Here is a 57327-nt window from a genome sequence, read left to right as displayed (position 1 = left end):
ATCGCGGCAGCCTCTCGTCGCTGGCCAGGGATTTCGGCGAGATGGCGGAAATTCGCGGCGAGATCGTCGTCTGCGTCGCCCCACCGGAAGCGGACGCGGTGCCGGACGAGGCCGATGCCGATCGCATTCTCACGGGGCTGCTCGCGGAGATGAAACCGGCCAAGGCCGCACAGGAAGCTGCGCGTCTCACCGGCCTGCCCCGCCGCGAGCTCTATCAACGGGCGCTCGACATGAAGGGGGATCGGTGAGCCGATGGCGAAAGGCGCAAAGCGGCCAGAGCGCGAGCGCATCCGCCGCTGGCGCCTCGGGCGGCGGGCCGAATGGATGGCCGCCCTTGCCCTCATGGTCAAAGGCTACCGGATCCTCTCCTGGCGCTACAAGGTGAAGGCCGGCGAGATCGATCTCATTGCGCGGCGCGGCGACGTGGTGGCGATCGTCGAGGTGAAGGCGAGAACCAGCATTGAAGCGGCGATGGACGCCGTCGGCCCGTTCGCCCAAAGGCGGATAGAGGCCGCGGCCGATCACTGGCTGCGCCAGAGACCAGACTATGACCGGCTGTCCTTGCGCTTCGACATCATCGCCGTGACGCCGCGACGCTGGCCTGTCCATATCCCAAATGCATGGCAGGCGCGCCCCTGAAGGGAACGCGCCTGCGCGAAGTCATCTATTGTTTTGGATACTGCTGCCGCGCCGGCTTGGGCCGACGGGCCTCATTCCGAGCGATCAGTGAATGCTGACCGTCTGCAGGCTGTTCTGCGAGGCGCTTTCGATGATCGATCCACGATCGTCGGACACGGCGAGCGGCGTGCCATCGGCGCCGAAGAGGGCCCATAGGTCGAGACCGGGCTGGATCTGCTTGGCGGCCGGGAAACGCTGGCGCATCTCGTCGGAACTCATGCGCCGAAGATAGGCGATGTGCCCCTCGCCGATCGAAGCGAGCTGGTTCTGGGTGATGGTGGTCGTGGTCATCTCAGTCATTTTTGTCGTCTCCTCGGAAGGCAAACGCGAAACCCGGTCATTCGTCGACCGCGATTTCGATTTTTCTGACGATCCGCTCCGGCTCGGGCTTGGCGAGATCGATGGACAAAAGGCCGTTCTTCAACTGGGCTCCGATGATCTGCATTCCGTCGGCCAGAAGAAAACCCTTCTGAAACTGGCGGGCCGCAATTCCGCGGTGCAGGAAATCCCGCTCGCCCTCCTCGGCCTGTCGGCCTCGGATCATCAACTGGTTCTCTTCCGTCGTCACTTCCAGGTCATCCGGCTTGAAACCCGCAACCGCGAGCGTAATCCGGATGATATGGCCCGATCGGTCCGCGTCGGATCGTGCCGCGCGAACGCGCTCGATGTTATAGGGCGGATAACCGTCGCCGCCCTTGGCGATGCGTTCGAGTGTCTTTTCCACGCTGTCAAAACCGAGAAGCAGCGGGCTGGAGAAGGGTGTCATCCTGCTCATGGCGGGCGGCGAAGTCCTCGTTCAAGCGACCTTGCGACACCCGGCCCAAAGGCACCGGGCGCTCACACACCGAATATGGCGACGCAATCCTTTCGGTTCAATGTACGATCCTCGCCGACCGCCAAAGCCGGACAGAATGCCTCCGGTCCATGGCAGCCAAAGAAGATGTGATCGGTCAGCCGACGCTCGTCGGGCCGGGCACGAAGTTGAGAGCGACACCGTTGAGGCAGTGGCGCTTGCCGGTCGGCTGCGGACCATCGTCGAAGATATGGCCGAAATGGCCGCCGCATGTCGCGCAATGAACCTCGGTGCGCGGATAGATCAGCGCGTAATCGGTCTTCGTCCCGATGACCTCTTCGTTCAACGGCGCCCAGAAGCTCGGCCAACCGGTACCGGATTCGAATTTCGTCTCCGAGGAATAGACCGGCGTGTCGCAACCGGCGCAGGCATAAAGGCCCGCCTTCTTGTTCTCGTTGAGCGGGCTCGAAAAGGGGCGTTCCGTCGATTCTTGGCGCAGAACCGCGAATTGCTGGGGCGTCAGGCGCTTACGCCATTCATCCTCGGTATAGGACACCGGAAAGTCTTCCTCAGCCGCTCCTGCGTCGCGCCGGAAAGCGATCGCCGCAGCGGCCGAACCGACAAGCGCTGTGAGAGCGGCTAGAAAGGATCGTCTCGGCATGGGCATAAGCTGTCTCCGTTCGCTCGTTTCGATGAAAAGGTAATGGCCGAGCCCCATCCGCGCCAGCGGCGAAACCGCGCGGATGGGGCCACATTCCCGTGAGAGATTTCGTCTCGATCGCCCGCGAAGTTACTCGCCCGGCATGAGCACCGTGTCGATGACATGAACGACGCCGTTCGATTGCTTGACGTCGGCCTGGGTGACCGATGCCCTGTCGCCCTTGGCATCCGTGATGATCAGCGTATCGCCATCCATGGACAGGGTGATCGTCTCGCCTTCGAGCGTCTTGGCCGGATGCTCGCCGCCATCCTCCTCGATCATCGTCATCGCGTCCTTGGACATAACGCTCGCCGGGACCACGTGATAGGTCAGGATCTCGGTCAGCTTTTCCTTGTTTTCAGGCTTCAAGAGCTCGTCGACCGTGCCGGCCGGGAGCTTCTCGAAGGCTTCGTTGGTCGGCGCGAAGACCGTGAAAGGCCCCGTCCCCGACAGCGCCTCCACGAGACCGGCGGCCTTTACGGCGGCGACGAGCGTCGTGAGATTGGACGCGGTCGACGCATTTTCGACGATGGTCTTCTGCGGATCCATCGGCGCACCGCCGACCATCGGCATCTCGCTCTCACCAGCGGCCATCGAGCCGGAGGACGCATCCTGGGCGCTGGCCGCCGGAAGAAACGCGAAGGCCGCGCCTGCCAGACAGGTTGCCAAGGCGAGGCGGCGGAACAAAGTCGTCTGCATGATCGGATTCCCTTGTCGGTTCGGCCTCGCCATCGAGCGGCAAGGCGCGCATCGGACCGGTCGCACCGGACCTATCCAAAGCTACGGACGACAAGGCAACGGGTTTCGCTCAAGGCGATGACAATGCGGCCGACCGGCTTCACGACTTCGCGACCGCCTAGCATGGTGGTCAGGTCCGCACTCGACTGACTGGCTCATGGAGATGCCGGAATGGGAGAGCAGGCTTGCAGAGCGAACGAACCTCCTCTAAGGCTCCCGACGTCGAACCGTACGGTACGGTTCGCATCAGGGCGAGAGCAGCGAAGCGGGACGGATGGGCGCTCCAATCCATCAAATCGGCACAGGCGACGAGGCATCCCTTGATGCCCTGACCGACCGTCAGCGCGCCGTGCTCGACGCCGTCCTCGATCTCATCGTCGAAGGACGCCGGCCGCTCTCGATGATCGCCGTCGCGAAAGCTGCAAGCTGCTCCAAGGAGACGCTCTATCGCTGGTTCGGCGACCGCGCCGGGCTTTTGACCGCGACGGTGCGCTGGCAGGCGGCCAAGGTGCGCGGCGTCAAGCTGCCCGACGGCCCGATCGACGAAGCCTTTCTTCTGGCCGAGCTCAAACGCTTTGCCGTCGACTGGCTGAGCGTGATCGGCGGCCAGACCTCGGTCGCCCTCAACCGCCTGGCGATTGCGGAAGCGGGATCGGACGCGCTCAATCTCGGTGAGATCGTCCTGCGAAACGGACCGACGGCTATGGCGAGGCGCCTTGCGCCGCTTTTGGCGACCGCCCGCGCCGACGGTCTCGTGACCTATGAGAGCGAAGGCGAAGCCTTCACCACCTTTTTCGGCCTTGTCGTCGGAGACGTCCAGATCCGTCTCCTTCTCGGTGAGGCGATCGGCCTCGACGATCCGGCGATCGACCGGGCCGCCGCGAATGCCGCCACCCGTTTCCTCGCGCTTTATGGCTGCAAGCCGAGCGTGAGCGAGCCCATCCCGCCCCAGACGGGCGGTTCGTCAACCTGAACCACAAGACGGAGGATAGCCCATGCGCGTCTATTACGATCGCGATGCCGATCTCAATCTCATCAAGGGCAAGAAGGTGGTCATCGTCGGCTACGGCTCTCAGGGCCGCGCCCATGCGCTGAATCTCAAGGATTCCGGCGTGTCCGAGCTGAAGGTGGCTCTGCGCCCCGGTTCGGCGACGGCCAAGAAGGTCGAGGCCGACGGTCTCGAGGTTCTCTCGGTGGCCGATGCCGCCAAGTGGGGCGATCTTCTGATGATGGCGACGCCGGACGAGCTTCAGGCCGGCATCTACAACAGCGAGATCGCGCCCCATATCCGCGACGGCGCAGCAATCGCCTTCGCCCACGGCCTCAATGTCCATTTCGGCCTGATCGAGCCGAAGTCGACCATCGACGTCCTCATGGTCGCGCCGAAGGGCCCGGGCCATACGGTGCGCTCGGAATATCAGCGCGGCGGCGGCGTTCCCTGCCTGGTGGCCGTTCACCAGAACCCGTCGGGCAATGCCCTCGATCTCGGCCTCTCCTATGCCTGCGGCGTCGGCGGCGGCCGCTCGGGTATCATCGAGACCACCTTCCAGGAAGAGTGCGAGACCGATCTCTTTGGCGAGCAGGTCGTCCTCTGCGGCGGTCTGGTCGAGCTCATCCGCGCCGGTTTCGAGACCCTGACGGAAGCCGGCTATGCTCCGGAAATGGCCTATTTCGAGTGCCTTCACGAGGTGAAGCTCATCGTCGACCTCATTTATGAGGGCGGCATCGCCAACATGAACTACTCGATCTCGAACACGGCCGAATGGGGCGAGTACGTCACCGGCCCGCGCATCATCACCGCCGAGACCAAGGCCGAGATGAAGCGGGTCCTCAAGGACATCCAAACCGGCAAGTTCACCTCGGAATGGATGCAGGAGTGGCATTCCGGCGCCGCCCGCTTCAAGGGCATCCGCCGCGTCAACGATCGCCATCAGATCGAAGAAGTCGGCGAGAAGCTGCGCGGCATGATGCCGTGGATCAAGTCCAATGCCCTCGTCGACAAGGCCCGCAACTAAGCGCGTCAGCCGAGACTGCGGCCTGATCCACGGCTGTCTTGCCTCTGCCCGTCCTCGCGGCCAAAGCCGCTGCGGGCGGGCGGGGGGATCAAGTCCAATGCCCTCGTCGACAAGGCCCGCAACTAAGAGCTCAAGCCGAGACCGCGGCCTGATCCACGGCTGTCTTACCTCTGCCCGTCCTCGCGGCCAAAGCCGCTGTGGGCGGGCGGGGGATCAAGTCCAATGCCCTCGTCGACAAGGCCCGCAATTAAGAGCTTAAGCCGGGACTGCGGCCTAATCCACGGCCGTCTTGCCTTTGCCCGTCCTCGCGCTTGCAGAGCGCGGGGGCTGATTCCGTCGCGTCTCGCGCCACGAGGCTTGAACACGCACGTGGCGCAAATCCGTAAAATTTTAAGAAATAACGATTATGCCTCCTCAGCTCTGTGTCGGGCAGATGCGAACGCAGGCCAGAACATCATAAATATCAGCTTCTTAGCGCCAATACCGCCGGACTTCCAGTCAGCGACAAGAATCGTGACATGTTTTGTGGTCTTCTTCGCAAGGGCCGGCAGCGGCGGGTTTCGAACTCCAATCGAGCCCCGATTCATGATTTTTTCACCGCTCCAAGCGATGGTCAGACTTCCTTGTTTTCGACCGCAAAGGCTGGAGCGATGACAGCGCTGCCCGAACAGGATCTGGAAGAAGCCGAACGTCGCGTCGCCCCACGCCAGCGCGTCCTCAAGCGCGCGAAGATCATCTTCAATCAAGGCTTCTCCATCTTCGATTGCGTGGTTCGAAACATTTCGGCGACGGGCGCACTGCTCACGCTCGCCGAATCCGTTCACATGCCGAAGGAGTTCCAGATCAAGATCGGCGAGGAGCCCCCGCGTCCGGCCAAGCTCGTCTATCGGCGGACCATGTTCGCGGGCATCCGCTTCCTCGATATGGCCGACGCCGCTGGCGAGCTGGAACCGCGCCCAATCATGCCGGCGGAACCCGCCTCCAGCGCCGCAGCCGACGAGATCATCGCCAAGATCAGACCGAACCCACTGCCCCGATCCGTCGCAAAGCTGCTGCCCTGGGCCTGATATCCAATCCGTGCAATCGTTGCGCGACCCCGACGATCGAAAAGCGCTTATCCTCCACCCTACGGGTGCTCGCCCGGAAGCGGCCGATTGACGGGGTGCCTGAGCGCGTCCCTCCCCCCGCCCCGGTAGACGTCCCCGGCCTTCCGGCCACAGCGCTCGCGTGCGTCAGCCTAAAACGATCGACGCAAGACCATCCGACGGGTGAGAAAAACTCTTTCATCATCCTGTCGAAAACGGGTTTACAGGCGCGAATTCGCTGGCTATATCCCCGTGGCGTCCGGCGGGAACCGCCGCCTAGACGCCGATGGGTGATTAGCTCAGTTGGTAGAGCAGCTGACTCTTAATCAGCGGGTCGTAGGTTCGAACCCTACATCACCCACCAAACCTTACCAATAATTTCATACCCGGCATCGTCTCGCTAGGGACAAGTCATGGCAGCCTGCCCGCCGGGCGCCGAGACAGATCGCGAAAGCTTTTGGAGAGGCCACAGCTGGTCGCAAATCGGGTTTCCTGTCTCGACGCGCGGCGCTCCTGCCCGCGCCGCGATCGATCCGTCTCCTTCTTTCGTTCGCATTTCGGCTTATTGCAGCTCACATCCGGCCGTATAGGTCAGCACAGGCCAGCGGTCGCGGCGCATGGCGCGTTGGCGAATCCAGCCGGTCGTGTCGGCAATTGTCGCCCGGCACCAATCGCCATCGGAGGCAGTGGTGCATTCCGAAACGCGCACGCAGGTTCCGGCCGGGATTGATGCTAAAATCTCGGCGTCGGGGCGCGCCTCGGCACGGGCATTGAGCTTGACGAGGACGCGGGCCGTCATCTCGCGATCCGGCTCGGCGCTGGGGCGGGCGAAATCGGCCTCTTTCGCGCAGCTCGACGTATAGCCGAAATAGGTGCAGTCGCTCTCCACCACGTCGCTTGCCGGCGCGTCGGACCCTTCGGGAACGCGCTCGAAGATGACGGTCTCGCCATTCGATGTCTGACCGCTCACCCGGTTCTGATTGCCGCCGAGCCGGGCCACCACCGCGCCTTGATCATCCACCAGGGCAAGCTGGTTGTCGTCGATGCCCCAAACCCGCAAGCCCGCCATGAGCCCCCCGCAATTCTGCGTCGTGAGGCCAAAGCGGTTACCGACCGGCACGTCGTTCAAACCGACGCGGCAGGCGCCGCCGTCAGTATAGGCCGGGTCGAGGGTCTGCCATGTGCCGGAAAAGGCCCGGACGAAATCGGCCGTCGTCTGCGCGCCGGCAGGCGCGGCCATGGCAAAAATGAGCCCAGCCAAGGCAGCCGAGAGCTTGACGATATATGCGATCATGGCGGCGACGATCCCCCGAAAGCGTTTAAAACTCGAGCCGAACCTTAGGGAAGAATGGTTTCCGGCTTCTTGAGGCGTGGATCGGTTCGTCATCGCCGCGATGGAGAGCGGCGGCCGGCACGAAGGCTTGCCGGTTCGGTTCGGGGCCCGCGGTCCGTCCCTTTGCGCGTAAAGCCTCACAAGCTTGGCAGCCAACCTGCAATAGGGCGATTGGTGGAATAAGTCCGGAGGCCTGTGACGCTACTCGTCGATGGTGAGCCGGCTTGTGGACAGAACGCGCTCGCCCGATGTCAAAGTCAGATCGACCGTCAGCCGGTCTCCGGGGGAAGTGGAAAGACCGACCGTCGCGACGTCGGCGCTTTCGCCGGCGGCAAGCGCGAATTCGCCGCCTTGCGTCGTCGAGACACGGCCCGATAGGCCGGTCTTCGTCACGATCATTCGAGCCTGACCCTCTGCATTGGTCAAGGCGTGAGCCTTGCCGATCAGGGTCAAGCCGTCGTCGCGCGGCGAAACGGCAATGGATGCAGCAGCGCTCGCATCGCGGGTTTGAGCCGAGCTCGATCCCGCGCCCCCTACAAGAAGAGCCAGGGCCAAGAGGACCGCCCTTCGTCCCGTGAACCGACGGGTCATTGCCCCGACTGCGTGACCGTCACGCCGGACGGGAGCGTGGTGACCGCTCCGAGCGGCGAGACTCCAATGGCTGTCTGTCGTATGGTGATCGGGCCTGATACGCTCGTCGAGACCTCCGCCGGAACGAGACCCGACAGGCCATAGCCATCGACGAAATAGGACACGTCGGCGTTGGGCGCGGTGACATCGAGCTGGTTGTTATTGCCGTCGCCGATCTGGCTGAGCACGGCCCGCGCGCCTTGCCCCAGGACATTCACCGTGCCGATGTTGTCATGGCCGCTCTGGAGGATTGTCCCGCTGGCTTTGTCGGAGGCCGTCAGCGTCGCGGTGTTGTTCGAGCCGATCTGGCCGACATAGGCGCTGGAGCCGCCCAGGGCCTCAATCGTGGCGGAATTGCCGTCAACAGAGCCGCTGGGTGTCTCTTGCAATAGTCCGACCCAGCCATCGATCCCGGTGATCGTCATCGTGGCCGAATTTCCGATGCCCGCCTGTGAAGCGATGTCAGCCTGCGAGGCATACAGATTCCCGACAGGCCTCCCTGTGTAGACCGGCTCGAAGATCGGCTTGCCCTGTTCGTCGACCTGATCGGTCTCCCGCATGCCAGTCTGAAAATAGACGGTTTCGGACGTCTGGTCGATGACAAGCCCCCCGACGGTGCTGCGGGTGGCCGCACTCTGATCGACGGTGAGTTCGTTGTCGACGCCCTCCTGGGTAATCTGCAACCTGTTTTCGCCCGCGCTGGCGGGGAGTGACAGAGCCAAAAGCGATACGGCGGTGAGGATGAGCGACTTCATCTTCGATCAGTCTCCAATCATCTCAAAATCCCCGCGCGATCGGGCTCGGATGCTCTGTTTACGGACGCGTCATGCGAAATATGCAGCCGAGAATGGGGCAAGTCAAAGAGCGTGGCGCGGTTCTAGACCGGCATAAAAGCTGCGCACACTCTCCCCTGCCGGTCCATTCTCTATGAGCTTTTACGCCATGAGCTTAAAATAAACGATCTGGTGCCTGCAGAACTTCGCCCGCCGAAACCAAAAACGCCAGATTGGCGGTCAACCAATTCTCTGGCGGTCTCATCGAGACAGTCGCTCCCTGCATATGTCAGTCACAGAGCCAATTTTCGCGCTTCAAGCTCCACGGAGTATATTACTGTCCCCGATGCATTTTGAATTTGACATCGAAAGCTGAGGCACTCGGCCGGTCGGATATCGACCGACAAATTCAGTCCGCAGGCCAGGGAAAACGGGGGCATCGGTGACACGGGAGACCCACGACCCAAGCGGGAGCCGGCTGCTCCGCATGTCTTCAGAAACCGCTCGTCCGCGCGATCGCTATACAGGTGACAGCCATTCGCCATTGACCAGAAGACAGCGGGTGAGCGTCAATTGCCGCCCGGCCTCTAACGCGGATAAGGCACAACGTTTCCAAAGAAAAAAGATCGCGACAACGGCGCGGATGGCGCCTCGCCGCGATCAAAGGATGACGCCCCACAAGCATTGCTCGATAAGGGCCGCGTAAGACGCATGGGCGAAACATCTCGCCCATGCTAAACAACTCACTTACTGAACAACATTCGCATAGTTGTGATAGCCGTTCTGGTAGATGACACCGATATTACCGCCCTGACCGCCAATAGTGTCGACAAAGGCCGCATTATAGTCATGCAACTGATCGATATCGACGGAATTCCCATTCGTCACCGACGAGGACTGGGCATAGTTGTCGAGGCCGCTCTGGTAAATATTGATGTCGTTGCCATTGGCGCCGTTGTAAACCTCAACGAGAAGCTCATTGCTTGTGCCAAACTGCGTTGTATAAATATTGTTATTGAAGGCGTTTGGGGTTTCGTAATAATCTTTATTCCAATCATTGGACTCAGATTTGAAATAAGCTTTATTGTCGTGGCCAGCCTGATAGGCGTCCACCGTATTCCCATCTCCAACAACCTTCGCTTCGATCAGGTTGCTGGTTTCGTATTGCTGGAAGTTGAAATTGTTATAGTTTCCGTTGAACGACGCCGTGACGACGTTCCCCGATCCGCGCTGATCCAGGCTAGAGAGGCTGGCGCCATTGCCGATACCGTCGAACGTCAGCGTGGCGACATTACCCGTCCCGTCGCCATCATGATACTGATAAACGTTACTTACCGTATTGTTTTGGCCCGCTTGGGTGATGGTGAGTTCGTTGCCGGTTCCGGCCTGCAAGATAGGGCCCTGGGAGACGATGGACCGATCGCCGACCGTCTGCCCCGATCCGGTCTGCGTTATCGTCAGCTTATTCTCGCTACCTGTTTGTGTGGTCGCGACGTAAGACGTAGTGCTGCCATACTGATAGACGTCTGCCTCATGTTTGCTGCCATCCTGCTCGACATACGATTTGTTTTCCGATTTGTTTTCGCTGTCAGTCGCCAGGGCCGCTCCGCTCATGAGCGTCAGTGCGGTCGCGGCTATTAGGATCGTCTTAACGTTTTGCATGATAGGGACTCCCTGTCCGTAGGAAACGCACCCTGGCCGGTGCGCGATACTCGATAAAATGCGCCGCGAGCAGCGCGGGGACTGTTTTGCCGCTCCGCCTTTTACGACGTGATGCGGGCTTGGTTGTTTCGGTGCGCCCTGGGCGTGGGCGCCGATGCAGGCTTGCGAGAAGCCTTTTTCGAGGCCGGTTCGACGGCTGAACGACCGCCGTCACGAACCCGCCCCGATCGCCGACCCTTCCAGCAAGATCGGCTCTGCCATTGGCTGGACGCCGGGCGCCCCCGATAATCCCTGTTCTGCTGTTCGCCGATCCGAAAACCGCCGCCTCGACGAGCGGCGATACGAAACCAGCTCTGCCGATCAGGACTTGGGAGCGGGTTATCCCTGCCCAATCTCGCCTGCTCGATGCCCAAGTGATAAACGAAGCCTTAACGTTTGGTCAACAAGCAAAGGGGCTGCAGATTCCTGAAAAGAAAATGATGTTTAAAGCGAGGATTTGTCTCAAACTGGTTTTTCATCACCAAAATGAGGTATAGTTCACCGCTTGGTCATGCCGTTTTGCCAGAAAATGGGCCATTTCGCGATGCTGGCATCTCAAACTGAGAATTTCTTCTTATTATTTTTGTAATCCTGTCTTATATTCCGAAGAGTAATGGCGCTTGAGCTTTGTCGATCGCCCTTTGCGTTTTGAGCCGTCAAGGCCATTCCCGCGCTCACGATTCGCGCCTCGTCCACATTCGACGAGCCCGTTTCCCGCGAACCGCAACGCGAAAGCCAGCATTGTCACGAATGACGATGCTGGCCGATTTGCTTTTCGAAAATCGCTCAAAGGGGCAACGCGCCTGCCGAGCGAACCGATGCCTCACGGGGTCTGAAGCGCGGCGACCTCTTCCGGCGCATCGCGCAGACCGGTCCAGCCGGTCCCGCCCTGCATAGGCGCCTCGGTTTCGGCCTCCGCCTCCGGTGCGGGCTGCTCGTCGTCGCTGCCAAACAGCATGGAGAACAAGGTCCTGCGCTTGGGCGTCTCTTCGATGTGCTGGCCGACCGCGGGTTCATCCGGGGTGGGTGCCGGCGGCAAGCTGCGCGGTTCGGCTTGACCCTCCTCGCGCGGCGAGGCCGGCGTGTATTGTCCCGGCTGCGCCGGGGGCACGGCGCCGCCAGCACCTGTCTGCGGCGCCTGGCCGGATGGTCCTTGGATGACACGCTGCATCACGGGCGGCATCGGCCGCATGATCGTGCGCTGGGGCTCGGCCCGCGCCGCGACCCTCACGGGCCCGGGCGCCCTCGCTTCCGTATCCGGCAGGTCGTGGGGCGGCTTGCTGGCTGGGGCCGGCGGGTAAAGAGCCTCGGCGGTCAAATGGTTTTCATATTTCGCGCCGCGATAGGCCGCGATCAGGTCGGCTCCGGCCTCTCGGTCGGCGAAATTCCAGATGCCGAGCTCGGCGCCTTCGATGACGAGGGAATAGACCGCCTTCTCGACCGCCGCCTCGACGGCGAGTTGCTTGGGCTCATTATAGGTGACGCCGGTTTCGGCCTCGAGCAGCTCGTCGAGTTTCAAATAGCGGAACGCACCACCCTGAAGCGCATAGGACGAAACCATCTTGCGGGAGGTCACGCTCGTCAGAACCTCGCCGGTCTTGGTGGAGACGACGCGCAGTGTAACGGTCACCACGTCCTGGAGATATTTGGTGTCACCGCCGATCGCCAGGAACCGCGCGCCGACCCCGCCGGTGACGACATTCGTGTCATAGCCGATGATCGCGCCTTCGATGATGAAGCCGGCATGTTTCAACGGCGGGAGTACATTGGCATCAAGCCTGTCTTCTCCACGATAGAGCCGGCGCATTTCGGTGAGGATCTGCCGTTCCTTCAGAAGATTGTCGAGATCCTTGCGCTCCAGCACGGTGAACCAGCGGCGCTCGCCGGTGTCCTGCAAGGACTTGATCAAAATAGCCGCGCCGCCCTGGGTCACGGCCTTGGACAGGGTCTGCACCCGGTCGCTCTCCTTGAACTGACCGGTGAGGTCTTCGAGATCATAGACCGAAACCGTGACCTTCTCGCTCGGAGCGGGAAGGTTGCGCAATTCGGCGCTCGTCGATGTCACGGGCGCCACGACCGGGGGCGTGTCGATCGCCGAGTTCTTCGTGATGCATCCGGCCAATGGCACGAGGACGCTCAATGTGCCGATGCGCAGGATCGCGCCGGCAGTCTTCTTCGATACCATTGGAAGCTCTCCCGGCGATCAGTTGGCGACGAGTTGCGGAACGACGATCTCGGTGACCGAGCCGTCGAGAGAGTCGACGATGGTCAGCCGGATCGAATCGAGGGTTCGGTCGAAGGTGACCGACGTATCGCCGAAGGTGACGGTGCCGTTGTTCTGGGGGTTTTCGCCGAAGATCGCCTCGGTCACCTGTCCGGCAAGGGCGGAGAAGAGGCGGCCCTGGAGCTGGCGGACAAAGAGGTCTGCCGCGTCACTTCCCGCCCTGTTATTGAGGCCCGGGGCGAGCCGATCATCGTCCTCGTCGCTCGCCACGTCGCTCGCGGTCGCCTCGCGCTGAGCACTGGCAATTCCAAGAAGATGGCCGGAGTTGAGAGGACTGCCGCCGAATGAGGGGTTGATCGGCGTATAAACGAGGTTGCCGGCCCATACAGGCGTGGCAATCGACAAGGGGCAGGCGAATGCGAGGGCCAGTCGGAATTGCTTCGAAATCATCTGTCTCACCATGGGCAGCGCGTTACCCAAGGAAAACAGCATTTATGGTTAATGCCGCGTAAAGGTGGGATCTAAAATTCAACGGTCAGGTCAGATTGAATGGGAAAAGCGGGAGATCGACCTGCGGGACTGCAGACGGGAAAAGCGCCTCGAAACCGCAAATCGAGGCGGGACGAAATCAAGGCGACGTGAGACGAGCGCGATCAGTCAAGCATCGAGCGCTCGATGTCTCCCGCCGGACCGATCAGCGGCACTCCTGCAAAGGTCAGGAGTGCCGAACGGGATTGGTCCAGGCGCGCCGGCCGGCCCGGTCGATCACGGTGACGCGGAGCCAAGGTGAGGCGGCGAAGCGGTCGAGCTTCATGCGGGCCGTTGTCATAGACTCCCCGTGCAGCGCCAGCGCCGCGCAGCCATGGCCTTGCACGATGAGCGTGACGACGGCGCTGGAGCGCACGACCACCTCGCCCTCCTCGATCGCCACATGATGGATCTCGGGGCCTTGGCTCGAATAGAAATGGCCGGCCTTCAGGCTTTTCAGAAGGGCGTCCGGCTCGTTCGCCTCGGCCTTGACCATCACCCAGCCGCCGAAGAAATCCGGCTCGGTGAAATGGGCGTCGTCCGTCGCGATCAGCGTCGGGGAGCGGCCTTCCGACCAGAGGAGGTCTGACGTCTGGAAACCGTCGGCCCGGTCGCATCCGATGGCGCAGCCGTGATTGTAGATCTCGACGGCATCGGCTGCCTCGATCGACCGGGCGTCGTCGAGCGTCATGCCGGACCATTGGGGATGGGCGACCGCGACGAAGGCGCCGGCGGCGGACGCGCGCGCCGCAAGCGCCGGGCCGGTCTCCTGATCGCTCCGCGCGACGAAATCGGGCGCGTTCGCGGGTTTGAAATCGGCCGGCAGACCGACGGCGAGAATATGCCAGAGTTCACCGTTCCGCATCGCGCCGGAATGGAGCTCGGCGCCCAGAAGCGTCGTGAAGCCGTCCCCGCGAAAACCCGTCGTGTCGGTGATCGGATAGCCGTAAAGGCCGATCATGTGATCGGTCAAAGCGATGAAATCATAGCCTTCCGCACGGTACCGGCGACACACCTCGGCCGGCTCCAGAATGCCGTCGGAGCGGTTCGAATGGGTGTGGAGATTGCCGCGGAAGAAGCGTCCGGGGGCAACGAAAGCATCGAGGATCATCGCTGAGGCAAGGCCTTATTCGGGAAGGACGAGAAGATCGTCTTCTGAGAACCAGAGCTCGGCGGTCTCGCCGATCGCGGGAATGCGCGCACCGCTCTGATTGAACATGTCGACACAGACCACGCGGCCGTCGATATCGATCTGGGCGCGGATGACCGAGCCGAGGAAACTCGTCATCATGACGGTGCCGGCGATCGAGAGCGCGTCACCCTCGCGGCGGCGGAGTGCAAGCGATTCCGGGCGCAGCGCCGCGACGATCTTATCGCCTGCCTCATAGCGCCCGGCGGCCGGGATCTCGAAGGTCTTGGCCGCAAAGCGCAGTTGGCCGGGGGCCACGACTTCGGCGTCGAAGACATTCAGCGTGCCGACGAAATCGGCGACGAAGCGTGTCGCAGGCCGATTGTAGATCTCGGCGGGAGCCGCGATCTGGTCGGCCCGGCCGCGATGCATGACGACGACCCGGTCGGAGATCGAAAGCGCTTCCTCCTGATCGTGGGTGACGAAGATCGTGGTGATGCCGAGTTCGCGCTGGATGCGGCGGATATCGTCGCGCAGCGAGACGCGGATCTTGGCATCGAGGGCCGAGAGCGGCTCGTCGAGAAGGAGGAGTTTCGGGCTCGGGGCGAGGGCCCGGGCAAGGCTCACGCGCTGCTGCTGGCCGCCCGAGAGCTGATAGGGATAGCGATCGGCCAGATGATCGAGCGAGATGAGCGAAAGCATCTCCTTCACACGCGCATCGATCGTCTGCCGGTCCATGCCGGCGACCTTCAGCCCGAAGGCGACGTTTTCAGAGGCCGTCATGTTGGGAAAGAGCGCATAGGACTGAAAGACCATGCCGATGCGCCGCCGGCTCGCCGACAAAGCCGTTACATCCTCGCCGCTGACGGTGATCGTCCCGGAACTCGGCTTCTCGAAACCGGCGATCATTCGAAGAACCGTCGTCTTGCCGCAGCCCGATGGCCCGAGAAAGGAGACGAATTCCCCCCGATCGATCGAGAGATCGAATTCGCTGACCACATTGGAGGCGCCGAAATTCTTGGCGATCCGATCGAGGGTGAGAAAGCTCATCGTGTGGCTGCCTTCAGAAGGTTCCGCTTGCGCAAGGGCGCGAAGATCTGGCCCGGCTTGCGGGTCGCGAAATACTCCATCAGCCACATGCAGACCCAGGTGAACGCAAAGGCCATGATGGCGAGAGCGGCCGGCTGATAGGCCTGATCCTCGCCGACCTGCACCATGTAGGGGCCAAAGCCGGGGCGGTTCAAAAGCGAGGTGATCACGAACTCGCTGAGCGAGATGGAGAAGGTGAGGAACGCGCCCGCGACGAGCGACGAGCGCACATTGGGAAAAATGACGCTGACGATCGTGCGAAAGCGTGACGCGCCGAGCGATTCCGCCGCCTCGCTCAAGGTGACGATGTCGATGGCGCTCAGCCCGTTGTCCACGGCCCGGAACATATAGGGGAGCGACAGTGTCACATAGCCGATCACGAGCAGAAGGTTGATGCCGAATTCGGTCGTCGTCATCGGCAGAAAGGACGAGGATCCATACATGCGGACATAGCCGAAGACGAGGACGACTGGTGGAATGATCAGCGGCATCAGGCTTAAGAATTCGACCACGGGGCGAAGCCGCGGCAGCTTGAGGCGCACCCAATAGGCCGTCGGCACGACCAGCAACGCGCCGAGGACGATCGCGGTCAGTGAGGCGACGGTCGAAAAGGCGAGCGCGCTGAGGAAGACGTCGCTGGACAGGACCGAACGATAGGCTTCGAAGGTCAATTCGCCGCGAACCATGCGCAGCGAGAAATCGAAGGTCGCATAGAGCGGGACGAGAAAATAGGCGGCGGCCAGAAAGGCGATCAGCCAGGAGAGGATCGGAGGGCGGTTCACTTTTGCCACCTTTCCGCCCGACGGCGAAGCAGGAAGTAGAGAGAGTTCGTCACGATCATGATCAGGATCATTCCAAACGCGAGCGCATAGCCGAGATTGGGGTTGTAGAGAACGTTGCCACGGATCTGCTGGAAGAGGACGATCGGAACGACCTCGTAATTACCGCCGGTCAGCGCGTAGATCGTGGCGAGAGTCCCGAAGGCGTTGGCGAAGAGAAGCAGAAAACAGCCGAGGACTGAGGGCGCCAAAATCGGCAGCCCAATATGGCGCCAATATTGCCATGTGCTGGCGCCAAGACTTTCCGCCGCCTCTTTCCATTGGGGTCGCAGCCCTTCCAGCGCCGGGGTGATCATCAGCACCATCAGCGGCATCTGAAAGTAAAGATAGACGATCGCGAGACCCCAGAACGAGAAGAGCGAAAAGCCCGCAGCATAGATATTGAGACCAAAGACATCCCGCAGGATCAGGGTCGCAAGTCCAAGCCGGCCAAGCGTTGCAATGAAGGCGAAGGCAAGAGGCACGCCGGCAAAGTTCGAGGCGACACCGGAATAGGTCATGAAGGCGCGCCGCATCCACGACGGCAGACCGCCCAAAATGAGAGCGCAAGCCAGAAACAGGCCGAAAACGGCTCCCAGAGAGGCGGAGACGAAACTCAATCGGATCGACAGCCAGTAAGAACCCGCGAGTTGCGGCTGCGACAAAGATATCAGCGTCGTCAGCGAATAGCTGCCATCCGGTGTCTGAAACGCTCCCTGGATGAGATAAAGAATGGGCAGAATCAGGAAGAGAAAGGCGAATGTCAGATAGGGGGCGACACCCAGCCAGTTCCAGTCTAGGCGGAGCGACATCGGGAATCCGGAGCCGAAGCGCCTGCCTTCCTTGGCAAGACCATGCCCGTCGCTGATGTCGACCACCGTCAGTCCCTCTCATTGTCATGTCGTTCCGCATCGGCCGGATCGTGATCCGACCGATGCGTCATCACTTGTCGCCCGCATTCTGCCGCAGGGCTAACCGAGCCCGGGCACTCGGCAAACGGAACGCTCAACCGCCGTAAGACACAGATTGTGAAAGACAGTGGTCGATGAGCTGTCTGGGCTTATTGGAGGCCCATTTCCTTGCCCCAGTTTTCGGCGACCGCCGCCTTGGCGGCTTCCTGCTGCTCAAGCGTCGGGAAGATGGCCTTGGCATAGTTTTCGGCCGGCGGCAGCTTGTCGAGCATTTCCTGCGGAATGACGCCGCGCTCTGTCATGTCGTTAAAGCGGATAGGATGGCAGTAGCCATCGAGCCATTTCAACTGACCCTCGTCGGAATACAGATATTCCATCCAGAGCTTGGCGGCGTTCGGATGCGGCGCATAGGCCGAGATCGCCTGGACATAAACGCCGGCAACGACGGCATCGGAAGGCACCACGACCTCGATCGGCGGATTGCCGTTAAGTTCGTCGCGAACGGCGAGGAGATTGTAGTCCCAATCGAAATAGATCGGCGTCGTGCCCTGGGCGAGGTTCTGGGCCGTACCATTCACTGGAACGAGATTGCCGCTATCCTTCAGCTCCTTGAAGAAGCCGATGCCCTTGTTCAACGCGTCCGCGCCAGGCTCGCCACCTTCGGCGACGCCGGCGGCATAGACCGCCATCATCACGGAATTGCCGGTGCGCGGATCGCCTTGAAGTGCGACAGAATTGGTATAGGCGCTGGCCTTCAAATCCGCAAAGCTGGTCGGGACTTCCGGAAAGACGTCCTTGTTCACAGCAAAGGCGAGCACGCCGTAATAGTCGCCATACCAATAGCCTTCCGGATCCTTGGCATCGTCCGGAATGCTGTCCCAGGTCGAGACCTTGTAGGGCTGGATGAGGCCCTGCTCCTTGGCGGCCGGGCCGAAGGAGAGACCGACATCGAGCACATCGGGCGCCTGAGTGCCCGTATTGCCCTTATTGGCCTTGACCGCCTCGAGTTCATCGGCCGATCCGGCATTGGGGTTCAGCTCGTTGACCTGAAGACCATACTTATCCTTGAAGCCCTGGATCACGCCGCCATAATTGCACCAGTTATGAGGAAGCGCGATCGTTGTGAGCATGCCTTCCTTCTTTGCCGCGTCGATCAGTTCCTGAGACGGCTCGGCAAAAGCCGAAGAGGTAAACATGGTCGAAGCCGCGAGGGCGAGCGCGATCGGGGTTCGCATGCGCAGGGTCATCAAATCTCTCCGCAAAAGGGGCTCGGGATCCACTGGCTTTGTCGCCTGAAGCGATCGCCGAATGGCGCCTCCGTAGCGAGCTTTGTTGACGTTTGTGTGAACTGGTAAACAGCACGCAAGAGTGACGACTTGCAAAGTCGGCTTGAATGATGAAGCGGTTCCTTCCTAAGGCCGTTTGGAAGGGATCGCGACCAATGGACGAAGCTGTCGAAGGCATCCTGTTCGACAAGGATGGAACGCTGATCGACTATGCGGCGAGTTGGCTTCCGATCAATCGGGAAGCGGCGCATTGTGCGGCCGGCGGCGATCCCGAACGGGCCGCGCATCTTCTGACAATCGGCGGTCATGACAGCGAGACGAACAGGGTCGCGGCGGACAGCCTTCTTGCCGCCTCGAACACGGCGGAAATCGCGGCCGCCTGGGTCGAGGCCGGCTCGCCTTTCGACGTCGAGGCGTTGACGCGCGAACTCGATCGTATCTTCACCGCCGGATCGAGCGCCGCCGTCCCTGTGCCGGGGATCGCCGATCTCTTCGACCGGTTGCGTCGCACCGGGCTCCGCCTTGGCGTCGCCACGAGCGACAGCGTCGCCAGCGCGCAAAAGACGCTGGAGACGATCGGCCTCACCGCCGATTTCGTCGCGGGATATGATAGCGGCTATGGCGCAAAGCCTGGCACCGGAATGGCGCTCGCTTTCGCCGAGACCTTCGCCCTCTCCCCAAGCAATTGCATCATGGTCGGCGACAATCTGCACGATATCCGCATGGGGCGCGCCGCCGGCTTCGGCCTTTGCGTCGGCGTCATGACCGGAACGGGAAACCGGGCCGATCTCACCCGAGAGGCCGACCATGTGCTTGAGGCCGCGACCGCGCTGCCTGACCTTCTGGCGTTTGCGACGCAGGACGCCGCGACAAGCTGATCAAGACGGATCGAGCGGCACCGGGGCCGTGTCGCCAGCCCCATGCCGGTCGAGAATGACGGAGGACATCAGATAAAGCTCGGAGGGCGACATGCGCACCATGCCGAAGCCCGAGAACTGGCTTTGGGCAATATCGGTGCGCGCCGTCAAGACGACACCGGAATGGCGCCTGTCGCGGCGGATGTGACGATAGAGTTCGTCCACGGCCTCGTCCGGCCCTTCGAGGATCTGCGTGATCATATTGCCGTCGAAGGCAATGGCCCCGCGCACGTCGAAGGCCTCGTTCTTTGCGCGCCAGGCATCGACGAGAGCGGCAAAGTCGGTCTGCGCAAGGTCTTCCGCAATACTGCTATAGGCAATGTGCCGCATCGAGCGTTTCGATCTCCAAAAAAGCTGTCTTAAATCCCCTATCCCTGGCCGATTCACTGACAGGTTCGAGCCACGTCGTCAAAACGCAGGCGCCATCGAGCCCGCTTATCCCGATCACTTTGCTGCAACCGCCTTCGCACCCCCGGTCTTTGCCGTCTTCGACGAGGGTCCGAATTGACAGAGAGCCGTCGCTGTCCGATCTCCTGGCCTCGAGAGAACACGTCTTGGAAGGACAGCCCGTATGGCAGACATGATCGCCGTGAACGACCTGACGGTCGCAACCCAGCTAAAACGCTTCATCGACGAGGAGGCCCTGCCCGGCACAGGTATTGCCCCCGACACCTTCTGGAGCGGGCTGTCGGCGGTCCTCAACGATCTCGCGCCGAAGAACCGGGCGCTGATCGCCAAGCGCGAGGATCTTCAGCAGAAGATCGACGCCTTTCATGTGGAGCGTCGCGGCAAGCCGATCGATCCGGCCGAGTATCGCGCCTTCTTGGAAGAGATCGGCTATATCGTCCCGGAAGGCGAGGCTTTCTCGGTCGAGACCGCCAATGTCGATCCGGAGATCGCGTCGGTGCCGGGGCCCCAGCTCGTCGTTCCCCTGATGAATGCGCGCTATACGCTCAACGCCGCCAATGCCCGCTGGGGCTCTCTCTACGACGCGCTCTACGGAACGGATGCGATCGGCGATGCGCCGACTGGCAAAGGCTATGACGAAGCGCGCGGCGCCCGTGTCATCGAATGGGCGAAGGCCTTTCTCGACGAGGTCGCGCCCCTCGCCGACGCCTCCCATGCCGATGTCACCGCCTATACGGTGGAAGGCGGCGAACTCGTCGCCTTGGTCGCCGGCGTCAAGACGGGGCTGAAGGAGAGCGGCCAGTTCGCCGGTTTCTCCGGCTCGGCCGACAAGCCGAACGCGGTTCTCCTGAAGAATAACGGCCTGCATATCGAGATCGTCGTCGATCCGTCGAACCCGATCGGCAAGAGCGACAAGGCAGGCGTCGCCGACCTTTTGATGGAATCGGCCGTTTCCGCGATCTGCGACTGCGAGGATTCGATCGCGGCGGTCGACGCCGAGGACAAGACCGCCGTCTATCGCAACTGGCTCGGCTTGATGAAGGGCGACCTTTCAGAGACCTTCACCAAGGGCGGCGAGAGCGTGACACGTCGGCTCAATCCCGACCGCCGCTACACGGCCCCGGACGGCGGCGAATTGACGGTCCCCGGCCGCTCGCTCCTCCTCATCCGCAATGTCGGTCATCTGATGACCAATCCGGCGATCCTGTTGAAGGACGGGTCGCAGGCGCCCGAGGGCATCATGGACGCCATGGTGACCGCGATGATCGCGATCCACGATCTGAAGGGCAATGGCGCCTTCCACAATTCGCGTGCCGGTTCGATCTACATCGTCAAGCCGAAGATGCATGGGCCGGAGGAGGTCGCCTTCTCCTCGGAAATCTTCTCACGCGTCGAGGACGCGCTGGGTCTGGCCCGCGACACGATGAAGATGGGCATCATGGACGAGGAGCGCCGCACGACGGTCAACCTCATGGAAGCGATCCGTGCGGCGAAATCCCGCGTCTTCTTCATCAATACCGGCTTCCTCGACCGCACCGGTGACGATATCCACACGTCGATCGAAGCCGGGCCGATGGTTCGCAAGACGGCGATGAAGAACGAGACGTGGATCAAGGCCTATGAGAACTGGAACGTCGATGTGGGTCTGGCCTGCGGCCTGAAAGGCAAGGCGCAGATCGGCAAGGGCATGTGGGCGGCCCCGGCCAAAATGGCGGATATGCTGGAGCAGAAGATCGGCCATCCCAAGGCCGGCGCCAATTGCGCCTGGGTCCCCTCCCCGACCGCCGCGACTCTGCACGCGACCCATTATCATAAGGTCGACGTGTTGCAGCGCCAGGTCGAGATCGCCGATGAGGGCCGGCGCGCCACGCTCCCTGAACTTCTGACGATCCCGATCGCGGATCGCCAGAACTGGTCGGCGGAGGAGATCCGCTCCGAGATCGAGAACAACGCCCAGGGCATTCTCGGCTATGTGGTGCGCTGGATCGACCAGGGTGTCGGCTGCTCGACGGTGCCGGACATCAACGATGTGGGCCTCATGGAGGACCGGGCGACCTGCCGCATCTCATCCCAGCATCTCGCCAATTGGCTGCTCCATGGCGTCGTCTCGCAAGACGAGGTGATGGACGCCATGAAGCGCATGGCCGAGAAGGTCGATGCCCAGAATGCCGGCGATCCGGCCTATGAAAAGATGGCCGGGCGCTTCGAGGATTCGATCGCCTTCAAGGCCGCATGCGATCTCGTCTTCGAAGGCCGCGTTCAGCCCTCCGGCTATACCGAGCCGGTCCTCCATCGCCGCCGTCTTGAGAAGAAGGCACAGCAGGCGGCTTGATCCAGAGATTGGCATAAAGAACACGGGCTCGACCGAAAGGCCGGGCCCGCTTTCATTGAGGCAATCCTCGCCGCTCGACCCGTGTTTGGCGCGTGTCTTTGATATACATTCGGGCAAAGCGCCGGCTTCACATGGGCTTCGCCCTCTGTTCAGAGGCATTCATCAGCCAGCGAATTGAACAGTCAGGCTCGACTCGTCGTCCATGACGAAGCGATTGCGACCCCGCCGCTTGGCGGCATAGAGAGCGCGATCGGCGGCGGCCACGAGGTCGTCCAGCGCAGCCAATGTGCCGCCAGGGCATCGCGCCACGCCGATGCTGATCGTGACGATGCCGATCCCGTCGGTGCGAGCCGGATGGGCGATTTCGAGCGCGGTGATCGCCTGACTAAGAATACGGGCCCAACGCGCGGCCTCGAATTCGCTTCTACAGCTGATGGCGAAGGTGAATTCCTCGCCGCCGAAGCGGGCACAGATCGCGTCCTCGGCCTGATCTGCGACGGAAGCGAGGGCAGCTGCGATCCGGCGAAGGCATTCATCGCCGGCGGGATGGCCCAGCATATCGTTATAGAGCTTGAAGTGATCGACATCGATCATCATCAGCGCCATCGCACGCCTCTCCGACAGCCACAGCTTCATGCGTTCGTCGAGATGGCGCCGGTTGGGAAGCTGGGTCAAGGCGTCGGTGCGAGACGCGTCCTCGTAGACCTTTCGATCGGCTATCGCGCTATGGGCCTGCAGACGCGCATCAAAGGTCGCCAGATAGTCTCGGCACCGCCGTCGCTCCAGGCGATAGTTCGCATAAAGCGTGAAGATGGAGATGGCCGAGAGCTGCACCATCAAGACAAAGAAATGCGGCGGAGAGAGCCCCGGTTTCGTTGCAAGGACCAGAACCGTGACGAGAAAGATAACCGAAGTCAAAATGACAGCATGATAGAAGCGCAACGCGATCAACATATTGCTGAAGACGATGATGGTCAGCAATTCCATGAAGGTGAAGAGACCGTCGGGATCCGTCGTCCAGTAGAAGAGAAAGGCCGTGAAGAGGTAGGCGTTGAACAATCCGACGGCGACGATGCGCTCGGTCCATGACGGGCTCGTTCTGCGGATGGCCCAAAAAATGCCCAGAGAAACGGGCGTGACGAGCGCAAGGCGGATGAAAACCGACAAGACCAATATGTCCGGCAGGGTGACGATGCTCGTAATGTTGAAGACGTCATAAAGGATCAGTCCAACCAAGATGGCGGATCTCAAATCCTCCACCCGCTCGGCCGCGTGCTCGCAATCGTACTGCGCTTGAATCGGCGCGGCAAAGCGCAGCCAGCGATCCAAAGGCGGGCGTCTGTCGAGCTCCGGAAAGGATTTAAGTCTAGGTAGCGTCATTCGCGTCATCCATCCGTGACCGCGATCTTAAACGCCAATAGTGAACCGACACTGAGCATACCGGGGTGCATTCGAATGGCTCGCGAACGGGCAGCTACGGACTTTTCGCTCCTGGCCTTCCGGCTTCGTGCACAGACCACTCTCCGCCGATCCCTTTTCATTCGAGAAACGCAAGACCGTTTCGCGAAAGCGGATCTTCGACCAGCTCATACAGTATCCGACTGATTTAAGTCGGGCACCGGATCAAAACCCTCGCGGCGCTTGAACGGCTTTAGAAGTCTGTATTGCGACGCGATCAAATGGATGTCGCATCGCAGGTCGCGGGGCTGTTCGGTCGTCGCCGGTTGAGCCAGTCGGACGGCGGAACATCGCCCAGTTCTAGATGCGCTTACCCATGCGACAGCCCGAAATACGGCAGAGTTCACCCTTCGTTAGCCATAAGCTTGTTAGGTCTTTCCCCGAGCGCACCGCCAGGGAGCGCGACCGATATGAGCTAAAGGCCGAAGGGGGACAAGCGCGCGATGGCATGGGATAGGCCAGTTTCGGGCGGGCGGCATGAAATGGCAATGGCGAAAGCCGTTTCGCCGTTCGCCAGGCACGCGACGCGGCCGGCGCCTTCCCGCTTCGCACATGTGGACGAAGCTCTCCCGGCTGGCCTTCAGGCCTTGCATACATTGCCTTTCTGTCGTGGACCTGCCTCCCAACGAGCAGATCAGCGAACCCTTCGTGACCGGTGACGCTTATGCGATGGTTTCTCTCCGTCTCCGTAATCGCACTTGCGACCGTGACCTATGCGCCGCAAGCGTCCCATGCCGAAGGCGACGATTTGGCCGAGAGCCTCCGCGGCCGACCTGCCGAACTGACCGTCGGCTCGATCACCAGCCGCAACCATGTGAAGCCGACCGCTCAGGCCTTTCCGGGCTTCGTCCTGCGCGGCACCGTTTCCGAAATCACCGCCCGCGATCCGCGCCTGCTCGAAGCCTCTGCCAATGTTCGCGTGATGGAGGCCGGGGTGGTCGAACAGCTCATGCGGTTCACCCCGGTCGTGACCGCCAGCCTCGATACGCAACTCGACATCGCCACCGGCCCCGATTCTCTCTTCCGGCACGAATCGATCAACGACACGATCGGCAAGGTGGCCGTGAGCCTGCCGCTCTATACGGGCGGTCAGCGAACCTATTCGCTTAAACGGGCCGAGGAACTGGCGCTTGCCGAGCGCTATCGGTTCCAAGCCGCGCGCGACGACGTCGCGATTGAGGCCGTCGGCCTTTGGGTCGAGGCGTGGCTCTCCAAGCGCGAGGCCGTGATCGTCGACGATCGCCTGGGGCGGCTCAAACGCCTGCGCACCTCGCTCGCCAGCCGCCAAACGCAGGGCTTCGCCAGCGCCTCGGACGTGGCCCGTCTCGATGCCGAGATCGCAGGCGCGCGCCGCTCCTATAACGACGTCGTCGCAAAGGGCGCGAAGGCGACGGCCCGGCTCGGCACCCTCTCCGGGCTGCCAACCCGCGTCTCGGGCGAATTGCCCCGGCTCAGCCGCCATCTGCCGGCGGACAAAGGCCAGCTCGTCGCCATGGCCCGGCGTACCAATCCCAATCTCCAGGCCGCCGCCGCCGATTACCGCGCCTCGATCCATCAGCAGCGCGCCTCCTATGGCCGGCTTCTGCCGCGTGTCGATGCGACGGCCGAATATCGCTACGACATGGAACGCGCGCCGCAGACGCGCCACCGCGACGGCTTCACCTTCGGCCTGTCGCTCAAGGTTCCGCTGGTCGATCTGGCGACAGGCGCCGCCAACGAGGCCGATCGCGCCCGCAGCGACGCCGCGCTCGCCCGCGAGGCCCAAAGCCTCAATTCCATGGAGATCGAGATTGATTCCCTCTGGCTCGACCGTCAGTCGCTGAGGGCTAACAAGCAGGCATTGGACGACGAGGTCGCCGCAAGAAAGCGCAGTGCGGACGCCGCCCGCGACCGCTTCTCCAAGGGTTTCGGTGATCTGGAAGAGGTGATCGACGCGGAAAACGCCCTCGACGATTCGCGCCGCGCGGCCGTCCTCTCCAAAGGCCAGGCCGTCATGGTGGAAGCACGGCTCCTGGCCGCAGCCGGCACCTTCAAGGTCGCCATGCTCGGGCAGTAGAGAAGCAGTTAAATCAAATCAGGCGCTGTAGCGGCGAATGCCGTTGTCTTCGAGAAAAGCGAGGATACGCTCGGCCGCTTCCTCCGGCGTCGGGCCGACAAGCACCGCCTTTTCCCCCGCTTGGCCCGCACCAGCCTGGCGCATCATCTTCGGCCGGGCGCGATAGGGCCGCTCGACGAAGGGCGATGGTTTGGCAGTGGGCAGTCCGGTCGCCTCGATCCTCTCATGCCGGATCGTCCCCCGTCTTGCCGCCGCGAAGGCGAAGGGGCTGGGCGGCGGCGCAAGCGGGTGAATGGTGACGAGGACCGGCAATTGAACGACGAGCCGGCGCCGTGCCCCCTTCTTCAAGGCCTGCTCGATGGAGACCGTGCCGGACCCGGCACCGGGCGACACGCCAACCACATCGGCGATGATCGGCATATCGAGCGCCTCGGCCAGCGCATAGGGGACAAGCCCGGTGTCGCCCGTTCCCTCGCCGCGCCGCCCGGCGATGACGATGTCCGGCGCCGCAGCCTTGAGATGATCGATCAGCGCCGGGACGGGATCGACGCGGTCCTCGATCTCCAGCCAATCGGCCTCGCCGAGCCCGTGGCCCAAGGCCTCCCGCAATTGATCGTCGGACGGCCCCGCGTGAAGACCGCGAACCGTGCCACCAAGCTTTGCCGCGAGGCTTGCGGCCTGGGCCTCGAGCCGTGTCAGCGCTGGACGACGTGAGACGGGATGGCGGGCGCCTGAGACGAGGACGACGGTTTTCATGATCCCCTCTCCTCCAGAAGCTTCAGGAGCGCCGGCATGACGAGTTGGGCGTCCTGAATAATCGACAATCCCGCCCGCTCGATCATCGCGGCATGAAGATCGGTGTTGACGGCGATCACATGCTCACAGGCCGCGATGCCCTGAAGATGTTGGGGTGCGCCGGCAATGCCGAGAGCGAGATAGCAATCGCCGGCAAGCACCGTTCCCGAGGCACCCACCTGGGCCTCCCGTGGCATCAAACCGGCGTCGCAGACGACGCGGCTTGCGCCGGGCGTGCCCTTGAGAGCAGCCGCCAGCTTGCGGAAATGGTCGAAGTCGGTGACGCCGTTGCCTGCCGAGACGACGAAATCCGTCTCCGACAAAGTCAGCCGAGCCGGATCGCCGGGAATGAATTCATCGGACAGGATCGCGTCGTCACTCTCGATCGGCGCTGCCTCTTCGGAAAACGCCAAGGTCCGCGCCCCGCAGGTCTCGCCACCATAAGGAGCCGCGCGATCTTCGCCGAGCGTCATCAGACGCGGCGGTTCGCCGACCTCTTCGGCCATGCGGCCCTTGGTGGCGCGGATCGCCTGCCGGGGACCCAGATGCTCGACATCGGTGAGGATCGGCTCGCCCATCGACACGCTCAGGCGACGCGCAAGATCGGCGCTTTCGCCCTCTTCGGCAAACAGCACATGGCGCGGCGCGAAACTCTCGACGAGGCCCCGCAGGAGCCGCGCGCGCCCCGAGGCCGAGGCACCGTCGGCCTCCACGATCAGGCTGCGATCGGCGCCCGCCGTGCCGAGATCGGCGATCGGCGAGAAGGCGATGGCGGCGACGGCGCCCTCCCCGGACGAGCCGACGAGCCGATGGGCCGCGCCGAGGAGCTGGCGGTCGAAGCGGGTCAGTCGCCCGCCCGGCGCCTCCATGATGGCGAAGACGAGAAAGGCCGGCTCCGCGACGATGCGCAGCTTCGGGGCGGCTGGTGCGGGAGAAACGACCGTCTTGTTACTGGGCGCGAGACCTTCGAAGCTGCCCTGATGAGACCGGTCGAAGCGGGGCCGCCCGTCGCTCGAAACCCGGCTTACCGCCATTTCCCGGCGCGGATCGCGCCGGGGCCGACCGGTCGGGGAGACCGGGCCGGTCCGACCAAGATCGAGCCTCGGGCGCAATGCGCCGGCTGTGGAGACGAGATGGCTGGCCCGCGCGGCGCGCGGGTCGATGCGCGGGCGGCTCATGCGGGCTCCAGCTCCTTTGCCTTTCGGCTGTCGCGCGGCGCGGCCGTGGCGCTCGCCTGAACCGCTTCCCAGAGAAGTTCGGCAACGTCCTTCACCTCCGGCCGCTCGCCGGTCACACCTTCGAGCATGGCCGTGCATTGGGGGCATGCGACCGCGACGGTCGTCGCGCCAGTCTCCTTCGCCTGACCCATGCGGATGTCGGGAATGCGCGTATCGCCCGGAATGTCGGCCGAAGGGGCGCCGCCCCCACCGCCGCAGCACATGGAGCGCTTGCCCGAGCGCGCCATTTCGCGGCGCTCGAGGCCCAGCGCGTCGAGAAGCGCGCGAGGGGCTTCCGTCTCGCCATTGTAGCGGCCGAGATAGCAAGGGTCGTGATAGGTGATGGCACGGCCGGACAGGGCTTGGGGCGTCAGCTGCCCGGCCGCGACCATCTCGGCCAGAAAGGCCGTGTGGTGGACGACGTCATAGGTGCCGCCGAAGGCCGGATATTCGTTGCGCAAGACATGGAGCGCATGCGGATCGGCGGTGAGAATTCGGTTGAAAGTGACGCTGCCGAGGGCGGCGATATTCTCCCGCGCGAGCCGCTGGAACGTCGCCTCGTCGCCGAGCCGGCGCGCCAGATCGCCGCAATCGCGCTCGTCCTCGCCGAGAACCGCATAATCGACGCCCGCCGCTTGGAGGCACTGGATCAAGGCGCGCAGCGTGCGCTGACCACGTAGGTCATAGGCCGCCTGGCCGAGCCAGAGAAGAACATCCGCCCGCTCGCCCGGCTTCAGAACCGGCAGGCGAAGACCGGCGGCGAAATCGGTGCGCTCGGCGAGCGCTCTGCCATTCGGCTCGTCGCAGCCGCGATAGTGAGACAGGGGCTCCTCGGCTTTCAGCGGAACGGCGCCGAGTTCGAGCGTCTGGAAGCGCCGCAGCTCGACGATCGCATCCACATGCTCGATCATCATCGGGCATTCCTCAACGCAGGCCCGGCAGGTGGTGCAGGACCAGATCGTGTCGGGGTGGATCATGCCGTCAGGCGAAATCACCTTGGCATGAAGCCCGCCTTCGCCCGCCACCGGGCGCTCGTTCGGATAGGCATGGCCGCCATAGGGGCGGTGGTGCCCCCCGCTGCTCGCCGCCGCGAGATCGGCGATGAGATGTTTCGGGCTCAAGGGCTGACCGGCGGCAAAGGCGGGACAGGCCGCCTCGCAGCGCCCGCATTGGACGCAGGCATCGAAGGCCAGAAGCCGGTTCCAGGCAAAGTCGGACGGGGTCTTCGCCCCAAGCGTCTCAGCGTTGAGATCGATGGATTGAAGGCCAGTGCTCCGGCCCTTCGCCTCGTCATGATCGAAGCGGTTCGGGCGCGGATGGGCGACGAGATGGGTCGCGCCGGCCAGCGCATGGCGGATCGGGCCGCTGGCGGCATCGAAGGCGAGTTTGAGCCCGCCCCCGGCTGCAATGACGAGGGTGACGAAGCTGAGAGCCGGCAGGGGATTGCCGATCGCGGCAAGACCGGCCGTCACCAGGCCGCCGAGGCCGAAAGCGGCGAGATAGATGGGAAAACGCTGCCACCGGCCCACGGAAAGCCGCGCCATCGGCTGGGGATAGCGCCGCCGCGCCACAAGAACGACGCCCGCGACCATCACCAGGAAGGCCAGCGTGACGAGGGTCCAATAGAGACGGGAGGCGGCGAGAGCTGGGACGAGGCCGAGAACCAGGAGCCCGGAGGCTAGAACGAGACCACCGGCGACCGGCACATGCATGCGCGAGGCCGACTTGTCGCGATCGACCACTTGGTGAACATCGACGAGATAGCGCTTCGGCAGGGCCTTCAGCCCCGCCATCCAATCGACATGAGCCGCTCGGCCGCCGCGCCACAGCATGACGCGCTGGCCGAGGCGAAGGCCGGCGAGCACCACCATGGCGAGGATCAGATAGGGAAGGAAGGCTGCGGGCGTCATGGGCGGCTTCCAGTCCAGGCGATGGCGTGGGGGTTAGCTGCGCCGCCCATGCCTCACAGATCCTTGCAGAGCCGGAGCGCGTCGTAGATCGCCGCATGGATGTTGCGGCCGGCGAGCGCGTCGCCCACCCGGTAGAGCGTATAGCCCGGCGCTTCGCCCGCGCCGTTGATCTCGGCCGGCTGGGGACGCCCGGCGACCAGCGCCGCGTCGTCGATCAGGCCCTTATTCTTGGCCCTGTCCTTCAGCGAGAAATGCAGGTGATCGACCGGCAGCGTGCCGTAATCGACGACGACATGATCGACGACGCGCTCTTCCTCGGCATCGGTCATCGTGTTGCGCAGGGCCGCGATCATGCGGTTGCCCTCCGGATAGATCTCGATGAGCTCCAGATTGGGCGACATCATCACGCCGAGCTTGTAGAGCTCGCGATAATGGACCGGCTGGTTCGTCGAGCCGAGATCCTCGCCCACAAGGCGGTCATGGGTCACGATCTCCACGAGACAGCCCTGTTTAGCGAGATGTTCGGCCGTCGAGGTGGCGTTGTGATCGCCGATCTCGTCATAGACAAGGACGGTGCCGGCCGGCTCGACCCGCCCTTCCAGAACGTCCCAGGTGGTGACGGCATGTTCGGCGCCCTTGGCATGGCCCTTATGGGGCAGGCCGCCGGTCGCCATGATGACGATGTCCGGCGAGAGGGCGGCGATCGCCGCATCGTCGGCCTCGGTGTTGAGGCGAATGTCGACCCCGAGCTTCTGCACCTGGGAAACAAGCCAGCGCGGAATGCCGGTCAGCGCCTCGCGCCAGGTGGCTTTGGCCGCCGTCAGAACCTGGCCGCCGAGCTTGTCGGTCTTTTCGAACAAGGTCACCTGATGACCGCGTTCGGCAAGGACGCGCGCGGCCTCCAACCCGCCGACGCCGCCACCGACGACGACCGCAGTCTTCTTCGTCGCGGCCTTCTCGATGACGTGAGGCATGGTCGCCTCGCGCCCCGTTGCCGCGTTCTGAATGCAGAGCGCGTCCTTGCCGATATAGATGCGGTCGATGCAATAGCCGTAGCCGACACATTGGCGAATATCGTCGGCCCGCCCTTCCGTGAGCTTCTTGATGAGATGGGGATCGGCGATGTGAGCGCGGGTCATGGCGATCATGTCCACATGACCCTCGGCGACGGCTCTGGCGCCGGTCGCGAGATCCGTGACGCGCTGGGCGTGGAAGATCGGAATATCCACCTCGCGCTTCACCGCCGAAGCCACCGGCAGATAGGGAGCCACGGGGAACGCCATGTTGGGGAGCGAGACGGCATGGGCGATATGATCGCGCGCCTGTCCTCCAATGATATTGAGAAAGTCCACCAGTCCACGACCGGCATACTCCGTCGCGATCGCGATCAGGTCCTCGGCCGTCAATCCGCCCTTCAGCATCTCGTCGCCCGACATGCGCATGCCGATGACGTAATCGTCGCCGACCGCTTCGCGCATGGCGGTGAGAACCTCGATGCCGAAGCGCATGCGGTTTTCGAGGCTGCCGCCATATTTGTCGCTGCGCTGGTTGGAGAGGGAGGACCAGAACTGGTCGACCAGATGGCCGTGAGCGGCCGAAATCTCACAACCGTCGAGACCGCCCTCCTTGCAGCGCCGGGCGGCTGCCGCGAAGTCGGCGACGATCCGGTCGATCTCTTCCTGTTCGAGCTCCTTGGCGACCGAGCGCGAGGCCGGCTCGCGGGTGGCGGAGGCCGACTTCACCGGCAGCCAATGCTCGGCATCCCATTTGGTGCGCCGGCCCATATGGGTCAGCTGGATCATCAGCTTGGCGCCGTGGCGATGAACGCGCTCCGAGAACTCCTGGAAGAAGGGGAGGACGGAATCGTCGGCGACCGAAATCTGGTTCCAGGGCGAGGCCGGGCTGTCGAGCGCGACCGAGGAGGAGCCGCCGAACATGGTGAGGCCAATGCCCCCCTTGGCCTTTTCCTCGTGATACAGCTGATAGCGCTGTTGCGGCTTGCCGTCCTTGCCATAGGAGGGCGCGTGGGAGGTCGACATCACGCGGTTGCGGATGGTCAGCCCCTTGATGGTCAGCGGCTTCAGGAGAGCTTCGGCATTGGCGATCATGATGGAGTGCCCTCCTTATGTGCTTCGTTATTCAGTCCCCTTCGGCGTCTCCGCAAGCATCATCCATTCGGCAAGAGTGGAGAACGCCCGCTGTCAGCCAAAGCGGCCCGTCTTCCCCTCATGCGGGGAAGTCGCCGGCGCGGCAGAAGGGGTATGCCCGCCTATATCGCTCTATCGATCGCCGAGAGCGTCTCAGCGATCGATCACCAGATCCGTCAGCGGCTTGGAGCAGCAGAGCAGCGCCATGCCGTTGTCGACCTCGCGCTGGCGAATACCGCCGCCGTGTTTCATGTCGACCTTGCCGCTCGTCACCTTCGACTTGCACGTGCCGCACAGGCCCTTGGAGCAGGAGGACGGCACGCGGATGCCGGCGCGGCGCGCCGCTTCCATGACTGTGATGCCCTCGGGACATTCCACCGTGCGGCCGGTCTTGGTGAATTCCAGCTGGAACACCTTGACGTCGGTGGTGATCGCTTCCGTCGCCTCGGCGATCTGCTCCTGCGCCTCCTCGGTGAAGCTGTCGAAGTTGAAGCTCTCCTGATGATAACGGCTCATATCGTAGCCGGCATCCCGGAAGAGGTCCTTCGCCGCCTTCATGAAAGGCGCGGGCCCACAAACGAAGACCAAACGCTCCAGATAATCCGGGCAAATCACTTCGAGTTTGGCCCGGTCCAGCCGGCCACGAATGCCCGACCAGCGCTCGAAGGGGGAATCCTTCTCGCAGATGAAGGTCGGCTTGATCCAGTGATTGCGCCGGCCCATGAAATTGAGCTCGTCGCGGAAGATGATGTCGTCGGGCGATCGGGCGCAATGGACGAATTCGATGTCCGAGATCAGCGCCAGATCGTAGGCCGCGCGGGTCATCGCCATCATCGGCGTGATGCCCGACCCGCCTGACAGGAACAGATATTTCGTATCCTGCATCCCCGACCAGGTGAACTCGCCCATGGGGACGGTCGCCTTCAGCATCATGCCCGGCTTGAACTCGTCATGGAGCCAGTTGGAGACCGGACCGCCCGGCACGCGCTTGACGGTGATGGACACCGTGTCGCGGCGCGAGGGCGGCGAGGAGATCGTGTAGCAGCGCTGGATCGTCTCGCCGTCGATCTCGAATTCGAAGGTCATGAACTGACCGGAGACGAATTCGAACTGGCGAGCGTGGCGCGGCGCCATGACGAAGGTCTTCACGTCATGGGTCTCGTCGCGCACGGCGCGACAGATCAGGAACTCGTCCTCTTCCGGCTCCCAGCGGAAATAGCCGGTCGGGACGGGGCTGATGGTGGCGGTGGTCACGGGAGCATTCATCGCTCTTCAGCCCTTCCAGAGATCAGGCGACCGCGCGGGTCTCGGCGAGATGGGCGAGCATCCGGCCGACATACCAGTTCGTGAACTTCTCGACGAGCATTTCGGTATGCGGCGAATAGGGTCCGGGCACGTAGCCGACCGAGCGCACGCCGTCCTGGCAATAGCCGACGAGATCCGAATCCTGCTGGTTCGTGGCCATCCAGACGCCGATCAGATTCTGCAGGTCGTAGTCGATACCTTCGCGCGCGTCCTTATGGACCAGCCATTTGGTGCGCAGGAGCGAGTGCTCGGCGTCGATCGGCAGAACCGAGAAGACCACTGCATGGTCGCCCATGAAGTGATGCCAGGAATTGGGCTGCGTCCAGAAATGCAGCGCGCCCGCCTTGGCATTGGTCATGTCGCCCATCAGCTTCTTGCAGGCGCGCTTGGTGTCCATCGTATGGCTCTCGCCGTCGCCGGCGAGCGGCAGGCGCTCGGTGCGGAAGCCCGTCACCATGTCGTCGAGCCGGTCGACCTCGCGCGAGGGCAGGCCCATCGCCTCCCAGCCCTCGTGATTGTCGTTCAGCATACAGGCATAGTTTTCCGCATGCACGCGCTCCTCGTCGCTCAGCTCCTCCGGCGAGAAGCCGAAGCCGTAGGCAAAGAGCGGCACGGTCAGCTCGGGATGGTTCGCCCCGCAGTGATAGCACTCGCGGTTGTTCTCCATCGTCAGCTTCCAATTGCCCGGCTCGATCAGGTCGTGCTGATAGGCGACCTTGGTCTCGCGCAGATTGTGCGGCTTCAGATAGGGGCTCATCACCCGGCTGAGTTCTTCGAAGTCCTGGGGCGGATTTTCGGCGAGGCAGATGAAGAGAAGACCTTCGAGCGAGCGGATATGGACCGGCTTCAGCCCGTGGCAGGACTTGTCGAAGCCCTCGCCCATATGTTCGGCATGGATCAGCTGGCCGGTCGTGTCATAGACCCAGGAATGATAGCGGCAGACCAGATTGCCGACCGTCGACTTTTCCTCATGGACGAGGCGCGCGCCCCGATGGCGGCAGACATTGTGAAAGGCGCGGATCTCGCCGTCGTCGTCGCGCAGAATGGCGATCGAATTGGTCCCGACATCGACGACCATCACGTCGCCCGGCTCCGGCACGTCCGGCTCGACGCCGACGAACAGCCAATGGCGGCCAAAAATGACCTCCATATCGGCCTTGAAGATCGCCGGATCCGTGTAGAACGGCGCCTCGAGCGTATGGCCCTTGCGGCGGTGTGTGAGCTGAGCGACGAGATCGACCATGATAGGGCCCTCATATGGCCGGTTGGAAAAGCGCCGGCCGCGCCGTTTGCCTTTTCGCTGAAGTCCGCGGCAACGCCATGCCGCGGCATTGGCCGTCTAATGCGCCGGTTCTAGCCAGCGTAATCCTTCGCCGCGTCCAGGAGAAGGCCGTGGACGTAAGGCGCGAAGGAGCGCCAAGTGGTCACCCGGAAGTCGTGATGGCCGACACGCGCCAGCACGATATCCGACTTGCCGAAGACCGTCCGGCTCGCCGTGCCGACCGGGAAGCGGTCGAGCGAGAGATCGAGCGGGCAGCCGGCATTGATCACCGCATCGGCGTTCTGGCCGGAGACCGTGAAGGTGACGTCGCGATGGGAGACGTCGACCAGCGAATGGGCAGCCCCATCCATGGCCCGCTCGATCGCCGACATGGCGTCATCGATATCGCCTTCGGGGCAGATGAAGAGCCATTCGTCCGGCCCGAGCCGGAGCGAAGCGGTGTCGCCGTCGCTCTTGCGGCTGTTGATGGCGCCGTCGACAGCAAAGCCCGCGACGTCTTCACGCCCACCGAGCGCCTTGGCCTTCGCGCGGAAGGACAAGCGCCCCTCGCCCGTCTCCGGCGCGATGCGGATCGGACCGGCGGACGCGACCGCTGCGGGACGGATCGCCGGCGTGCGGCGTGCGAGATTGACCTCAAGCATCGGCCTTGGCTCCCTGAACCTGATGGAAGACGGCGGGGGCGACGACGGCTTCGGTGAAGCCACTCGGCGTCGTGACCCAAAGGGTCTCGCCCATCCGGGCCCGGCCATTCTTGACCATGGCCATGGCGATGGAACGGCCGCAATTGGACGAAAAATAGCTCGACGTGACATGGCCGAGCATCGGCATCGGAACTTGAGCGCTCGGATCGGCGACGATCTGCGCGCCCTCGTCCAGAACCTCCTGGCCATTCTTGGTCAAGAGCCCGACGAGCTGCTTGCGTCCCTCGGCCGTGATGTCCGGCCGGGTCAGGGAGCGCTTGCCGACGAAGTCCGTCTTGACCTTGGAGACCAAGCCCGACAGGCCGAGATCGTCCGGGGTCGCCGTACCGTCGGTCTCCTGACCGACGATGATGAAACCCATTTCGCAGCGCAGGACATGCATGGTCTCGGTGCCGTAAGGCGTAATGCCAAACTGCTTGCCATGCTCGTAGAGCGCCTTCCAAACGGATTCGGCATAGTCGGCCGGCACATTGACCTCGAAGCCCGCCTCGCCGGTGAAGGAGACGCGGAAGAGCCGGGTCGGCACGCCGCAGATATAGCCTTCGCGGACCGCCATATGCGGGAAAGCCTCTTCCGACAGGTCGATGTCGGTGACGAAGGGCTCCAAGACCTTGCGGGCATTCGGTCCCTGAAGCGCGATCACCGCATATTGCTCGGTGATCGAGGTCAGGAAGACGTCGAGATCGGGCCATTCGGTCTGGAGATAGTCCTCCATATGGGCCATGACGCGCGGCGCACCGCCCGTCGTCGTGGTCACATGGAAGCGATCCTCGGCGAGACGCGCCACGACGCCGTCGTCATAGACGAAACCGTCCTCGCGCAGCATCAGACCGTAGCGGCAGCCGCCCACCTTCAGCTTCGACCAGGCATTGGTGTAGATGCGGTTCATGAACTCGGCCGCGTCCGGACCCACGACCTCGATCTTGCCGAGGGTGGAAGCGTCGAAGATGCCGACCGATGTGCGCACCGCCTTGCATTCGCGCTGAACGGCGGCGTGCATATCCTCGCCGGCCTTCGGGAAATACCAGGCGCGGCGCCACAGGCTGACTGGCTCGAAAGCCGCGCCATTGGCCTCGGCCCAGGCGTCGATCGGGGTCTTGCGCACCGGATCGAAGAGCTCGTCCCGGGCCGGTCCCACCAGCGCGCCGAAGCTGACCGGCGTATAGGGCGGCCGGAAGGTCGTTGTGCCGACGGAGGGCAGCGGGCGGTCGAGAACGCCGGCGACGAGGCCGAGCGCGTTCATGTTCGACGTCTTGCCCTGGTCCGTCGCCATGCCCGTCGTCGTGTAGCGCTTCACATGCTCGATCGAGGTGAAGCCCTCGCGCACAGCGAGCTTGATGTCCTTGGCGGTGACGTCGTTCTGGAAATCGATGAAGGCGCGTACCTTCCCCGGATCGACATCGGTCGGCAGGACGCGCACCGGCTGGAAGCCGGTGAAGCTTGCCGTCGCCTCGACCGTAATGTTTCCGCCGCCGGCTTTCGCGCCATCCTCGATGACGGCCTTCAGATCGTAGACGCCATGGCAGGCGCCAGCGGAAATTTCGGCCTGCGCCGACTGACCCGGCAGGAAGGCGTCGAGCTCGGCGTCGAAGGCGAGCTTGCCGCGCGACTGGGAGAAGAGGTGGACGGAGGGCGTCCAGCCGCCCGACATGCCGACGCAGTCGCAATCGAGGGTGCGGCGGGTGCCGATGGCGCCGCCATTGCCGAGCGGCGCGACGACGAGCCCCTTCACGCGCTTGCCGCCGAGCGCCTTGATGACCGTATGACCGGTCAGGACCTCGATGCCGGCGCTGCGCGCTTGCGCGAGTTCCGGGCCGCAATCCTGTTCGAGGCGGATATCGACGATCCGCGTCGCGATACCGGCGGCCTTGGCGTCGAGCGCGGCGCGATAGGCTGATGCGCTCGAGGTCGCCACGACTAGGCTCCTGCCCGGCGCAACGGCATAGCGATTGACGAAGGCGCGCATGCTCTCGGCCAGCATGATGCCCGGCCGGTCGTTGTTTTCGAAGACGAGCGGGCGCTCATGAGAGCCTGTCGCCAGCACCACCTGGCCGGCGCGAACCTGCCAGAGACGCTCGCGGGCCAGCCCGTCCCGCGCCTCGTCCAGATGGTCGGAGACCCGCTCCACCATGGCGACGTGATTGTGGTTGTAATAGCCGAAGACCGTCGTGCGCGGCAGGATGACGACGTTTTCGCGCGCATCGAGCTTGGCGACAGCCGCCTCGACCCATTCGGCGGCACTCTGCCCGTCGATCTTCGACGTTACGTCCTGAAGCAGCGAGCCGCCCAGCGCGAACCCTTCGTCGGCCAGCATGACACGCTTGGAGCCGTCCTCGGAGGCCGCGAGCGCCGCCGACAGGCCGGCCGGCCCCGCGCCGACGACGAGGACGTCGCAATGGGCATGGCGATTGGCGTAGCGATCGGCATCCGGCACCTCGGGCGCTTCGCCGAGACCGGCGGCGCGACGGATGACCGGCTCATAGACCTTGTCCCAGAAGGAGCGCGGCCACATGAAGGTCTTGTAGTAGAAGCCTGCGACGAAGACCGGGGCCAGAAGATCGTTGACGACGCCGATATCGGTTTCGAGCGAGGGCCAATGGTTCTGGGTCGAAACGGAAAGACCATCACGGGCCTCGACCACCGAAGCGCGATTGTTCGGGTCGCGGCGCCCGGCGCCCTTTTCAGGCCGCCAGTCGACGGAGAGAAGCGCGTTCGGCTCGTCCGAGCCGTGGGTGAGGATGCCCCGCGGCCGGTGATACTTGAACGACCGGCCGGCCAAATGCGAACCGGAGGCCAGCAGCATCGAGGCGATCGTATCGCCGCGATAGCCTTCGAGGCGCTTGCCGTTGAAGGTGACTGAGAGCGGCTTCGACCGGTCGATACGGCCGCCGCCGGGAAGACGGAAAGGCTGGCTCATGGCGTCGATCCTTCAGGCGGCCTTGGTTGCGGTCGAGGAGGCGTTGCCGGCATCGGGCCGCGGCGCTCCCATTTCATAGGTCTGGACGAAGGCGTCCGTGACCGTGTCGCGCAGCGCGTTGAACCAGCGGCCGCAGCCGTGATTGTGAACCCAGCGCTCGGCATGGAGCCCCTTGGGATTGGTGCGGTAGTAGAGGAAGCTCGCCCAGTCTGCGTCGGTCATCTCGGCCGGCGTATCAGGCCGCGCGATGTGGGCCTCGCCGCCGCAATGGAACTCCACCTCGGGGCGCTCGCCGCAATAGGGGCAACGGATCAGAAGCATGGCAATCGGTCCCTTGTCTCGGGCGACGGGTCAGTGGGCGACGGCGGCAGCCGCCGCTTCGTCGATCAGATAACCGGTGCGGAACCGGTCCAGACTGAAGGGCTCGTTGATCTTGTGCGGCTCGCCGGTGGCGAGGGTGTGGGCGAAGACGTGACCCGAGCCGGGCGTCGCCTTGAAGCCGCCGGTGCCCCAGCCGCAATTGACGAAGAGGCCGGGGATCGGCGTCTTGCCGAGGATCGGCGAGCGATCCGGCGTCACGTCGACGATACCACCCCAGGAGCGCAGCATGCGCATGCGGGTGAATTGCGGGAACAGCTCGCAGATCGCATCCAGCGTGTGATTGATGATCTGGATGCCGCCCTGTTGGGAGTAGGAGACATATTGATCCGTGCCGGCGCCGATGACCAGCTCGCCCTTGTCCGACTGCGAGATATAGGCATGGACCGCGTTCGACATGACGACGCAGGGGAAGACCGGCTTCACCGGCTCGGAGACAAGCGCCTGCAGCGGCACGCTCTCGACCGGCATGCGCAGGCCGAAGCGGCTCATCACGACGCCGGTGTGACCGGCCGCGACGACGCCGACGCGCTTGGTGCCGATGACGCCCTTGGTCGTCTCGACCGCCTTGACCGAGCCGTCATGATGGCGCTGAAGGCCGGTGACCTCGCAATTCTGGATGATGTCGACGCCCCGGGCGTCGGCGCCGCGGGCATAGCCCCAGGCGACCGCATCGTGGCGGGCTGTGCCGCCGCGCCGCTGGAGCGCGCCACCGAGAACCGGATAGCGGATATCCTTCGAGATCGACAGCGGCGGGCAATATTCCTTGCACTCTTCCGGCGTCAGCCACTCATTGTCGACGCCGTTCAGGCGGTTCGCATAGACGTGGCGCTTGAAGGAGATGACGTCGTGATGATTGTGCGCGAGCATCAGGACGCCGCGCTGGGAGAACATCACATTGTAGTTCAACTCCTGGGAGAGCCCCTCCCAGAGATTGACCGCGTGATTGTAGAGCGCCGCCGACTCGTCGAAGAGATAGTTCGAGCGGATGATGGTCGTGTTGCGGCCGGTGTTGCCACCACCGATCCAGCCCTTTTCGATGACCGCGACATTGGTGATGCCGTGGACGGTCGCAAGGTAATAGGCCGTCGCCAGCCCATGTCCGCCGCCGCCAACGATGACGACGTCGTATTCCTTCTTCGGCTCAGGCGCGCGCCACTGGCGCTCCCAACCCTGATGACCGTTCGCAGCCTCTTTGAGAAGCGCGGAAATGGAGAAACGACGCATGAGCCGACCCCTTCGATGACCCTGATCTGACATCGCATGACGTGGCGGAGCGCTTCTTTCGTCGAAGCGTCAAATTCAATGAGAAAGGCGACACATCATGTCGATTTTCTGCACTGCACAAAATCTTCGCGCCTGACGCATAAATGCGCGCCAGATCAAACGCTTGCGCGAGAGATCATCGGACCGCCGCAATGCCGGTTTTCAGCCGCTTGCAGCCTCGATGGGCATGACGGGGCCACGTCCAAGACCGGCCTGGGCACGCGCGGCGCGGGGCGCGAAGCCGAAGGCGCCTCTGAACACTTGCGCGAAATGAGCGCCGTCGCAAAAGCCGGTCTCGATCGCGATGTCGGTGACGGATTTTCCGGTCGTCTCCAGCAGCCGGCGCGCATGATCGAGCCGGATTTGCCTGTATAGGGAGGCAGGCGAGCGGCCGGTCGCCGAACGGCAAAGGCGCTCCAACTGCCGGCCGGACAGGCCGAGCCGCAAGGCGATCGCGTCCACCGACATCGGATGCGACATATGCTGTTCCATCAGCAGGATCGCGCGGCGCACGCGCGCGTCTCCCACCGTCGCGGGCCCGCCATGGGGTTGAGCCTCGCTGCCGGCACGGGCATCCTGAAGCTGAAGCACATGAAGGCTCTTCTGGGCCGCCGTCAGACCCACATGGCGATGGACGAGAAAGGCCGCGAGATCGGCCACCCCGCCCCCACCGGCGCAGGTGATCCGATCGCCGTCATCGACGAAGAGCTGATCGGCATCCGGCGTCTGGTCCGGAAATTCCGCAGCGAAATCCTCCACATGGAACCAGGAGACGCAGCATCGACGCCCGCGCATCAGCCCTGCACGCGAGAGAATGAACGATCCGGTGCAGACCCCGACAAGCGGCACCTGCGCCTCGTCGCAGCGCCGCAGATAGTCGATGATCTCCCGGTCGACCTGTTCCCCGCCATGCAACAGACCACCGACCACGACGACATAATCGAACTCGGTCGGGTCGGTCAGCGGCGCGGTGCGCGAGATCGCGACGCCGCAACTGGAGCGGATCGGTGCCGGACGTGGCGCCATGACCGCCCAGGTGCACCGGATGGGACGGGAGCGGTCGCCCTCGTCGGCGGCGAGGCGCAACGTGTCGACGAAGAGCGAGAAGGCTGAGAGGGTGAAATTGTTGGCGAGAACAAACCCGACCCGAAGCGCCGGGCGCACGGGACGATCGGAACTGTAGGGCGCCGGTCGATGCTTTTGCATGGCCATGGTCAAATGCCCTCGCCGGCCTTTGGATATCGTCTTCGATATCGAGAAGGCTCCCGGCACTCTAGAATGTCTTGAATATGGGACCCCCGATTCGCTACAAAATCAAGCCCAGCCTGCCGCGAAAGCGGTCGAAAGCACCAAATGCCGGCTTTTTCGACATCACGCTTCAGCGAGACTTTCGCGATCTCGCGGTGGTAAAAGGCGCTGCAAAAAAACCAAGAATTGCACTTAAAGGTCTGATTGAGCTGGACTCAATTCCATGGGCCGCGCCAGTCGTATGCTGCAATGCACGATAGAGAACGCCTTGCGGCGTGGGTTCTATCTTCTAAACTCCCTTGAACAGGCGGAGGCCGCTTTGGGACCGAAGGAGGACCCGGCCCGCGCCGGCATTCGCAAGGATGCGCAACGAAATGGGTGGGAGGAAACCAACGATGAAAAAGGCGCTCGGTTTCGGTGTCGCGCTCGCGGCGCTCGTCGCGGCAATACCGGCCTCAGCGGTGGAATTGTCCATCGCGCTCGGCTCGATCGGCCAGGATGTGCAGGAGATGCGCTCTCAGCTGGCCAAGTTCGAGGAGGAGACCGGCCATACGGTCAAGCTCGTTGAAATGCCGGCTTCGACCACCGACCAGTTCGGGCAGTACCGGCTTTGGCTGGCGGCGCAGAACCCCGATATCGACGTCTATCGAACCGACGTGATCTGGGCCCCGCAACTCGCGGCCAATCTCGTCGATCTCTCCGAAGCGATGGCGGACCGGGTGGACAAGCATCTGCCCTCGGTGATCGAATCCCAGACCGTCGACGGCAAGCTCGTCGCCTTCCCCATGTATACGGATGCTCCGGCCCTTTATTACCGCACCGATCTTCTCGAGAAATACGGCAAGGAGCCGCCGAAAACCTGGACGGAGCTTGCCGAGACCGCCAAGGAGATCCAGGACAAGGAGCGCGAGGGCGGCAATGCGCAAATGAACGGCTTCGTCTTTCAGGGTGCGCCCTATGAGGGTCTGACCTGCGACGGGCTCGAATGGGTCGCCTCCAATGGCGGCGGCCAGATCGTCTCCCCGGAAGGCGAAATCACCATCAACAACGAAAAGGCGGCCCAGGCGCTCGAGATGGCCAAGGGCTGGGTCGGCACGATCGCCCCGGAAGGCGTCCTTGCCTATAAGGAAGAAGAGTCTCGCGGCGTCTGGCAGACGGGCAATGCCGTCTTCATGCGCAACTGGCCTTATGCCTATCCGCTTTCGGCGGGCGACGATTCGGCGGTGAAAGGCAAATTCGACGTGATGCCGCTGCCGGCCGGCGCCTCCGGCGAATCGGCCGCCTGCCTCGGCGGCTGGAATCTCGCGGTGTCCCAATACTCCCAGCATCAAGAGGCGGCGATCGATCTCGTCCGCTTCCTGACATCGGAACAATCCCAGAAGGAGCGCGCCCTTTCCACCGCGCGCCTTCCCACCATTCCGAGCCTATACGACGACCCGGAGATCGCCGAGGCGCAACCGATCGTGGCGCGCTGGGACGAGGTGGTCGCAACCGCCGTGCCGCGGCCGTCCGCCCCGACCAAGGGCCAGTATAACGAGGTCTCCAAGGAATTCTGGACAGCCGTCAACGAGACGCTCGCCGGACGCGGAAATGCGGCTGACAATCTCGACCAGCTCGAGAAGCGCCTGCGCCGCTTGAAGCGCAGCGGCTGGGAATAAGCGCTCGAAAACCCGTAAGGGCGTTGCGTCCGGCAATTTGAAGCGCGGCTCCATCCTCAAGCATGACGGCTAAAGAGCGAAGATCATCGCGAAAGGCCTCATGCGAATGGAGACGAGCTGCGTGCCGGACGCTGTCGCAGCCAAATGGCTAAGGGCTTGAGAGCAGTAATCGCAGGCCGCGTGGGAGGTGTCGGATGACCAATGTGACGATCGGTGCGCCGCCGACGGACAAGGCGATGGCGGCGGAGAAGCGTCCGGCCACGCGCTCCAAGCTGTCGCGTCAGAGGCTGCGCTCGGCCTGGATCTTCCTGACGCCGATGCTCATCGTGCTCGCCCTCGTCGCCGGATGGCCGCTCGTCGAGACCATCTACTACTCCTTCACCAATGCGAGCCTGTCCAATATCGCCGGCGCGGAATGGGTCGGCCTTCGCAACTATTATGAGTATGTCGACTATGGCGATGGAGAAGGCGAGTATTTTGGCCTCTTCTTCGACTCGCAATGGTGGAACGCCGTCTGGAATACCGTCTATTATTCGGCCATTTCGGTCTCCATCGAAACCGTTCTCGGCCTCGTCTTCGCGCTCGTCCTCAATGCCGAGTTCAAGGGGCGCAGCTTCGTTCGGGCCGCCGTTCTGATCCCTTGGGCTATCCCGACCATCGTCTCGGCCAAGATGTGGGCCTGGATGATGAACGACCAGTTCGGCATCCTGAACGACATGCTGATGACGGTCGGCCTGATCTCGGCGCCGGTTGCCTGGACCGCCAATCCCGATACGGCGATGTGGGCCGTGATCATCGTGGATGTCTGGAAAACGACACCCTTCATGGCGCTGCTCATCCTGGCCGGCCTTCAGATGGTGCCGGGCGATGTCTATGAGGCGGCCAAGATCGACGGCATCCATCCAGTCGAAGTCTTCTGGAAGGTGACGTTGCCGCTGATCCGCCCGGCGATCCTCGTGGCGGTGATCTTCCGGGCGCTGGATGCTCTGCGCGTCTTCGACCTCATTTATGTGCTGACGCCCAACAACACCGACACAAAGACCATGTCGGTCTTCGCTCAGGAAAATCTCTTCCAATTCGACAAATTCGCCTATGGCTCCGCCGCCTCGACCTTCCTCTTCCTGGTGATCGCAATGATCACGCTTCTCTATATCAAGGTGGCCAAGCTCGATCTCGGGGGAGGACGCTGACATGCCGACCGCCGTCAAGAAGACCGGCTTCTATGCCCTCGTTGTCTTTATCGTCCTGTTCTCGGTCTTTCCGTTCTATTATGCGATCCTGACAAGCTTGAAATCGGGAACGGCGCTCTTCCGGATCAATTACATTCCGGTCGACTTCTCGTTGGCCAATTATACCAACGTCCTGACCAACGGCGTCTTTCCGCTGAACATCCTGAATTCGGTGATCGTCGCCGTGACCGTCGTCGTCATCTCGCTGTTTTTGGCGGTCACGGCGGCCTATGCTCTGTCGCGCATCAATTTTCGCGGCCGGGGGCTCCTGCTCCTGACCATTCTCGCCGTCTCGATGTTTCCGCAGATCGCGGTTCTGGCGGGTCTCTTCGAGATGGTTCGCTGGATGGGCCTCTACAACTCGCTCTTCTCGCTGATCTTTGCCTATATGATCTTCACTCTGCCCTTCACGGTCTGGGTGCTGACCACCTTCATGCGCGACCTGCCGGTCGAGATCGAGGAGGCGGCGATCGTCGACGGGGCTTCGCCCTTCGTCATCGTCATGAAGATCTTCCTACCGCTGATGTGGCCGGCGCTGGTGACGACGGGACTTCTTGCCTTCATCGCCGCCTGGAACGAGTTCCTCTTCGCGCTGACCTTCGTCGCCAATAACGACACGCGGACCGTGCCGGTCGCCATCGCGCTTCTATCGGGTGCTTCGGAACAGGAGATTCCCTGGGGCACGATCATGGCGGCCTCGGTCATCGTCACCGTGCCGCTGATCGTTCTGGTGCTGATCTTCCAGCGCAAGATCGTGTCGGGCCTGACGGCGGGCGGCGTCAAGGGATGAGCCTTGCCGCGACACGAACGCCCGCCGCCGCGATCCGTGTGGAGGCCGAAGGCGATGCCGACGCCATCCGGGCATTGATTCACGCCGCCTTCGAGGCAGCGCCCCATGCCAGCGGCACGGAGGCCGCGATCATCGACGCCTTGCGGGCGGCGGACGCACTCAGCCTGTCGCTCGTCGCCTGCGAGGACGGGGCGGACGGGTATGAGCCGATCCTCGGCCATATCGCCTTTTCGCCCGTTTCGATCGAGAGCGGCGAGGCGGGCTGGTACGGCCTTGGCCCCCTTTCGGTGTGGCCGGACCGCCAGCGCGAAGGCATAGGCACGGCCCTGGTGTGCGATGGCCTCGCCCGGCTCCGTAAAATGGGCGCGCGAGGCTGCGTCCTTATCGGTGATCCGGCCTATTACGCCCGCTTTGGCTTTGAGAATCGCGCCGGCCTCACCTATCGCGGCCTGCCAGAGGATTATGTGCAGCGCCTCGTCATCACGCCGCCGGCGCCAACCGGCGAAATCCATTATCATCCCGCATTCGAGACTGCCCTTTGATGGACGACCTTAAACGAACGACCGCCGATCCGAACGCCGCCATGGGGCCGAGCGTCGATCCCGACTGGTGGCGCGGCGCGGTGATCTATCATATCTATCCGCGCTCCTATCAGGACACCAATGGCGACGGCGTCGGCGATCTGAAAGGGATCACCCAACGCCTCGATCACGTCGCCTCTCTCGGCGTCGACGCGATCTGGATTTCACCCTTTTTCACTTCTCCCATGAAGGATTTCGGCTACGACGTCGCGAACTATACCGACGTCGATCCGATCTTCGGGACATTGGCCGATTTCGACGCCTTGGTGGAAAAGGCCCATCGCCTTTGCCTCAAGGTCATCATCGACCAGGTGATCTCCCATTCCTCCGACCAGCATCCCTGGTTCGAGGAAAGCCGGCAGAGCCGCGACAACCCGAAGGCCGACTGGTATGTCTGGGCCGATCCGAAAGAGGACGGCACGCCGCCCAACAACTGGCTGTCGGTCTTTTCCGGCCCGGCCTGGCGCTGGAGCTCGCGGCGGCGCCAATATTACTTCCACAACTTCCTGATCGAACAGCCGGATCTCAACTTCCACAATCCGGATGTCCGAGCAGCCCTGTTGGGCGAAATGCGCTTCTGGCTGGAGCGCGGCGTCGACGGTTTCCGGCTCGATACGGCGAATTTCTACTTTCATGACGCGCAGTTGAGGGACAATCCGCCGCTGCCGGGATCGATGCGGTCGGAGATCTATACGCCGCGCTCGGACGCCTACAATTTTCAGCACCACATCTACGACCGCAACCGGCCGGACAATCTCGGCTTCCTGAAAGAGATGCGCGCCATGCTCGACGCGTATGGCGCGGTCGCCGTCGGCGAGATCGGCGAGCGCACCACAGGCATCGAGCTGATGGGCGAGTACACCTCCGGCGGCGACAAGCTGCATATGTGCTACGCCTTCGAATTCCTGTCGGGTGCCATCCCGAAGCCGGAGACGATCCGCGGCGTGATCGAGCGTTTCGATGCGACCGGTCCCGATGGCTGGGCCTGCTGGGCGTTCTCCAATCACGACGTGGTTCGCCACGGCTCACGCTGGACCGAAGGCTATGACCGGCCGGACGACGTCCTGAAACTGGCGGCCGGCATTCTCATGACCCTGCGCGGTTCGGTCTGCATCTATCAGGGCGAGGAGCTCGGCCTCACCGAAGCCGATATTCCGCGCGAAAAGATGGTCGACCCATCCGGCATCGCGCTCTGGCCGGACGTCAAGACCCGCGACGGCTGCCGCACACCGATGGTCTGGACCAAGGACAACCGCAATGGCGGCTTTTCCGAAGCCGAGCCCTGGCTTCCCGTCCCGACCGAGCATCTGCAGCGCGCTGTTTCCGAGCTCGAAGACGCGCCGGATTCGCTCCTCAATTTCTATCGCCGGCTGATCGCGTTTCGGCGCCGGACACCGGCGCTTGTCAAAGGCTCGCTGCGGTTCCTCGACGCCGGGCGAGACGTGTTGGCGATGGAGCGCGACTATGAGGGCGAGCGCTGGCTCTGCGCCTTCAATCTGTCCGAGGAGCCCACGGTCTTCGACCTGCCGGACGGCCTGAACGCGCAAGATTCGGAAAGCGGCCTTTTTGGCGGGCGGGCCGAAGGTGGACGGATCGCCTTGCAGGGCCATGACGGCTTCATTGGGCGTCTTCGCTGACCCCACGCAGCTACGAGACGAGATGATTCCAGGGATTTCGAAACGGGAGGATCGAGGATGGCCAGCGTGAAGCTGACAAAGGTCGAAAAGGCCTATGGTGCGGTCAAGGTGCTCCATGGCATCGATCTCGACATCGGCCAGGGCGAATTCATCGTCTTCGTCGGGCCGTCGGGCTGCGGGAAGTCGACGCTTCTGCGCGTCATTGCCGGCCTTGAAGACATCACCGGCGGAACGCTGGAGATCGACGGCAAGGTCGTCAATTCCATGAGCCCCAAGGAACGGGGGATCGCCATGGTCTTCCAGTCCTATGCCCTTTATCCGCATATGACCGTCTATGAGAACATGGCCTTCGGCCTGAAGCTCGACAAAAGCGCCGACAAGTCGGAGGTCGAGAAGCGCGTGCGCGAGGCCGCCCGCATCCTGCAGATCGAGCCCTATCTCGACCGTCTGCCTAAGGCGCTCTCCGGCGGCCAGCGCCAGCGCGTGGCCATTGGCCGGGCGATCACGCGCGACCCGAAGGTGTTCCTCTTCGACGAGCCGCTCTCCAATCTCGACGCCGCCCTGCGCGTCGCGACGCGGATCGAGATCGCCCGGCTTCACGAGAAGATGTCGGACACGACCATGATCTACGTGACCCATGATCAGGTCGAGGCGATGACGCTCGCCGACAAGATCGTCGTCCTCAACAAGGGCCATGTGGAACAGGTCGGCTCGCCCATCGAACTCTATGAAAGCCCCGACAATCTTTTCGTCGCCCGCTTCATCGGTTCGCCAGCCATGAACATCCTGCCGGCGACCCTGTCGCGCGGCGAGGGCGGCACCCATGCCAAGCTGCCCGGTGGCAATTCGGTCGCCCTCCCCTTTGCCATCGAAGCGGGTCAGGAAGGCCGAGGCCATCTCGGCGTGCGCCCCGAAGACCTCTCGATCGCCTCCGGCGAGACCGCGCCCTTCATCGGCGAGGTCACGCTGGTCGAGCATTTAGGCGAGGTCACGCTTCTTTATGTCGATCTCGGCCAGGGCGGGGACGAGCCGCTCGTCGCCAAGCTCAATGGCAGCTCGAACGTCAAACGCGGCGAGACGGTCAAGCTCGAAGCGCGGGCCGAAGCCCTTCGCCTCTTCGACGAGGACGGCAAGGCCATCCGCCCCGCCTCGATGCGCCAGGCCGCCTGAGCGCCATCCGTAACGACGTCGCAAGCGCGGGACGGTCTTCAAGATAAGCCCCGCGCCAGCGCTGGAATTCGGTCGACGAACGATCGAAATGGATCATCCGTCCTCCTGCGGCATTCCCAAGACGAGCCGGGCCCGAAGCGCCACGGCCATCTTGTCCTCGACATCGGTCGATCGAACGGAGCCAAGCGGGATGCTCGAATTCCTGTCGTCCCATACGGACATCCTCAACGTCGCCATCAATACGGGTATGCTGCTTGTCTGGGTGGTCTATCTTCAGCTTCTTCTCAACGGCTATCGGCGCCAGCGCAGCTCCTCGATCCTCATCACGCGGGGCGCCGGCCAGGGGCTCGCCGCGCGCTGCCTAATCACCAATATGAGCCGCGAGCCGATCTATGTGTCGAGCCTGATCGCCGATCTGTCCGATGGCGAGCGCTCCTGCAAGGTGCAGCTGACCGATCTGCGCGATCTCCCCGACGATCTCGGCACCGATCCGCGATCGGCCATGCGCCAGGGCAGTCTCGACACCGGCCACTATCTCGATGCCGGCCATTTCGACGCCTTGATCCAGCAGCTTGCCGAAGGCTCCGAGGAGATCGCGGCCGACGACGTGCAATCCTTCGAATTGACGGTCCTTGCGCTCTACGGGCCGGAATATCTGCCGGTCGGCGCCCGCCGCCGCTTTGATGTGGTGCGTGAGACACCCGACCGGGTCCGCGTCGTGCCTGCCAGCGTCGTCACTCACCAAATCCACGGCAAACGCGAACGCCGCGCCTTGATGCGCGAATTGGAGCGCTTCATGTGACGTCCGGGGCGCACAGCGTCATCCGCAATCACAGCAAGGAGCTTTCGTGGCCAAACTCATCCACACCATGATCCGCGTTCTCGACGAGGCGCGATCGGTCGAATTCTACGACAAGGCGTTCGGCCTGAAGATCGCCGATCGCTTCGAATTCGACGGCTTCATCCTCATCTATCTCGCCAATGCGGAAGCGACCCACGAGCTTGAGCTGACGGTCAACAAGGGCACGAGCGAGCCTTACGATCTCGGCAATGGCTATGGCCATATGGCGGTCTCGGTCGACGATCTCGACGCCGAACATGCGCGGATGTCATCGGTGGGCCTCTCGCCGAAGGACATCAAGGAGATCACCCATAACGGGCAGACGCTCGGGCGCTTCTTCTTCATCGAGGACCCCGACGGCTACAAGACCGAAGTCTTGCAGCGAGCCGGTCGCTTCCAATAGGGCGTCGTGCCAGGTCGGTGTGTCCTTTGGCCAGAATGAGCCGAGCTGTTCTTTACCCCTTGCGCGGCTTGGCCCGTGCGGTCGCTGCCGCACTGGCCGGGTCTTCCGGCCATTCGTGTTTGGGATAGCGACCGCGAAGATCGGCGCGCACATCGGCCCAGGAGCCGGCCCAGAAGCCCGGCAGATCGCGGGTGATCTGGATCGGGCGATAGGCGGGCGATAAAAGCTCGAGCGTCAGCGGCAGGCGCCCGCCTGCGATCGCCGGATGGGCCGTCAGGCCGAACAGCTCCTGAACGCGGATGGACAGAACCGGCTGGTCCTCGTCATAGCGGATCGGCACGTGACTTCCCGAAGGCGCATGGAAATGCGTTGGCGCCAAGTCGTCGAGCCGGCCTTGAAGGGGGGCGGGCACCAGGGCATGAAGCGCCTGGCGCAATGCCCCCTCGGAGATGTCGGCGAGTGATGTGGCGCCCGGCACGAAGGGCGCGAGCCAATCGTCAAGGTCGGCGAGCAAGGTTTCGTCCGAGAGATCGGGCCAGATGTCGGGATCGGCCTTGGCGAGAAAGCGCAGGCGCCGCAACAGGCGCTCGCCCTCCTTGTCGAAGGGCAGTCTCCCCATGCCGAGTTCGCCGATCCCCGCCATCAGGGCCTTGGTCGCCGCCTCTCCCGTCGGATTGGGCAAGGGGGCTTCGGAGAGAACGATCCGGCCGAGCCGCTCGACGCGCCGCGCGCGCACCGCCTTTGCCGCCTTATCGAACTGAGCGACATCCTCGATGAGCCCGTCGCGATCGACATAGGCCGAGAGAGCGTCGGCCGACAAGGCGGCGGCGGAGAGAATGCGCGCCGCCCGGGCCTCGCCTTGAAGATCGGCGACGACGAGGGCGCGTTCGCCGGCCAGACGATCGGCGGGATCAAGCCGCCCGCCCCGTCCATTGGTCATCACGAAACCGCCCTCGGCCCCGCGCCGGATCGCGATGCGATCGGGAAAGGCGAGCGCGAGGAGCGCGCCGATATCTTGCGGGTATTCGGCAGCAATCATATCGGGTTCGATACTGGCGCGCCCTGCGGTCTCGGCCAGCCGACGCGCCAGACCGTCGGCGCCCTTCGCACGTGGCGAGCGCTCGGCGCGAAAGCGGCGCAGGCGCTCGGCAAGATCGGTATCGTTGCCGCCGAGGCCCCGCTCGGTCATCAGGACGGCGAGACGCGCCGCATCAAGACGGGCTTCACCGGGAGCCGAGACGACCATGCGGGCCAGGCGCGGCGGCAAGGGCATCGCCCGCATCGCCTCGCCCATCTCCGTCAGCCGTCCGTCTTCCCCGAGCGCTGCGAGCGAGACGAGCAGCCGCCGGGCTTCCGTGACGGCCGGCTCCGGCGGGGGATCGAGAAAGGCGAGTTCCGAAGGATCGGCAAGGCCCCAGGCGGCGCAGTCGAGAACGAGGCCCGAGAGATCGGCGGCGAGAATTTCCGGCGGATCGAAGGGGGCGAGCGCGGCCGTCTGTTCGGCCCGCCAGAGCCGGATCGCGACGCCGGCCTGCGTGCGCCCCGCGCGGCCCGCGCGCTGATCGGCGGAGGCCTTCGAGACGAGGACGGTGGAAAGGCGCGACAGCCCTGTCGCCGGCTCGAAGACCGGCTGGCGCGAGAGGCCGGAATCGATGACCACGCGCACGCCGTCGATCGTCAGCGAGGTCTCGGCGATCGACGTCGCCAGCACGATCTTTCGGGTGCCTTGGGGGGCGGGACGAACCGCGAGATCCTGGGCCGCGCCCTCCATGGCGCCATAGAGCGGGGCGACGACGACGCCCGCCGGAACGCGGCCCTCCAGCCGTTCGGCGACGCGCAGGATTTCCCGCTGGCCCGGCAGGAAGGCAAGGATCGAGCCCGTCTCCTCCGCCAGGGCCTCTCGGATCGCGGCGGCCATCGCATCCTCGATCGCCTCGGTTCCGGCCCGGTCGCGATGGCGGATCTCGACCGGAAAGGCGCGTCCTTCGCTTTCGATGACGGGCGCGCCCTTCAGAAGCGCGGCGACCCGCGCCCCGTCGATCGTCGCCGACATGACGAGGATGCGCAAATCCTCCCGCAAGGCCCCTTGCACGTCGAGGCAAAGCGCCAGACTAAAATCGCCATCGAGGGAGCGCTCGTGAAACTCGTCGAAGATGACGAGGGAGATGCCGGAAAGCTCCGGGTCGGACAGGATCATCCGCGAGAACACGCCTTCGGTAACGACCTCGATCCGCGTGCGGGCGGAGACCTTGGTGTCGAGCCGCATGCGCCAGCCGACCGTCTCACTGATGCTCTCGCCAAGGATCTCGGCCATGCGCCGGGCCGAGGCGCGCGCGGCGAGGCGCCGCGGCTCGACGAGAATGATCTTGCCGTCCCCCATGAAGGAGGCGTTCAGAAGATGGAGCGGCGCGAGCGTCGTCTTGCCGGCGCCGGGCGGGGCGACGAGGACAGCGGCCTGGGCCTTCTCCAGCGCTTGCGCCAGATCGGGAAGGACGGCCGAGACCGGCAGGGTGGGAAGCGGGGAAGCGGCCGTCACGCCGACATCTCCTCGCCGCAGGCGCCGAGTTCGACGATCGGGCCACCGGCGGCCTCCGCATCCTCCCGGTCGTGGGTGACGAGAAGGCCGGGTATCCGCCGCTCGGCGACGAGCCCGAAGACGAGATCGCGCATCGAACGCCGCAAGGGCGCATCGAGGCGCGAAAACGGTTCGTCGAGAAGCAGGGCGCGGGGCTCGGCAATGAGCGTTCGAGCGAGCGCCACGCGGGCGGCCTGGCCGCCCGAAAGCGTTGCCGGATCGGCCTCGAAGTCGCCTGCGAGCCCCACCCGCCCCAGCATCGCCTCGGCCCGGCTCCGGCGTTCGGCCCGGCCCTTCACGTGGCTCGGAACGGCGAACAGGAGATTGCCGCCCACGGACATATGGGGAAAGAGCAGCGCATCCTGGAACAGAAGCCCCACATGGCGGGCTTCGGGTGGGCGGTCCGAAATCGGCTCACCGGCCAGGAGGACCCGCCCTTCAGCCCGAAAGGCCGGATCGAGAAAGCCGGCGATGAAGGCAAAGAGCGTCGATTTCCCCGAGCCGGATGGTCCCATGACGCTTAAGGTCTCGCCCGGCGCGATCGCGCGATCGAGGCTGAGGAGCCGGCGATCGCCGAGAAAGATCGCGACGGCGTCGAGATGAAGGCCGGGAAGAGACGTCATGCGCCCCTCATGGCGCGCCGTTTGCGAAATGCCAAGCCGGGCAGAAGCGTTGCCATGAGAAAGACCAGCGCCGGCAGGAGCGTCTGCAAGAGCGCATAAACCCCGATCACGCGCCGGTCGCCGCCCGAGGCGAGCGCCACCGCCTCCGTGGTGATGGTCGGCAGGCGCCCGGCGCCGATGAGGAGCGTCGGCAGATATTGGCCGACCGAAACGGCGAAGCCGATGGCGAGCGCGGTGAGGATGGGGCCGAGAAGCATCGGCAGTCGGATGCGCGAAAGGGCAGCGATCCGACGATGGCCGAGGCTTGCCGCCACCGCCTCGAAACGCGGATCGAGGGCGAACCAGGGGCCCGCGAGCGCCAGCGCCACATAGGGCACGACGAAGATCAGATGAACCGCGATCAACAGGCCGGGGGACGGTTCGAGGTCGAGAACGAGCGCGAAGATCTGCAGGCCGAAGACGAAGGCGATCTGCGGCACGATCAGCGGCAGATAGAGAAGGCCGGCGATGAGAGCCGGCAGGACCGGACGCTCGCCGGCCAGTCGCGGCCGCGAAAGGCGGACGCCCTCCAGCATGGCCGCCACCAGAATGAGGGCTATGACAGCAGCCGCGATCGCCACGATGAAGGTGGTCAGAAGCGGCTCGTCGATCCGCCCCATCGCCCGCTCCCAGCTTCGCACACTGAGGCTCGGCGGCAGAATGTCGGGAAAACGCCAGAAGCCGGCGAAAGACCAGAGGCCCAGCATGAGGAGGCCGAGCGTCAGGGCAAGGGTCGACGTGAGGACGGGCAGTCCGGCGAGCGAACGGGCGGCGCGATCCCGGCTCAGCCGCTTCCCGCCCTGCGCCGCCGTCTCGCAGAGCCGGCGGCCGGCGCGTTCGAGCATGATCCAAAGAAGAAGCACAAGGGCCGTGACCGCCAGCTGGCAGAGCGCGCCGGCCGAGGCGAGAAAGCGCATGGAGAGGTCCGGATCGCCCATCCAGGTCAAAAGTCGGACGGCAAGCGGCGGCGGCACGGAGGGTCCGAGAATGAGTGCCACGTCGACCACCGAGGAGGCATAGGCGGCAACCGCGAGAACCGGCAGGCGGATCTGGCGATAGACCGCCGGCCAAACCGCAAAGAGAAAGCCCGCCACCCGTCCATAGCCGAGGGAACGGGCGACCATCAGGCGCCGTGCGGGATCGGCCTGGGGAAGCGCCGCGAAGGCGACGAGAAGGAGGAAGGGGATTTCCTTGACGATCAACCCCGCCATCAAGGAGAGCGCGAAGGGATCCCCGACGATGAGGAGGTCGGGGGGCGCATCGAGCCCCAACGGTCCCGCGGCGAGACGAAAGAAAAGGCCGGACGGGGCGATCAGGAAGGCGAGTCCGAAAGCGGCCGCCGCATGGGGAATGGCGAGAAGCGGCCCAAGAACGCGCCGCGTTCGCGCAAGGAGCCGCGTGCCGGAAAAGGCGGCCAAAAACAGCGCCACGGCCAGGACGGAGATTAGTGTCGTCACAAGCCCCGCCGTCAGCGACAGAGCGAGGGAGGTCAGGAGCGAGGGCTGCGCGAGGAGCGCGCGAAAGGGCGCGAGGGACAGCGTCTCACCGCCAAGGGCCGGGAGATAGCCGAAGGCGGGGAGGACGACGCCCGTCAGCCCCACCGCGACGGGAAGCGCCAAAAGGCTGGCGATCGCGAAGGGCAGGAGGCGCATAAGGGCGGCGTTCGCGGAGCCCGATGGTGCGGCAAAGGTGATGATCGGTCCCCAATCTCAGGCACGACATCCCGACCGGGGCACGCGCGACGACGCCTCGAAGCAGCTCACCTCGTGCCCTGCGGCCGAGCCTTTCGGGCGACAGACATAGACGAAGCCGGGGCCGCTCGTCATCCCGAACACACCTCCGCGCATCTCGGGCACCCTGTCGCAGCAGGTGGCGAGAGCCGTTAATCGGATATGGGGAAGGCGATGATAACAGGAGTGGACGAAATCGACGCTCGCTCTAAAACCCTTCGCCTCAGGCCAGGATGAGTTTCATGGACAAGCAGTTCCTTGCCGGCGGGGGTGAGCTCGGCGAACGCATGCGGGCGATGGATTGGTCGGCAACCGCCTTGGGCCCGACCACATCCTGGCCTCCGACCCTCAAAATGGCGCTCAATCTCTGCCTCAACACCCAAATTCCGACCGCGATCTATTGGGGGTCGGAGCTTCGCCTCCTCTATAACGACGCCTGGGCGCCGATCGCCGGTGAAAAGCACCCCTGGGCGCTCGGACGCCCCGCGCGCGAGGTCTGGGCCGATATCTGGCATGTGATCGAGTCCCAGCTGACAAATGTCTTGACCAGTGGCGAGGGGTTCAGCGTCAAGGATCAGATGCTGCCCATGCAGCGCGGCGGGCGGGTCCAGAACACCCGCTGGGACTATGATTTCACGCCGCTTTTCGACCAGACCGGCGCAGAGGTTCTCGGCATCTTCAACCAGGGCAACGAGACGACCGCGCGGCTCAATGCCGAACGAGCCTTGCGCGCCAGCGAGGAACGGCTCGAATACGCGCTCGGTGCGGTCAACAGTATCGGCACCTGGGATTGGGACGTCGTCAACGACAAGATCACCTCCGACGCCCGTTTCGCCCGGCTCTATGGCGTCGACCCGGAGCTCGCCGCGAAGGGCAGTTCGGTCAAGGACTTCTTCAGCGGCATTCATCCGGACGATCTTCCCCGTGTAAGGGAGGCGATCGAGCATGCCTTGAAGACCGGCGAACGTTTCGCCGAGGAATACCGGCTGACGCAAGCCGATGGCAGCCTGCGCTGGGTTTCGGCCCAGGGGCGCTGTACACTTGCCCCCGACGGGACGCCCTTGCGCTTTCCCGGCATCTCGATCGACATTTCCGACCGGGTGGAAGCCGAAAACGCTCTACGGGCGAGCGAGGAGCGGTTCCAGGCGATCGTCGACTCGATCGATCAAATGATCTGGTCGACGCGGCCGGACGGCTATCACGACTATTACAATCAGCGCTGGTATGACTTTACCGGGGTGCCCGAGGGCTCGACCGATGGCGAGGAGTGGAACGGCATGTTCCATCCCGACGACCAGGATCGGGCCTGGGCCGTGTGGGAACACTGTCTTCAGACCGGCGAGCCCTATCACATCGAATATCGGCTGCGGCACCGATCCGGCCACTATCGCTGGGTGCTCGGCCGTGCCCAGGCGGTGCGGGACGAGCAAGGTGCCGTTACGCGCTGGTTCGGCACCTGCACCGACATTCAGGAGATCGTCGACGCGCGGGAGGTGCTGGCACGCTCACGCGAAGAATTGGAAAGGGCCGTTAAAGAGCGCACCGCCGCCTTGATGCAGGCCGAGGAGGAGTTGCGCCAGGCCCAGAAGATGGAGGCGGTCGGCCAACTGACCGGCGGCATCGCCCACGACTTCAACAATATGCTCGCGGTGATTCTCGGCGGCCTCAACCTTCTGGAACGGCGGCTGAAGCGCGGCGAAACCGATGTGGAGCGCTATATCGAGGCGGCGCGCGACAGCGCCAACAAGGCGGCTGCCCTCACCCATCGGCTCCTCGCCTTCTCCCGGCGCCAGCCGCTCTCGCCGGAGGTCATCGATCCGAACCGCATGGTCGCCGGGATGAGCGAGATCCTCACCCGCACGATCGGCGAGCAGATCGTCGTCGAGACCGTGCTCGCCGCCGGTCTGTGGAAGACCCATGCCGACGCCGTCCAGCTGGAACAGGCCGTCCTCAATCTCGCCGTCAATGCCCGCGACGCGATGGCGGAGGGCGGACAGCTGACCATCGAGACGGCGAACGCCCATCTCGACGACGCCTATGCCCAGGAGAATGCCACCAAGCCGGGCCAATATGTGCTGATCGCTCTGACCGACACAGGCTCGGGCATGAGCGAGGAGGTTCTCGCCAAGGCCTTCGACCCGTTCTTCACCACGAAAGCCGTCGGCAAGGGCACGGGGCTCGGCCTCAGCCAGGTCTTCGGCTTCGTTCGCCAGTCCGGCGGCCATGTGAAGATCTATTCGGAGATCGGCCAGGGCACGACGATCAAGATCTATCTCCCGCGTTATTACGGCGAGGAGACCGCGAACAGGCCGAGCACCGTCACCGAGACCGCACCACGCGGGATGAGCGAGGATGTGGTGCTCGTGGTCGAGGACGACGAGCGGGTCCGCGCCTTTTCGGTCGAAGCCTTGATCGAGCTTGGCTACACCGTGTTGCAGGCGCCGAACGGGGCGGCCGGCCTCAAGATCATTGAAGAGCGCGACGACATCGACCTTCTCTTCACCGACGTCGTCATGCCGGGCATGACGGGCGGGGAACTCGCCAAGCTCGCGCTTCAGCGGCGCCCGGGGCTCAAGGTGCTGTTCACCACCGGCTTCACCCGCAACGCCATCGTCCATAACGGCGTGCTCGATCCCGGCACCCATCTCATCCAGAAGCCCTTCAGCATCGAGCAGCTTGCCGTGAAGATCCGCGACGTTCTCGACCCGATCGAGGCGGCGGCTGGGTAAAGGTGGACGCCAAAAGGTTGTTCGACTTTTTGGCTCATATCATGCGTCAAAACAAACACTTGGAGCGGAATGGCGATCCCGATTCAGAGTACATGACACTCCGCTTGAACGCGGGCGGCGACCTGATTGTGGAGCCGACAACTTCGACGCTTCGTCATTCTCGGCCGCCGTGCCGAGAATCCAGACTTGGCGCCGCCCAAAAACGGTTCAGAATAAAATTCATGCATTATTCCAGTCGGTTAGAACGCCGCACTGAATTCTCGGTATGGGGACCTACGAGATTCACACATTGTCTCGCTGACGGTTAAGACCCGTCCTTGGACGCTTCGGCTTCTCCCCCGTGGGGAGAAGTGCCGGCAGGCGATGAGGGGGCGGCCGCGGCTTTTACAGGAGAGATGCCGATCGGCGAAAACCCTGATATCGCTGAAGATATCCCCCTCATCCGCCCTTCGGGCACCTTTGTAACTTCCCAAATGCCGTATTTGAAGCTGTAGTGGCAAGTGCGGTGGCGGATGGAAGACCGATGCACCTTTGGGACACCAAGCCCGTGGGAG

General features: G+C 63.6%; 49 protein-coding genes and 1 tRNA gene (1 of these 50 only partly in view). 19 read left to right on the top strand and 31 right to left on the bottom strand.

What is annotated here, in order from left to right; translation table 11 throughout:
• Together rsmI and B9A15_RS14215 are read left to right on the top strand one after the other, a co-directional pair.
• Positions 1–248, top strand: partial view of a 16S rRNA (cytidine(1402)-2'-O)-methyltransferase gene (rsmI, locus tag B9A15_RS14220; protein WP_084410895.1) — the end only. Its footprint begins 649 nt before the window's first position; 248 of the gene's 897 nt are visible here — the last part of the coding sequence; the start codon falls outside the window, past its left edge; the stop codon is at positions 246–248.
• A gap of 4 nt (positions 249–252) precedes the next feature.
• Positions 253–639: a YraN family protein gene (locus B9A15_RS14215; RefSeq protein ID WP_084410893.1), complete on the top strand. Its 387-nt coding sequence runs from the start codon at positions 253–255 to the stop codon at positions 637–639.
• A gap of 84 nt (positions 640–723) precedes the next feature.
• Here B9A15_RS14215 and B9A15_RS14210 read toward each other — a convergent pair whose 3' ends face one another.
• From B9A15_RS14210 to B9A15_RS14195, 4 genes are all read right to left on the bottom strand, one after another.
• A complete protein-coding gene (locus tag B9A15_RS14210) occupies positions 724–978 on the bottom strand; it encodes a BQ00720 family protein (RefSeq protein WP_084410892.1) in 255 nt (84 codons plus the stop codon).
• Between the two features lie 37 nt (positions 979–1015).
• Positions 1016–1453, bottom strand: coding sequence for an Hsp20 family protein (locus B9A15_RS14205; protein ID WP_084410890.1), 438 nt, complete (start codon positions 1451–1453; stop codon positions 1016–1018).
• Positions 1454–1628: 175 nt separating this feature from the next.
• Complete coding sequence (gene msrB / locus B9A15_RS14200; RefSeq protein ID WP_084411027.1) at positions 1629–2132, bottom strand: peptide-methionine (R)-S-oxide reductase MsrB; 504 nt, start codon at positions 2130–2132, stop codon at positions 1629–1631.
• Between the two features lie 129 nt (positions 2133–2261).
• Entirely contained in the window at positions 2262–2870 is a 609-nt protein-coding gene (locus tag B9A15_RS14195; RefSeq protein WP_084410888.1) for a fasciclin domain-containing protein, read from the bottom strand.
• 313 nt (positions 2871–3183) lie between these two features.
• On the opposite strand from B9A15_RS14195, the gene B9A15_RS14190 reads away from it, so the two are divergent.
• The 4 genes from B9A15_RS14190 to B9A15_RS14175 all read left to right on the top strand — a co-directional run bounded on the left by B9A15_RS14190 (position 3184) and on the right by B9A15_RS14175 (position 6373).
• Positions 3184–3882 (top strand): TetR/AcrR family transcriptional regulator C-terminal domain-containing protein, encoded by a 699-nt coding sequence (locus B9A15_RS14190; protein ID WP_084410886.1) that lies wholly within the window; start codon positions 3184–3186, stop codon positions 3880–3882.
• Between the two features lie 22 nt (positions 3883–3904).
• Positions 3905–4924: a ketol-acid reductoisomerase gene (ilvC, locus tag B9A15_RS14185; protein WP_084410884.1), complete on the top strand. Its 1020-nt coding sequence runs from the start codon at positions 3905–3907 to the stop codon at positions 4922–4924.
• 650 nt (positions 4925–5574) lie between these two features.
• The gene (locus tag B9A15_RS14180) at positions 5575–5991 is read left to right on the top strand and encodes a PilZ domain-containing protein (protein WP_139798400.1); all 417 of its coding nucleotides are present in this window, start codon (positions 5575–5577) and stop codon (positions 5989–5991) included.
• 306 nt (positions 5992–6297) lie between these two features.
• A tRNA-Lys gene (locus tag B9A15_RS14175) sits at positions 6298–6373 on the top strand.
• 198 nt (positions 6374–6571) lie between these two features.
• On the opposite strand, the gene B9A15_RS14170 is transcribed toward B9A15_RS14175, so the two are convergent.
• The 4 genes from B9A15_RS14170 to B9A15_RS14155 form a co-directional block, all read right to left on the bottom strand.
• A complete protein-coding gene (locus B9A15_RS14170; RefSeq protein WP_170923307.1) occupies positions 6572–7303 on the bottom strand; it encodes an SH3 domain-containing protein in 732 nt (243 codons plus the stop codon).
• Positions 7304–7543: 240 nt separating this feature from the next.
• A complete protein-coding gene (gene csgH, locus B9A15_RS14165; protein WP_084410878.1) occupies positions 7544–7897 on the bottom strand; it encodes a curli-like amyloid fiber formation chaperone CsgH in 354 nt (117 codons plus the stop codon).
• A 32-nt stretch (positions 7898–7929) separates the two neighbouring features.
• Entirely contained in the window at positions 7930–8727 is a 798-nt protein-coding gene (locus B9A15_RS14160; RefSeq protein WP_084410876.1) for a hypothetical protein, read from the bottom strand.
• Between the two features lie 765 nt (positions 8728–9492).
• Positions 9493–10407, bottom strand: a complete 915-nt coding sequence (locus tag B9A15_RS14155; RefSeq protein WP_084410874.1) for a hypothetical protein — start codon at positions 10405–10407, stop codon at positions 9493–9495.
• A gap of 260 nt (positions 10408–10667) precedes the next feature.
• Here B9A15_RS14155 and B9A15_RS14150 point away from each other — a divergent pair, with 260 nt between their 5' ends.
• Positions 10668–10943 (top strand): hypothetical protein, encoded by a 276-nt coding sequence (locus B9A15_RS14150; protein ID WP_084410872.1) that lies wholly within the window; start codon positions 10668–10670, stop codon positions 10941–10943.
• Positions 10944–11269: 326 nt separating this feature from the next.
• Here the strand turns inward: B9A15_RS14150 and B9A15_RS14145 are convergent, their stop codons facing one another.
• The 7 genes from B9A15_RS14145 to B9A15_RS14115 form a co-directional block, all read right to left on the bottom strand.
• Positions 11270–12631, bottom strand: coding sequence for a CsgG/HfaB family protein (locus B9A15_RS14145; protein ID WP_084410870.1), 1362 nt, complete (start codon positions 12629–12631; stop codon positions 11270–11272).
• An 18-nt stretch (positions 12632–12649) separates the two neighbouring features.
• Positions 12650–13120: a curli assembly protein CsgF gene (locus B9A15_RS14140; protein ID WP_084411025.1), complete on the bottom strand. Its 471-nt coding sequence runs from the start codon at positions 13118–13120 to the stop codon at positions 12650–12652.
• Positions 13121–13385: 265 nt separating this feature from the next.
• Entirely contained in the window at positions 13386–14309 is a 924-nt protein-coding gene (locus B9A15_RS14135; RefSeq protein WP_084410869.1) for a PHP domain-containing protein, read from the bottom strand.
• Positions 14310–14324: 15 nt separating this feature from the next.
• Positions 14325–15377 (bottom strand): ABC transporter ATP-binding protein, encoded by a 1053-nt coding sequence (locus B9A15_RS14130; protein ID WP_084410867.1) that lies wholly within the window; start codon positions 15375–15377, stop codon positions 14325–14327.
• Positions 15374–16198, bottom strand: a complete 825-nt coding sequence (locus B9A15_RS14125) for an ABC transporter permease (RefSeq protein ID WP_139798399.1) — start codon at positions 16196–16198, stop codon at positions 15374–15376. Before B9A15_RS14125 ends, B9A15_RS14130 begins: the two co-directional genes overlap by 4 nt.
• Positions 16195–17046: an ABC transporter permease gene (locus B9A15_RS14120; RefSeq protein ID WP_084411022.1), complete on the bottom strand. Its 852-nt coding sequence runs from the start codon at positions 17044–17046 to the stop codon at positions 16195–16197. The genes B9A15_RS14125 and B9A15_RS14120 overlap by 4 nt, the downstream gene beginning before the upstream one ends.
• A gap of 248 nt (positions 17047–17294) precedes the next feature.
• Positions 17295–18392, bottom strand: a complete 1098-nt coding sequence (locus tag B9A15_RS14115; protein WP_084410866.1) for an ABC transporter substrate-binding protein — start codon at positions 18390–18392, stop codon at positions 17295–17297.
• 194 nt (positions 18393–18586) lie between these two features.
• Here B9A15_RS14115 and B9A15_RS14110 point away from each other — a divergent pair, with 194 nt between their 5' ends.
• Positions 18587–19309 (top strand): HAD family hydrolase, encoded by a 723-nt coding sequence (locus B9A15_RS14110; RefSeq protein WP_084410865.1) that lies wholly within the window; start codon positions 18587–18589, stop codon positions 19307–19309.
• Here the strand turns inward: B9A15_RS14110 and B9A15_RS14105 are convergent, their stop codons facing one another.
• Positions 19310–19678: a BLUF domain-containing protein gene (locus B9A15_RS14105; RefSeq protein ID WP_084410863.1), complete on the bottom strand. Its 369-nt coding sequence runs from the start codon at positions 19676–19678 to the stop codon at positions 19310–19312.
• A 241-nt stretch (positions 19679–19919) separates the two neighbouring features.
• Between B9A15_RS14105 and B9A15_RS14100 the strand changes: the two genes are divergently transcribed.
• Entirely contained in the window at positions 19920–22088 is a 2169-nt protein-coding gene (locus B9A15_RS14100; RefSeq protein WP_084410861.1) for a malate synthase G, read from the top strand.
• Positions 22089–22250: 162 nt separating this feature from the next.
• Here the strand turns inward: B9A15_RS14100 and B9A15_RS14095 are convergent, their stop codons facing one another.
• The gene (locus B9A15_RS14095) at positions 22251–23468 is read right to left on the bottom strand and encodes a GGDEF domain-containing protein (protein WP_170923305.1); all 1218 of its coding nucleotides are present in this window, start codon (positions 23466–23468) and stop codon (positions 22251–22253) included.
• Between the two features lie 742 nt (positions 23469–24210).
• On the opposite strand from B9A15_RS14095, the gene B9A15_RS14090 reads away from it, so the two are divergent.
• Positions 24211–25602, top strand: coding sequence for a TolC family protein (locus B9A15_RS14090; RefSeq protein ID WP_084410857.1), 1392 nt, complete (start codon positions 24211–24213; stop codon positions 25600–25602).
• Positions 25603–25620: 18 nt separating this feature from the next.
• On the opposite strand, the gene B9A15_RS14085 is transcribed toward B9A15_RS14090, so the two are convergent.
• The 11 genes from B9A15_RS14085 to B9A15_RS14035 form a co-directional block, all read right to left on the bottom strand.
• Positions 25621–26358 (bottom strand): hypothetical protein, encoded by a 738-nt coding sequence (locus tag B9A15_RS14085; protein WP_084410855.1) that lies wholly within the window; start codon positions 26356–26358, stop codon positions 25621–25623.
• Positions 26355–27575 (bottom strand): electron transfer flavoprotein subunit alpha/FixB family protein, encoded by a 1221-nt coding sequence (locus tag B9A15_RS14080; RefSeq protein ID WP_084410853.1) that lies wholly within the window; start codon positions 27573–27575, stop codon positions 26355–26357. Before B9A15_RS14080 ends, B9A15_RS14085 begins: the two co-directional genes overlap by 4 nt.
• Positions 27572–29524 (bottom strand): (Fe-S)-binding protein, encoded by a 1953-nt coding sequence (locus tag B9A15_RS14075; protein ID WP_084410851.1) that lies wholly within the window; start codon positions 29522–29524, stop codon positions 27572–27574. The genes B9A15_RS14080 and B9A15_RS14075 overlap by 4 nt, the downstream gene beginning before the upstream one ends.
• A gap of 53 nt (positions 29525–29577) precedes the next feature.
• Positions 29578–31632, bottom strand: coding sequence for an oxidoreductase (locus tag B9A15_RS14070; RefSeq protein WP_084410849.1), 2055 nt, complete (start codon positions 31630–31632; stop codon positions 29578–29580).
• A 192-nt stretch (positions 31633–31824) separates the two neighbouring features.
• A complete protein-coding gene (locus B9A15_RS14065) occupies positions 31825–32925 on the bottom strand; it encodes an FAD-binding oxidoreductase (RefSeq protein ID WP_244556962.1) in 1101 nt (366 codons plus the stop codon).
• Between the two features lie 34 nt (positions 32926–32959).
• Positions 32960–34219 (bottom strand): aromatic ring-hydroxylating oxygenase subunit alpha, encoded by a 1260-nt coding sequence (locus B9A15_RS14060; protein ID WP_084410845.1) that lies wholly within the window; start codon positions 34217–34219, stop codon positions 32960–32962.
• A 110-nt stretch (positions 34220–34329) separates the two neighbouring features.
• Positions 34330–34899 carry a sarcosine oxidase subunit gamma gene (locus tag B9A15_RS14055; RefSeq protein ID WP_084410844.1) on the bottom strand — a complete coding sequence of 190 codons (570 nt, stop codon included), beginning with the start codon at positions 34897–34899 and terminating at the stop codon, positions 34330–34332.
• Positions 34892–37876: a sarcosine oxidase subunit alpha family protein gene (locus B9A15_RS14050; protein WP_084410843.1), complete on the bottom strand. Its 2985-nt coding sequence runs from the start codon at positions 37874–37876 to the stop codon at positions 34892–34894. Before B9A15_RS14050 ends, B9A15_RS14055 begins: the two co-directional genes overlap by 8 nt.
• A gap of 12 nt (positions 37877–37888) precedes the next feature.
• Positions 37889–38197, bottom strand: coding sequence for a sarcosine oxidase subunit delta (locus B9A15_RS14045; RefSeq protein WP_084410842.1), 309 nt, complete (start codon positions 38195–38197; stop codon positions 37889–37891).
• A gap of 30 nt (positions 38198–38227) precedes the next feature.
• Entirely contained in the window at positions 38228–39481 is a 1254-nt protein-coding gene (locus tag B9A15_RS14040) for a sarcosine oxidase subunit beta family protein (protein ID WP_084410840.1), read from the bottom strand.
• Between the two features lie 201 nt (positions 39482–39682).
• Positions 39683–40732 (bottom strand): GlxA family transcriptional regulator, encoded by a 1050-nt coding sequence (locus B9A15_RS14035; RefSeq protein ID WP_139798397.1) that lies wholly within the window; start codon positions 40730–40732, stop codon positions 39683–39685.
• Positions 40733–41163: 431 nt separating this feature from the next.
• Here B9A15_RS14035 and B9A15_RS14030 point away from each other — a divergent pair, with 431 nt between their 5' ends.
• From B9A15_RS14030 to B9A15_RS13995, 8 genes are all read left to right on the top strand, one after another.
• The gene (locus tag B9A15_RS14030; RefSeq protein WP_084410838.1) at positions 41164–42426 is read left to right on the top strand and encodes an ABC transporter substrate-binding protein; all 1263 of its coding nucleotides are present in this window, start codon (positions 41164–41166) and stop codon (positions 42424–42426) included.
• A gap of 194 nt (positions 42427–42620) precedes the next feature.
• On the top strand, positions 42621–43616 hold the full coding sequence (locus B9A15_RS14025) for a carbohydrate ABC transporter permease (RefSeq protein ID WP_084410836.1): 996 nt from the start codon (positions 42621–42623) through the stop codon (positions 43614–43616).
• Position 43617: 1 nt separating this feature from the next.
• Positions 43618–44445 carry a carbohydrate ABC transporter permease gene (locus tag B9A15_RS14020; RefSeq protein ID WP_084410834.1) on the top strand — a complete coding sequence of 276 codons (828 nt, stop codon included), beginning with the start codon at positions 43618–43620 and terminating at the stop codon, positions 44443–44445.
• Positions 44442–44987, top strand: coding sequence for a GNAT family N-acetyltransferase (locus B9A15_RS14015; protein ID WP_084410832.1), 546 nt, complete (start codon positions 44442–44444; stop codon positions 44985–44987). Before B9A15_RS14020 ends, B9A15_RS14015 begins: the two co-directional genes overlap by 4 nt.
• The gene (locus B9A15_RS14010; RefSeq protein ID WP_084410830.1) at positions 44987–46663 is read left to right on the top strand and encodes an alpha-glucosidase family protein; all 1677 of its coding nucleotides are present in this window, start codon (positions 44987–44989) and stop codon (positions 46661–46663) included. Before B9A15_RS14015 ends, B9A15_RS14010 begins: the two co-directional genes overlap by 1 nt.
• Before the next feature lie 57 nt (positions 46664–46720).
• A complete protein-coding gene (locus B9A15_RS14005) occupies positions 46721–47833 on the top strand; it encodes an ABC transporter ATP-binding protein (protein WP_084410828.1) in 1113 nt (370 codons plus the stop codon).
• 88 nt (positions 47834–47921) lie between these two features.
• Entirely contained in the window at positions 47922–48635 is a 714-nt protein-coding gene (locus B9A15_RS14000) for a hypothetical protein (protein WP_244556961.1), read from the top strand.
• Between the two features lie 46 nt (positions 48636–48681).
• Positions 48682–49077: a VOC family protein gene (locus B9A15_RS13995; protein WP_084410826.1), complete on the top strand. Its 396-nt coding sequence runs from the start codon at positions 48682–48684 to the stop codon at positions 49075–49077.
• A 52-nt stretch (positions 49078–49129) separates the two neighbouring features.
• On the opposite strand, the gene hrpB is transcribed toward B9A15_RS13995, so the two are convergent.
• Genes hrpB through B9A15_RS13980 form a run of 3 tightly spaced genes read right to left on the bottom strand, consistent with a single transcriptional unit; the run spans position 49130 to position 53966 of the window.
• Entirely contained in the window at positions 49130–51613 is a 2484-nt protein-coding gene (hrpB, locus tag B9A15_RS13990; protein WP_084410824.1) for an ATP-dependent helicase HrpB, read from the bottom strand.
• Complete coding sequence (locus B9A15_RS13985) at positions 51610–52275, bottom strand: ATP-binding cassette domain-containing protein (RefSeq protein WP_084410822.1); 666 nt, start codon at positions 52273–52275, stop codon at positions 51610–51612. The genes hrpB and B9A15_RS13985 overlap by 4 nt, the downstream gene beginning before the upstream one ends.
• Positions 52272–53966, bottom strand: a complete 1695-nt coding sequence (locus B9A15_RS13980; RefSeq protein ID WP_084410820.1) for an ABC transporter permease — start codon at positions 53964–53966, stop codon at positions 52272–52274. The genes B9A15_RS13985 and B9A15_RS13980 overlap by 4 nt, the downstream gene beginning before the upstream one ends.
• A gap of 320 nt (positions 53967–54286) precedes the next feature.
• Here B9A15_RS13980 and B9A15_RS13975 point away from each other — a divergent pair, with 320 nt between their 5' ends.
• Positions 54287–56773, top strand: coding sequence for a hybrid sensor histidine kinase/response regulator (locus B9A15_RS13975; RefSeq protein WP_084410818.1), 2487 nt, complete (start codon positions 54287–54289; stop codon positions 56771–56773).
• Positions 56774–57327: the final 554 nt, after the last annotated feature.

It is taken from the genome of Fulvimarina manganoxydans (assembly GCF_900176465.1).
Classification (GTDB): Bacteria; Pseudomonadota; Alphaproteobacteria; order Rhizobiales; family Rhizobiaceae; genus Fulvimarina; species Fulvimarina manganoxydans.
The sequence above is the reverse complement of the archived record's forward strand: the minus strand, read 5'-3'. Positions and strand labels throughout refer to the sequence as shown.

What these genes read in the sequence shown, in the direction of transcription:
- B9A15_RS14100 (WP_084410861.1), top strand. Translation starts at nt 19,920, where the DNA reads ATGGCAGACATGATCGCCGTGAACGACCTGACGGTCGCAACCCAGCTA.
- B9A15_RS14210 (WP_084410892.1), bottom strand. Translation starts at nt 978, where the DNA reads ATGACTGAGATGACCACGACCACCATCACCCAGAACCAGCTCGCTTCG.
- B9A15_RS14010 (WP_084410830.1), top strand. Translation starts at nt 44,987, where the DNA reads ATGGACGACCTTAAACGAACGACCGCCGATCCGAACGCCGCCATGGGG.
- B9A15_RS14020 (WP_084410834.1), top strand. Translation starts at nt 43,618, where the DNA reads ATGCCGACCGCCGTCAAGAAGACCGGCTTCTATGCCCTCGTTGTCTTT.
- B9A15_RS14095 (WP_170923305.1), bottom strand. Translation starts at nt 23,468, where the DNA reads ATGACGCTACCTAGACTTAAATCCTTTCCGGAGCTCGACAGACGCCCG.
- B9A15_RS14035 (WP_139798397.1), bottom strand. Translation starts at nt 40,732, where the DNA reads ATGGCCATGCAAAAGCATCGACCGGCGCCCTACAGTTCCGATCGTCCC.
- B9A15_RS14050 (WP_084410843.1), bottom strand. Translation starts at nt 37,876, where the DNA reads ATGAGCCAGCCTTTCCGTCTTCCCGGCGGCGGCCGTATCGACCGGTCG.
- B9A15_RS13980 (WP_084410820.1), bottom strand. Translation starts at nt 53,966, where the DNA reads ATGCGCCTCCTGCCCTTCGCGATCGCCAGCCTTTTGGCGCTTCCCGTC.
- B9A15_RS14190 (WP_084410886.1), top strand. Translation starts at nt 3,184, where the DNA reads ATGGGCGCTCCAATCCATCAAATCGGCACAGGCGACGAGGCATCCCTT.
- B9A15_RS14040 (WP_084410840.1), bottom strand. Translation starts at nt 39,481, where the DNA reads ATGCGTCGTTTCTCCATTTCCGCGCTTCTCAAAGAGGCTGCGAACGGT.
- B9A15_RS14195 (WP_084410888.1), bottom strand. Translation starts at nt 2,870, where the DNA reads ATGCAGACGACTTTGTTCCGCCGCCTCGCCTTGGCAACCTGTCTGGCA.
- B9A15_RS14160 (WP_084410876.1), bottom strand. Translation starts at nt 8,727, where the DNA reads ATGAAGTCGCTCATCCTCACCGCCGTATCGCTTTTGGCTCTGTCACTC.
- B9A15_RS13975 (WP_084410818.1), top strand. Translation starts at nt 54,287, where the DNA reads ATGGACAAGCAGTTCCTTGCCGGCGGGGGTGAGCTCGGCGAACGCATG.
- B9A15_RS14055 (WP_084410844.1), bottom strand. Translation starts at nt 34,899, where the DNA reads ATGCTTGAGGTCAATCTCGCACGCCGCACGCCGGCGATCCGTCCCGCA.
- B9A15_RS14130 (WP_084410867.1), bottom strand. Translation starts at nt 15,377, where the DNA reads ATGAGCTTTCTCACCCTCGATCGGATCGCCAAGAATTTCGGCGCCTCC.
- B9A15_RS14090 (WP_084410857.1), top strand. Translation starts at nt 24,211, where the DNA reads ATGCGATGGTTTCTCTCCGTCTCCGTAATCGCACTTGCGACCGTGACC.
- B9A15_RS14085 (WP_084410855.1), bottom strand. Translation starts at nt 26,358, where the DNA reads ATGAAAACCGTCGTCCTCGTCTCAGGCGCCCGCCATCCCGTCTCACGT.
- B9A15_RS14045 (WP_084410842.1), bottom strand. Translation starts at nt 38,197, where the DNA reads ATGCTTCTGATCCGTTGCCCCTATTGCGGCGAGCGCCCCGAGGTGGAG.
- B9A15_RS14115 (WP_084410866.1), bottom strand. Translation starts at nt 18,392, where the DNA reads ATGACCCTGCGCATGCGAACCCCGATCGCGCTCGCCCTCGCGGCTTCG.
- B9A15_RS14135 (WP_084410869.1), bottom strand. Translation starts at nt 14,309, where the DNA reads ATGATCCTCGATGCTTTCGTTGCCCCCGGACGCTTCTTCCGCGGCAAT.
- B9A15_RS14000 (WP_244556961.1), top strand. Translation starts at nt 47,922, where the DNA reads ATGGATCATCCGTCCTCCTGCGGCATTCCCAAGACGAGCCGGGCCCGA.
- B9A15_RS14105 (WP_084410863.1), bottom strand. Translation starts at nt 19,678, where the DNA reads ATGCGGCACATTGCCTATAGCAGTATTGCGGAAGACCTTGCGCAGACC.
- B9A15_RS14140 (WP_084411025.1), bottom strand. Translation starts at nt 13,120, where the DNA reads ATGATTTCGAAGCAATTCCGACTGGCCCTCGCATTCGCCTGCCCCTTG.
- ilvC (WP_084410884.1), top strand. Translation starts at nt 3,905, where the DNA reads ATGCGCGTCTATTACGATCGCGATGCCGATCTCAATCTCATCAAGGGC.
- B9A15_RS13985 (WP_084410822.1), bottom strand. Translation starts at nt 52,275, where the DNA reads ATGACGTCTCTTCCCGGCCTTCATCTCGACGCCGTCGCGATCTTTCTC.
- msrB (WP_084411027.1), bottom strand. Translation starts at nt 2,132, where the DNA reads ATGCCGAGACGATCCTTTCTAGCCGCTCTCACAGCGCTTGTCGGTTCG.
- B9A15_RS14070 (WP_084410849.1), bottom strand. Translation starts at nt 31,632, where the DNA reads ATGATCGCCAATGCCGAAGCTCTCCTGAAGCCGCTGACCATCAAGGGG.
- B9A15_RS14145 (WP_084410870.1), bottom strand. Translation starts at nt 12,631, where the DNA reads ATGGTATCGAAGAAGACTGCCGGCGCGATCCTGCGCATCGGCACATTG.
- B9A15_RS14080 (WP_084410853.1), bottom strand. Translation starts at nt 27,575, where the DNA reads ATGAGCCGCCCGCGCATCGACCCGCGCGCCGCGCGGGCCAGCCATCTC.
- B9A15_RS14110 (WP_084410865.1), top strand. Translation starts at nt 18,587, where the DNA reads ATGGACGAAGCTGTCGAAGGCATCCTGTTCGACAAGGATGGAACGCTG.
- B9A15_RS14030 (WP_084410838.1), top strand. Translation starts at nt 41,164, where the DNA reads ATGAAAAAGGCGCTCGGTTTCGGTGTCGCGCTCGCGGCGCTCGTCGCG.
- B9A15_RS14170 (WP_170923307.1), bottom strand. Translation starts at nt 7,303, where the DNA reads ATGATCGCATATATCGTCAAGCTCTCGGCTGCCTTGGCTGGGCTCATT.
- B9A15_RS14120 (WP_084411022.1), bottom strand. Translation starts at nt 17,046, where the DNA reads ATGTCGCTCCGCCTAGACTGGAACTGGCTGGGTGTCGCCCCCTATCTG.
- B9A15_RS14060 (WP_084410845.1), bottom strand. Translation starts at nt 34,219, where the DNA reads ATGGTCGATCTCGTCGCTCAGCTCACACACCGCCGCAAGGGCCATACG.
- B9A15_RS14075 (WP_084410851.1), bottom strand. Translation starts at nt 29,524, where the DNA reads ATGACGCCCGCAGCCTTCCTTCCCTATCTGATCCTCGCCATGGTGGTG.
- B9A15_RS14155 (WP_084410874.1), bottom strand. Translation starts at nt 10,407, where the DNA reads ATGCAAAACGTTAAGACGATCCTAATAGCCGCGACCGCACTGACGCTC.
- B9A15_RS14025 (WP_084410836.1), top strand. Translation starts at nt 42,621, where the DNA reads ATGACCAATGTGACGATCGGTGCGCCGCCGACGGACAAGGCGATGGCG.
- B9A15_RS14015 (WP_084410832.1), top strand. Translation starts at nt 44,442, where the DNA reads ATGAGCCTTGCCGCGACACGAACGCCCGCCGCCGCGATCCGTGTGGAG.
- B9A15_RS14180 (WP_139798400.1), top strand. Translation starts at nt 5,575, where the DNA reads ATGACAGCGCTGCCCGAACAGGATCTGGAAGAAGCCGAACGTCGCGTC.
- B9A15_RS14205 (WP_084410890.1), bottom strand. Translation starts at nt 1,453, where the DNA reads ATGAGCAGGATGACACCCTTCTCCAGCCCGCTGCTTCTCGGTTTTGAC.
- B9A15_RS14215 (WP_084410893.1), top strand. Translation starts at nt 253, where the DNA reads ATGGCGAAAGGCGCAAAGCGGCCAGAGCGCGAGCGCATCCGCCGCTGG.
- B9A15_RS14005 (WP_084410828.1), top strand. Translation starts at nt 46,721, where the DNA reads ATGGCCAGCGTGAAGCTGACAAAGGTCGAAAAGGCCTATGGTGCGGTC.